47 protein-coding genes, 1 tRNA gene, 1 pseudogene and 1 riboswitch (1 of these 50 running past the window's edge) are annotated in these 57,671 nt (G+C 40.1%); of the genes and pseudogenes, 24 read left to right on the top strand and 25 right to left on the bottom strand.

The features are described 5' to 3' along the window. The 3 genes in view from ACTB0Y_RS07515 to ACTB0Y_RS07505 are tightly spaced (at most 9 nt apart) and all read right to left on the bottom strand, a layout consistent with a single transcriptional unit that may run on beyond the window. Positions 1 to 375 carry the 5' portion of a hypothetical protein gene (locus ACTB0Y_RS07515; protein WP_463206198.1) on the bottom strand. The gene continues 222 nt to the left of window position 1, outside the view, so 375 of the gene's 597 nt are visible here — the first part of the coding sequence; its start codon is at positions 373 to 375; its stop codon lies beyond the left edge, outside the window. A 9-nt stretch (positions 376 to 384) separates the two neighbouring features. Next, complete coding sequence (locus tag ACTB0Y_RS07510; protein ID WP_463206197.1) at positions 385 to 570, bottom strand: type II toxin-antitoxin system antitoxin; 186 nt, start codon at positions 568 to 570, stop codon at positions 385 to 387. A gap of 5 nt (positions 571 to 575) precedes the next feature. Further along, positions 576 to 1,430, bottom strand: coding sequence for an SPFH domain-containing protein (locus ACTB0Y_RS07505; protein WP_463206196.1), 855 nt, complete (start codon positions 1,428 to 1,430; stop codon positions 576 to 578). 176 nt (positions 1,431 to 1,606) lie between these two features. Here ACTB0Y_RS07505 and ACTB0Y_RS07500 point away from each other — a divergent pair, with 176 nt between their 5' ends. After that, positions 1,607 to 2,509 (top strand): aldo/keto reductase, encoded by a 903-nt coding sequence (locus tag ACTB0Y_RS07500; protein ID WP_463206195.1) that lies wholly within the window; start codon positions 1,607 to 1,609, stop codon positions 2,507 to 2,509. A gap of 1,488 nt (positions 2,510 to 3,997) precedes the next feature. Here the strand turns inward: ACTB0Y_RS07500 and metH are convergent. The 8 genes from metH to ACTB0Y_RS07460 form a co-directional block, all read right to left on the bottom strand. Further along, positions 3,998 to 7,660 carry a methionine synthase gene (metH, locus tag ACTB0Y_RS07495; RefSeq protein WP_463206194.1) on the bottom strand — a complete coding sequence of 1,221 codons (3,663 nt, stop codon included), beginning with the start codon at positions 7,658 to 7,660 and terminating at the stop codon, positions 3,998 to 4,000. A gap of 3 nt (positions 7,661 to 7,663) precedes the next feature. Further along, positions 7,664 to 8,938, bottom strand: a complete 1,275-nt coding sequence (locus ACTB0Y_RS07490; protein WP_463206193.1) for a homoserine dehydrogenase — start codon at positions 8,936 to 8,938, stop codon at positions 7,664 to 7,666. A 10-nt stretch (positions 8,939 to 8,948) separates the two neighbouring features. Beyond that, entirely contained in the window at positions 8,949 to 9,959 is a 1,011-nt protein-coding gene (locus ACTB0Y_RS07485; RefSeq protein WP_463206192.1) for a homoserine O-acetyltransferase family protein, read from the bottom strand. A gap of 20 nt (positions 9,960 to 9,979) precedes the next feature. Beyond that, positions 9,980 to 11,248: an O-acetylhomoserine aminocarboxypropyltransferase/cysteine synthase family protein gene (locus tag ACTB0Y_RS07480; protein WP_463206191.1), complete on the bottom strand. Its 1,269-nt coding sequence runs from the start codon at positions 11,246 to 11,248 to the stop codon at positions 9,980 to 9,982. Positions 11,249 to 11,458: 210 nt separating this feature from the next. Then, positions 11,459 to 12,622: an amino acid kinase family protein gene (locus tag ACTB0Y_RS07475; RefSeq protein ID WP_463206190.1), complete on the bottom strand. Its 1,164-nt coding sequence runs from the start codon at positions 12,620 to 12,622 to the stop codon at positions 11,459 to 11,461. A gap of 180 nt (positions 12,623 to 12,802) precedes the next feature. Continuing rightward, positions 12,803 to 12,898, bottom strand: a riboswitch (SAM riboswitch). A 124-nt stretch (positions 12,899 to 13,022) separates the two neighbouring features. Then, entirely contained in the window at positions 13,023 to 13,466 is a 444-nt protein-coding gene (locus ACTB0Y_RS07470) for a hypothetical protein (RefSeq protein ID WP_463206189.1), read from the bottom strand. Between the two features lie 53 nt (positions 13,467 to 13,519). Then, on the bottom strand, positions 13,520 to 14,410 hold the full coding sequence (locus tag ACTB0Y_RS07465) for a hypothetical protein (RefSeq protein WP_463206188.1): 891 nt from the start codon (positions 14,408 to 14,410) through the stop codon (positions 13,520 to 13,522). Between the two features lie 142 nt (positions 14,411 to 14,552). After that, complete coding sequence (locus ACTB0Y_RS07460) at positions 14,553 to 15,149, bottom strand: flavin reductase family protein (RefSeq protein ID WP_463206187.1); 597 nt, start codon at positions 15,147 to 15,149, stop codon at positions 14,553 to 14,555. A 149-nt stretch (positions 15,150 to 15,298) separates the two neighbouring features. On the opposite strand from ACTB0Y_RS07460, the gene ACTB0Y_RS07455 reads away from it, so the two are divergent. Continuing rightward, positions 15,299 to 16,672 (top strand): hypothetical protein, encoded by a 1,374-nt coding sequence (locus ACTB0Y_RS07455; protein WP_463206186.1) that lies wholly within the window; start codon positions 15,299 to 15,301, stop codon positions 16,670 to 16,672. Positions 16,673 to 16,750: 78 nt separating this feature from the next. Next, positions 16,751 to 18,841, top strand: a complete 2,091-nt coding sequence (locus ACTB0Y_RS07450; RefSeq protein WP_463206185.1) for an ATP-binding protein — start codon at positions 16,751 to 16,753, stop codon at positions 18,839 to 18,841. Between the two features lie 18 nt (positions 18,842 to 18,859). Here ACTB0Y_RS07450 and ACTB0Y_RS07445 read toward each other — a convergent pair whose 3' ends face one another. Next, positions 18,860 to 19,795: a DMT family transporter gene (locus tag ACTB0Y_RS07445; protein ID WP_463206184.1), complete on the bottom strand. Its 936-nt coding sequence runs from the start codon at positions 19,793 to 19,795 to the stop codon at positions 18,860 to 18,862. A gap of 49 nt (positions 19,796 to 19,844) precedes the next feature. Between ACTB0Y_RS07445 and priA the strand changes: the two genes are divergently transcribed. Next, entirely contained in the window at positions 19,845 to 22,286 is a 2,442-nt protein-coding gene (priA, locus tag ACTB0Y_RS07440; RefSeq protein ID WP_463206183.1) for a replication restart helicase PriA, read from the top strand. Here priA and ACTB0Y_RS07435 read toward each other — a convergent pair. The 3 genes from ACTB0Y_RS07435 to ACTB0Y_RS07425 form a co-directional block, all read right to left on the bottom strand. After that, a complete protein-coding gene (locus ACTB0Y_RS07435) occupies positions 22,283 to 25,411 on the bottom strand; it encodes a PAS domain-containing hybrid sensor histidine kinase/response regulator (RefSeq protein WP_463206182.1) in 3,129 nt (1,042 codons plus the stop codon). The genes priA and ACTB0Y_RS07435 overlap by 4 nt on opposite strands. Before the next feature lie 110 nt (positions 25,412 to 25,521). Next, positions 25,522 to 26,742, bottom strand: a complete 1,221-nt coding sequence (locus ACTB0Y_RS07430) for a 3-phosphoshikimate 1-carboxyvinyltransferase (RefSeq protein WP_463206181.1) — start codon at positions 26,740 to 26,742, stop codon at positions 25,522 to 25,524. After that, positions 26,730 to 27,776, bottom strand: coding sequence for a 3-dehydroquinate synthase (locus ACTB0Y_RS07425; protein ID WP_463206180.1), 1,047 nt, complete (start codon positions 27,774 to 27,776; stop codon positions 26,730 to 26,732). The genes ACTB0Y_RS07430 and ACTB0Y_RS07425 overlap by 13 nt, the downstream gene beginning before the upstream one ends. Before the next feature lie 13 nt (positions 27,777 to 27,789). Between ACTB0Y_RS07425 and ACTB0Y_RS07420 the strand changes: the two genes are divergently transcribed. From ACTB0Y_RS07420 to ACTB0Y_RS07335, 18 genes are all read left to right on the top strand, one after another. After that, positions 27,790 to 28,953 carry a proline dehydrogenase family protein gene (locus tag ACTB0Y_RS07420; RefSeq protein ID WP_463206179.1) on the top strand — a complete coding sequence of 388 codons (1,164 nt, stop codon included), beginning with the start codon at positions 27,790 to 27,792 and terminating at the stop codon, positions 28,951 to 28,953. Between the two features lies 1 nt (position 28,954). Next, positions 28,955 to 29,428 carry a hypothetical protein gene (locus ACTB0Y_RS07415; protein ID WP_463206178.1) on the top strand — a complete coding sequence of 158 codons (474 nt, stop codon included), beginning with the start codon at positions 28,955 to 28,957 and terminating at the stop codon, positions 29,426 to 29,428. A gap of 54 nt (positions 29,429 to 29,482) precedes the next feature. Then, a complete protein-coding gene (locus ACTB0Y_RS07410) occupies positions 29,483 to 30,079 on the top strand; it encodes a hypothetical protein (RefSeq protein WP_463206177.1) in 597 nt (198 codons plus the stop codon). A gap of 647 nt (positions 30,080 to 30,726) precedes the next feature. Further along, positions 30,727 to 32,847, top strand: coding sequence for a SurA N-terminal domain-containing protein (locus tag ACTB0Y_RS07405; protein ID WP_463206176.1), 2,121 nt, complete (start codon positions 30,727 to 30,729; stop codon positions 32,845 to 32,847). Positions 32,848 to 32,921: 74 nt separating this feature from the next. Beyond that, a complete protein-coding gene (gene dprA, locus ACTB0Y_RS07400; RefSeq protein WP_463206175.1) occupies positions 32,922 to 34,040 on the top strand; it encodes a DNA-processing protein DprA in 1,119 nt (372 codons plus the stop codon). A gap of 3 nt (positions 34,041 to 34,043) precedes the next feature. Next, positions 34,044 to 34,811 (top strand): TatD family hydrolase, encoded by a 768-nt coding sequence (locus ACTB0Y_RS07395; RefSeq protein ID WP_463206174.1) that lies wholly within the window; start codon positions 34,044 to 34,046, stop codon positions 34,809 to 34,811. After that, positions 34,808 to 35,857 (top strand): asparaginase, encoded by a 1,050-nt coding sequence (locus ACTB0Y_RS07390; RefSeq protein ID WP_463206173.1) that lies wholly within the window; start codon positions 34,808 to 34,810, stop codon positions 35,855 to 35,857. Before ACTB0Y_RS07395 ends, ACTB0Y_RS07390 begins: the two co-directional genes overlap by 4 nt. 50 nt (positions 35,858 to 35,907) lie before the next feature. Continuing rightward, positions 35,908 to 35,994: transfer RNA gene (locus ACTB0Y_RS07385), tRNA-Ser, on the top strand. A gap of 74 nt (positions 35,995 to 36,068) precedes the next feature. Next, positions 36,069 to 36,893: a MotA/TolQ/ExbB proton channel family protein gene (locus ACTB0Y_RS07380; protein ID WP_463206172.1), complete on the top strand. Its 825-nt coding sequence runs from the start codon at positions 36,069 to 36,071 to the stop codon at positions 36,891 to 36,893. Between the two features lie 14 nt (positions 36,894 to 36,907). Then, positions 36,908 to 37,402 (top strand): hypothetical protein, encoded by a 495-nt coding sequence (locus tag ACTB0Y_RS07375; RefSeq protein ID WP_463206171.1) that lies wholly within the window; start codon positions 36,908 to 36,910, stop codon positions 37,400 to 37,402. 47 nt (positions 37,403 to 37,449) lie between these two features. Further along, positions 37,450 to 38,100 carry an ExbD/TolR family protein gene (locus ACTB0Y_RS07370; RefSeq protein ID WP_463206170.1) on the top strand — a complete coding sequence of 217 codons (651 nt, stop codon included), beginning with the start codon at positions 37,450 to 37,452 and terminating at the stop codon, positions 38,098 to 38,100. A 2-nt stretch (positions 38,101 to 38,102) separates the two neighbouring features. After that, positions 38,103 to 38,576 (top strand): ExbD/TolR family protein, encoded by a 474-nt coding sequence (locus ACTB0Y_RS07365; RefSeq protein WP_463206169.1) that lies wholly within the window; start codon positions 38,103 to 38,105, stop codon positions 38,574 to 38,576. Between the two features lie 148 nt (positions 38,577 to 38,724). Next, entirely contained in the window at positions 38,725 to 39,552 is an 828-nt protein-coding gene (locus tag ACTB0Y_RS07360; RefSeq protein ID WP_463206168.1) for a universal stress protein, read from the top strand. A 91-nt stretch (positions 39,553 to 39,643) separates the two neighbouring features. After that, a complete protein-coding gene (locus ACTB0Y_RS07355) occupies positions 39,644 to 40,111 on the top strand; it encodes a hypothetical protein (RefSeq protein WP_463206167.1) in 468 nt (155 codons plus the stop codon). Positions 40,112 to 40,143: 32 nt separating this feature from the next. Beyond that, positions 40,144 to 40,983 carry a transketolase gene (locus ACTB0Y_RS07350; RefSeq protein WP_463206166.1) on the top strand — a complete coding sequence of 280 codons (840 nt, stop codon included), beginning with the start codon at positions 40,144 to 40,146 and terminating at the stop codon, positions 40,981 to 40,983. After that, positions 40,970 to 41,926, top strand: coding sequence for a transketolase family protein (locus ACTB0Y_RS07345; RefSeq protein WP_463206165.1), 957 nt, complete (start codon positions 40,970 to 40,972; stop codon positions 41,924 to 41,926). The genes ACTB0Y_RS07350 and ACTB0Y_RS07345 overlap by 14 nt, the downstream gene beginning before the upstream one ends. After that, positions 41,923 to 43,821: an amidophosphoribosyltransferase gene (locus ACTB0Y_RS07340; RefSeq protein ID WP_463206164.1), complete on the top strand. Its 1,899-nt coding sequence runs from the start codon at positions 41,923 to 41,925 to the stop codon at positions 43,819 to 43,821. The genes ACTB0Y_RS07345 and ACTB0Y_RS07340 overlap by 4 nt, the downstream gene beginning before the upstream one ends. A 99-nt stretch (positions 43,822 to 43,920) precedes the next feature. Next, complete coding sequence (locus ACTB0Y_RS07335) at positions 43,921 to 44,655, top strand: class I SAM-dependent methyltransferase (RefSeq protein ID WP_463206163.1); 735 nt, start codon at positions 43,921 to 43,923, stop codon at positions 44,653 to 44,655. Positions 44,656 to 44,765: 110 nt separating this feature from the next. On the opposite strand, the gene ACTB0Y_RS07330 is transcribed toward ACTB0Y_RS07335, so the two are convergent. Both ACTB0Y_RS07330 and ACTB0Y_RS07325 read right to left on the bottom strand, forming a co-directional pair. Beyond that, positions 44,766 to 45,518 (bottom strand): SDR family oxidoreductase, encoded by a 753-nt coding sequence (locus ACTB0Y_RS07330; protein ID WP_463206162.1) that lies wholly within the window; start codon positions 45,516 to 45,518, stop codon positions 44,766 to 44,768. A gap of 128 nt (positions 45,519 to 45,646) precedes the next feature. Next, positions 45,647 to 46,468, bottom strand: a complete 822-nt coding sequence (locus ACTB0Y_RS07325; protein ID WP_463206161.1) for an alpha/beta fold hydrolase — start codon at positions 46,466 to 46,468, stop codon at positions 45,647 to 45,649. Positions 46,469 to 47,134: 666 nt separating this feature from the next. Here ACTB0Y_RS07325 and ACTB0Y_RS07320 point away from each other — a divergent pair. Both ACTB0Y_RS07320 and ACTB0Y_RS07315 read left to right on the top strand, forming a co-directional pair. Further along, complete coding sequence (locus tag ACTB0Y_RS07320; RefSeq protein ID WP_463206160.1) at positions 47,135 to 48,895, top strand: TrkH family potassium uptake protein; 1,761 nt, start codon at positions 47,135 to 47,137, stop codon at positions 48,893 to 48,895. A gap of 9 nt (positions 48,896 to 48,904) precedes the next feature. Beyond that, on the top strand, positions 48,905 to 49,588 hold the full coding sequence (locus ACTB0Y_RS07315; RefSeq protein ID WP_463206159.1) for a potassium channel family protein: 684 nt from the start codon (positions 48,905 to 48,907) through the stop codon (positions 49,586 to 49,588). A gap of 111 nt (positions 49,589 to 49,699) precedes the next feature. Here the strand turns inward: ACTB0Y_RS07315 and ACTB0Y_RS07310 are convergent, their stop codons facing one another. The 8 genes and pseudogenes from ACTB0Y_RS07310 to ACTB0Y_RS07275 form a co-directional block, all read right to left on the bottom strand. Next, complete coding sequence (locus ACTB0Y_RS07310) at positions 49,700 to 50,149, bottom strand: GatB/YqeY domain-containing protein (protein ID WP_463206158.1); 450 nt, start codon at positions 50,147 to 50,149, stop codon at positions 49,700 to 49,702. A gap of 55 nt (positions 50,150 to 50,204) precedes the next feature. Beyond that, positions 50,205 to 51,617, bottom strand: coding sequence for a cell division protein FtsZ (gene ftsZ, locus ACTB0Y_RS07305; RefSeq protein ID WP_463206157.1), 1,413 nt, complete (start codon positions 51,615 to 51,617; stop codon positions 50,205 to 50,207). A 19-nt stretch (positions 51,618 to 51,636) separates the two neighbouring features. Beyond that, positions 51,637 to 52,977, bottom strand: coding sequence for a cell division protein FtsA (gene ftsA, locus ACTB0Y_RS07300; RefSeq protein WP_463206156.1), 1,341 nt, complete (start codon positions 52,975 to 52,977; stop codon positions 51,637 to 51,639). 6 nt (positions 52,978 to 52,983) lie between these two features. Further along, complete coding sequence (locus ACTB0Y_RS07295; protein WP_463206155.1) at positions 52,984 to 53,775, bottom strand: cell division protein FtsQ/DivIB; 792 nt, start codon at positions 53,773 to 53,775, stop codon at positions 52,984 to 52,986. Beyond that, positions 53,772 to 55,142 (bottom strand): UDP-N-acetylmuramate--L-alanine ligase, encoded by a 1,371-nt coding sequence (murC, locus tag ACTB0Y_RS07290; protein ID WP_463206154.1) that lies wholly within the window; start codon positions 55,140 to 55,142, stop codon positions 53,772 to 53,774. The genes ACTB0Y_RS07295 and murC overlap by 4 nt, the downstream gene beginning before the upstream one ends. Continuing rightward, the gene (gene murG, locus ACTB0Y_RS07285) at positions 55,139 to 56,245 is read right to left on the bottom strand and encodes an undecaprenyldiphospho-muramoylpentapeptide beta-N-acetylglucosaminyltransferase (RefSeq protein ID WP_463206153.1); all 1,107 of its coding nucleotides are present in this window, start codon (positions 56,243 to 56,245) and stop codon (positions 55,139 to 55,141) included. Before murG ends, murC begins: the two co-directional genes overlap by 4 nt. Continuing rightward, positions 56,232 to 57,440, bottom strand: a complete 1,209-nt coding sequence (locus ACTB0Y_RS07280; RefSeq protein ID WP_463206152.1) for an FtsW/RodA/SpoVE family cell cycle protein — start codon at positions 57,438 to 57,440, stop codon at positions 56,232 to 56,234. The genes murG and ACTB0Y_RS07280 overlap by 14 nt, the downstream gene beginning before the upstream one ends. Before the next feature lie 122 nt (positions 57,441 to 57,562). Further along, positions 57,563 to 57,671 (bottom strand): annotated as a pseudogene (locus ACTB0Y_RS07275) (IS1595 family transposase); the annotation flags it as partial.

Raw genomic sequence — 57,671 nt, 5'->3', positions numbered from 1 at the left:
TCTCTCTATTTGCTCTCCGTTGAGCACTAGTTTTTTGTCTAGTTTTCTGTTATTAAACTTCTCTGATTTGCGTAAGTTGGGAAACTTAAGTTTGTCAAATATTGTTTTTTTACGAATATGCACCAGCGCTTTTTGGGGAACATCTACAGGTATGAATACCCCGCTGTAAATAGCCCTAATTCCAAAATATTTGGGGTTGGAAAAGGCGGCGAAAAAGCGGTTTGAGCCGGGGTTGTCAGCAAACCAAATTATACGGGCATGCATGGTCTGTGTATGCATTGCAAAAACACTCTGGTCTTTTACGCTTGATTGCGCCTGGCGACCTGTTTTGTCAGCGAATTCTTGTAGTAATTCTATTGCTGTTTTTTCTGCCATTTTTATTGTTTAATCGTTTTCTTTCTCTGTATCTTCATTTTTTTGTCCCTTCTTCCATCGGCCCGATTCATTAAGCGCTTTGGTAATAAGCCATTCCAATTGGCCATTGGTGCTGCGGAATTCATCCGCAGCCCATTTTTCCAACGCTTTCATTTTTTCTTCTTCGAGACGAAGTACGAATTTCCTTTTGGCCATAAATTTTAGTGATTGAGTGTTCCGGCATTTACAATTGGTCTGGCTGCTTCATCGGAGCAAAGTACAACCATCAGGTTGCTAACCATTGCGGCTTTGCTTTCTTCATCGAGCGTAATTACATCTTTGCCTTCGAATTGTTTTAGGGCCATATCTACCATACCCACTGCGCCTTCTACGATTTTTTCACGGGCTGCAATGATTGCTGATGCCTGCTGACGACGGAGCATGGCGCTTGCAATTTCTTCGGCGTAAGCTATGTAGTTGATGCGCGCTTCAATAACATGTATGCCGGCCAGCTCCAGACGTTCTGCAATTTCTTTTTCAAGCTCATGGTTGATTTGTTCACCACCTGAACGCAGGGTTAAGTCGGCATCTTCATCTTCAAAATTGTCATACGGATAAGCACCGGCAATTTTACGTAGCGCAGCTTCGCTTTGAACAAGCACAAAGTGCTGGAAATCGTCAACCTGAAATGCTGCTCTGAATGTTTCATCGACTTTCCACACGAGCACAACGCCAATTTTTATCGGGTTCCCCACCTTATCGTTTACTTTAATGGGATCACTGTCGAAGTTTCGCGCACGCAGCGAAATTTTCTTTTTCACAAAGAACGGGTTCACCCAGAAAAAGCCATATTGCTTTATGGTTCCTTTGTAGGCGCCAAAAAGCACAAGTACAGATGATTCGTTGGGATTTACAATGACAAATCCGATGCTCAGAAATGCTGAAATTAATGTGATTGCAAGCAGCGGGACCATTTTTGCCAAAATAATGCCTACAATTGACCCAATGAAAAGTATCAATAGGATGGTTAGCATTGCAAATCCATTCATCCCTTTGTACGTTTTTTCCTGTTCCATAGCTATAATTTTAAAATGATTGTTAAATGATATCAAAATGATATCACAATAATACGATGAATTTTTAAACAAACCAATTTTTTTTCAAAAATCTCAAACCCAAACTTTTGAATTGACCGTTGTATATTTTATATAATGACTACCTTTACCTATCCTAAGACAATAATGGTATCTATATGGAAAAAATAGCGTTAGCGCCTCATTTTGAGGTGTCCAGAATAATACATGGCCAATGGCGATTGCTTGACTGGCAGCTTACAGATTCTGAATTGCTACGTTTCATAGAACAAGTTGTAGAACTGGGCATTACTACATTCGATCATGCCGATATTTATGGTGATTATGAGTGTGAACCCGCTTTTGGTAAAGCATTAAAGCAAAAGAGCGGCATCAGAGAGGATATACAGATTATTACAAAATGTGGTATTAAGTTAATTTCAGATAAATATCCGGAAAGGAAAGTTAAAACTTACGACTATTCCTACGAGCACATTGTTTCGTCTGTTGAAAATTCGTTAGTTAATTTACATACGGACTATATTGATCTATTGTTGTTGCACCGGCCATCGCCTTTGTTTGATCCTGATGAGGTGGCAAGAGCTTTTGGCGATTTAAAGCAAAGTGGAAAAGTGCGGTTTTTTGGTGTGTCAAATTTCAACCCACAGCAATATGAGGTGCTACAATCTTACCTGGACGATAAGCTGGTTACAAATCAGGTTGAGATATCGCCACTGAACCTTTCGGCTTTCGAAGATGGTAATATTGAAAGTTTCTTAAAGCGCAGGATTAACCCCATGGCCTGGTCGCCCCTGGCAGGAGGCAAGATTTTTAAGCCTGCGAATAATCGTGAGTTAGCGGTAAACCAAGCCATTTCAAATGTTGCAGAAGAAATGGGGTTACGGTCTGTTGACCAGGTTGTTTATAGTTGGCTTTTAAAACACCCGGCCGGCATTTTACCCGTGGTGGGAAGCGGTAAAATTGAACGGTTGCAAAAAGCAGCTCAGGCACTTAGTTTTATTATGACTGATGAGCAGTGGTACCGTATTTTTATTGCTGCGAAAGGGGATGAGTTGCCATAGGGTTGGAGTGCCCTGTTTTGTGCAATGGGGCACCAAATTTTGACATAACCCTACTTTTTTTGCTACAGGTCAATAAAGGCAAAACCGCGTGACGCCATAGCTTTAGCGTTTCACCTGCGGCAAGCCTTCGTCGACCGAAGGGTGGCTCAAAAACCCGCCGCTTAAAGAAAAGTGCTAAAAACCTGGTCTTTATATCTAAAGTTTACGAACTCACACCGATTTTTCAAAAAAATCGGTGCTCAAACAGCGCAAACTTTGACGCCATAATAACAAGGTTTTTTTAACGCATTTTTCTTCATGCGGCTAGCTGGCAAGCTTTTTACTGCTGATCAACGACAAGACCCAAGGCGGGTTGGCCAGACCAAATTACTCGTAAACTCGTGAGGGCTAAAGCCGTTGGCGGGCCAGCGCAGGGGTGAATGTTCTACTCGAATTAATCCATAATTATGATTTTCAATCATTTTATGGATTGTATGAGGGTAAATCCCGATATAGAAAATATTAGCAACTGCTGAAGACAGTTGCGCTATATTTTCATAATCGGGGTTCAATGGATATAAATGGTATAAAAGAGGTTTGCCCAGCTTTTATATGCCATTTAATTCATTGAACAGAGCGGGATGAACGGCGAAGCCCTCATGAGCCGATAGGCGAATAACCGTAATTTGGTCTTGATTTCCGCCAATTGTCGGACAGGTTTTGATCCTTTTCATCAAGGAAAAGGATATGAGAAATTATTCATCACGGATGCCCGGGTCTATGCAACATAGTTTAATTCTATTGAGCAAAATAGGACGGGACATCCAAAATATTAATTTAAAACCCACAATAGGCTGATAATCAGTGGTGCATTTTTAGGGCGTCGATGTGGTGCACAAAACAGGAATTAGAGATGAGCGATGAGCAATGGTACCGTATTTTTATTGCTGCGAAAGGGGATGAGTTGCCATAGAGTTGGAGTGCGCGAATCGAAATACTTTATGCTTATTTCATATGTTGATATTTAATTTTCAATGGTCATATGGAATCTCCTTTTCCCTAACAACAAGCCTTTTATTTTTATTCCTCCGAATAATCATGCTCGTGTGCTTCGGCATGCTCAGCAGAACTGTGTCAAAAGCTTTGTCATGGAGGTTTCATCTGTTTACAATTTTGATTTTAATGATCAGACCCGCCTGCCTTAGTAGTACGGCGGGCAGGTGGAGCTCGCCATGATGAATCATATTTACGTCATACATGGTTTTTACTTCCATTATAATCAATGTGCGTGCCTTGCTCCGCCGTCCGCGTTCGCTGAAGCTATAGCGGAAGCGAAAGCTACGCGAAGGCGCAGTGTGTCAAAAATTTTGTCTTGGCTCGGTTCATCTGTGTTGGTTTTCAGGTGATTTGCAGCAAAAATTTTCGGGTTTGTTATTAAAATGTTTTCTGCAGCAAAAAAACGGCAGCTATAGATTTCTATAGCCGCCGGGAAAATTAATTTATCAAAAATTATTCTTCACTATAATTTTGCTTCAGGTATTTTAATGTTTCAAAAGGCGTTTGTTTTTTCCGGTCGGCATAATCGTTTAATTGTGAATCGTTTATTTTTCCGATACGGAAGTATTTGGAATGTGGGTGTGCAAAGTAAAGTCCGCTTACTGAAGCAATGGGGTGCATAGCCATGTTCTCTGTTAGTTTGATACCGGTATTTTTTTCTGCATCGAGAAGTTCCCAGATTTTGCGTTTTTCGTCGTGGTCCGGGCAGGCCGGGTATCCGTATGCCGGTCTGATACCCTGGTATTTTTCCCGCAACATAGCATCTACAGTAAGGTCTTCCTCGGTAGCATATCCCCACATTTCTTTACGTACTACTTCATGCAGGTATTCGGCAAAAGCCTCTGCAAGCCGGTCGGCCAATATTTTGACCATAATTACATGGTAGTCGTCATTTTGTTTTCTAAAATGTTCTTCTACCTCTTCGAGTCCTAATCCTCCTGTTACAGCAAAGGCTCCTATGTAGTCTTTCATGTCTGAATCTGATGGTGCTATAAAATCGGCAAGGCAGAGGTTGGGGCCGTCTTTTCGTTCCTGGTTGCGCAACTGGTTAAGATACATTTTGATTTGGTTGCGTTGATCATTTTCATAAACGATGATGTCATCACCGTAGCGTGCAGCCGGAAAAATACCTGCTACGCCGCTGCACTTCAACCATTGATTGAGTTCAATTTCGCTGAGCATTTGTTCTGTATCATCAAGCAATTTGCGTGCTTCCGGGCCATTAACCGGATCGCCAAGAATTGCAGGGTAGCGACCTTTGAGGTCCCAGGCCCCGAAATAGAATGTCCAGTCGATGTAGGGTCTGATATCTTCTATTTTAACATCATCAAATACTTTTATGCCTGTTTGTTTGGGTTGGTATACGCTTTCGTCAGTAAAATCCAGCTGTATGGCATTGGTACGGGCATCTTTAATGTCCCTAAGTTCCACCTGATGTTTGTTTTCGTATTTGTTTCTGATTTTTTCATATTTTTCTTTTATCTCTTCAGCGTATTGTTCGCTGTTTTTACCCAGGATGTTTTTAACTACACCAACACTCCGGGAGGCGTCTTTTACATGTATTACAGTGTTTTTGTATGCTGGTGCAATTTTAACTGCGGTATGCAATTCTGATGTGGTAGCCCCACCAATAAGTAGGGGTAAAGTAAAGCCTGCCTCGTCCATTTTTTTGGCTACTTCAACCATTTCATCCAGAGAAGGTGTTATGAGGCCACTCAGGCCAATGGCGTCAACCTGATAATTGTGTGCTTCTTCGAGAATGGTTTCTGCAGGCACCATTACGCCAATATCAATGACATCATAACTGTTGCATTCAAGTACAACATCTACAATGTTTTTGCCTATATCATGCACATCGCCTTTTACGGTGGCCAGTAATAATCTACCTTTTTTGCGTGGCTCGGTACCTTCCGCTTCTTGTGATTTTACGGTGGGTTGGAGTATTTCAACGGCTTGTTTCATTACCCGGGCTGTTTTTACAACCTGTGGCAGAAACATTCGACCTTCACCGAAAAGGTCGCCAACCGTATTCATCCCATTCATGAGAGGACCTTCAATAATTTCAAGGGCTTTGTCGTATTTTTCAATTGCTTCTTCGAGGTCCTCTTCCAGGTAGTTTCTGATGCCTTTAAGTAAGGAGTATTCTAGTCTGTTTTCGAGGTTTTTCTCGCGCCAACTTTCTTTTTGTACTTCTGTTTCCTGTTTCTCTTTTACATTTTCTGCAAAAATCATTAAACGCTCAGTAGCATCGGCGCGTTTGTTCAGTACCAGGTCTTTGGTTAGTGCAAGTAAATCTGGTTCAATGTCATTGTATACCTGGAGTAGATTTGGGTTCACGATACCCATGGTGAGGCCGGCTTTAATGGCATGATAAAGAAAAACAGCGTGAATGGCTTCTCTCACAGTGTTATTGCCTCTGAAGCTGAATGATAGATTGCTTATTCCGCCGCTGATTTTGGCGTGGGGGAGGTTGTTAGTTATCCATTCACAGGTGCGAATGAAATCTACTGCATAGTTATTGTGTTCTTTTATGCCGGTTCCAATGGCCAATACATTGGGGTCGAAGATGATGTCTTCCGGAGGAAAATCGCTTTTTTTCGTTAATGCGTCGTAAGAACGTTGCGCTATTTCTTTTTTGCGTTCATAAACATCGGCCTGTCCGGTTTCATCAAAAAGCATAACTACTGCTGCAGCACCGGATTGCTTAATTATTTGTGCGCGCCTGATAAATTCTTCTTCCCCGTCTTTCAGGCTAATGGAATTTACAATAGATTTTCCCTGTACGCACTTTAATCCGGCTTCAATCACATTCCATCTAGAGGAGTCAATCATGATGGGCACTTTGGCAATGTCTGGTTCAGCTGCAATAAGGTTAAGGAATTTAACCATTGCCGCTTCGTCATCGAGCATGGCATCGTCCATGCATACATCAATAACCTGAGCTCCGCCATCGACCTGATTTCTGGCCACATCCAATGCTTCTTCGTACTTTTCTTCGCGTATAAGCCGTGCAAATTTTTTGGAACCGGCTACATTGGTGCGTTCTCCGATGTTTACAAAATTCAATTCAGGTGTAATTTCCAGCATTTCCAGTCCGCTGATTCTGGTAACCGGCTTGTATTTGGGAACTTTGCGCGGTTGGTATTTTTCTGCTACTTCAGCAATAGCTTTAACGTGGTCTGGTCTTGTGCCGCAGCAACCACCAATGATGTTTACCCAACCTTTTTTAAGGTAACCTTCGATGAGGTTGGCCATTTCCCGTGCGGATTGGTCGTATTCTCCCAGTTCGTTGGGTAGCCCGGCATTTGGGTGAGCGCTGGTATAAACCGATGCCATGTTCGACAGATCTTCGATGTAGGGTGTAAGCTGTTCGGCACCCATTGCACAGTTCAATCCAAATGAGAATATATTGCCATGCATCATAGAAGTGTAGAAGGCTTTCAGCGTTTGTCCGCTGAGTGTGCGACCGCTGGCATCTGTTATTGTTCCGCTGATCATTATGGGCACGTTGGTGCCTTTATCCTTGTTTACTTCTTCAATGGCGTATAGGGCGGCTTTTGCATTGAGTGTGTCAAAAATGGTTTCTATCAGTAAAACATCCACGCCCCCTTCAACAAGCGCTGTTGCTTGCTCTCTGTAAGCTTCGTAAAGGTCGTCGAAATGTACTTTGCGAAACCCCGGGTTGCTTACATCGGGCGATAATGAGGCTGTTTGGTTTGTTGGGCCTATTGAGCCGGCTACGTATCTTGGTCTGTCGGGCGTGCTGAGCTCATCGGCAGCTTCTCTGGCAAGTTTGGCTGCATTATAATTGATAAGGTGCACCATGCCTTCGAGTCCATAATCGGCTTGTGAGATGGCGTTGCCATTAAATGTGTTGGTTTCGATAATATCTGCACCGGCTTCGATGTACTTTTTATGTATTTCCAGGACTGCTTCAGGGTGGGAAATGTTGAGCAATTCATTATTGCCTTTATAATCTCCACCGCTCTCCGGTATTGATTCATGATGATAGTCTTCTTCCTGAAAGTTATATGCTTGCAGCATTGTTCCCATGGCGCCATCGAGCACCAGTATTCGTTTTTTAACTGCTTCGTAAATGTTGGGTTTGTTTTTCATAGATTATAGTATTAAATGCGCATTTACCGGGGCAAGTGATTGCCGGTAGTAGTTTTTATTCTGGTAATGGGTGAAAATACTTTCGTTGCTGATTCTGCGTAGTGCCATAAAAGAAACAAATTTACGTAAATTATCACTATTTATCAATAGATCAGCAAGCTTTACTGTACCCACGGTATAATGATATTGTGGTCCGATATGCTGTTCTTCAATGGTTTGTAAAGGTAATATGTCGATGGTTTCGGGTTTTTGGTATCGGAAATACATTTTTAACATTACATCTTCTGAAACTTCCGGCGGGTTTGGCAGATGCAGTTTTTTGTACTCGTACTTGTATTGGTGGCTCAATGCTGAAATGTCTGAGAGCACTGCAGAACCAGTAGGGTGTCCGCCAGCTCCTTTGCCAAACATTAATTGTTTATCATATGCTTCACCTTCAATGATTACACCATTGAACTCGTCATCTACATTGTAAAGATAGTTTTCTGGTTCCACAAATGCCGGCATCACAAACAGGGCGACTTTATTGCCGGGTACTTTGCATGCATGAGCAATGAGTTTGATTTTTAAGCCTTTTTCACGTGCAAAGCTTATATCGTTGCCAGAAATTCCGGAAATGCCTGTGTAGAATACATTCTCAGGTTTCACTATAGTGCCGAAACCGTGTAATGTGAGAATGATGAGTTTATACATGGCATCGTAGCCATCTACATCGAATGTGGGGTTGCTTTCTGCAAAACCGTTCTCTTGTGCCTCTGCCAGCGCATCTTCATAAGTTTTATGATGTGCGTACATTTGTGTAAGGATATAATTGGATGATCCATTCAGAATACCGGTAATGTTTTGGAGGAGATCGTTGTCGTAATACTCTTCCAGATTTCTTATTACCGGTATACTGCCACAGGCTGAAGCGTCGTAGAGTATGCTCTGGCCAGTGTCTTGCTGCATTCTTATGATCTCTTCCAGGTTTTCAGCAATCATTTTTTTATTACCGCTCACGACATTTTTTCCGTTATATAGGGCGGTTTTTACCAATTTTAGTGCCTCTTTATCGTCATCGATAAGTTCTACAACCGTATCTATTTCGTTTGAATTGATTATTTCGCTGGCATTAAACTTAAGGTTTTCGGGTACTATACTTCTTTGTTTATTCGGATTTTTAGCTACTACAGTATGTATGGCTGCTTTAGTCGAAGGAGATTTCTGTAGTACTTCGTAGAGTGACTGGCCTACTGTGCCAAATCCAATGATTCCTATTTTAAGTTGATTGTTGTTCATCATTAATGATTTAAAGGTTTAGATTGTTTTTAATTAATTGGGCTACTGTGCGACTTTCTGTCAGGAATGCATCGTGCCCGAAATCAGATTCTACTAAATGGTAGGTTGATTTTGGCAACATGTTCGCCAACCTATATTGTTCATCGGAAGGAAATAACTGATCGTGGGAAAATCCAATAATTAGGGTTGCGGTCTCTGTTTTCTCCAGTATCGCTTTTACATTACCGCGTTTTCTCGAAATATCATGGCTATTGAATAAGTCAATCATAAATTCATAAGTTTCGGAGGAGAAGCGTTTGACCAGTTTTTCACCCTGGTATTGCTGATATGTGGCAGCATAAAACTGACCATCTTCATTTTGTCCTTTTTGTGTACGGTTATAGGCTTCACCTGAGCGGTAGCTTAACATCGCAATTGCCCGCGCTGCTGCAAGTCCTGATGCTTTATCTTTCGTTTTCAGGGCCATGCGTTGCGTTTCATTAATGGCGATGTTCCAGGGGGAGGCATAATAGCTTGAGGCTACCAGCACCAGTTTAGTTATGGGGATTGTGTGTTCGATACCCCATTCCAGCGCCAGAAAGCCACCAATTGAAGGTCCTGCAAGGATTTCAATTTTGTTAAAACTGAGTTGTTTTGCCATCTGGTTATATATACAAGCAATATCACGAACGCTTAAATTCAGCTTTTCTTTATCAGACATATTTGCTCCTGCTTTTAATTCTTCGGGTGTTGAAGAACCATAGCAAGAGCCTGGGGTGTTCGGGCAAATGATAAAATATTTGTTGGTATCGAAGGTTTTTCCGGGTCCGATCAGTCCCGGCCACCATGCCTCAGCATTGCTGTCGGCAGTGAGGCCATGGCAAATCCAAATCACATTGTTTGCATTAGTGTTTAAAGCTCCCCAGGAGTGATAAAAAATTCGAATCGAGGGAATGATTTTGCCCTGTTCTGTCTCAAAATAGCGAACATTAAGTGATCCTGTGTTTCTTATAACTTCGTTTGTTTTGGTTTGTATTTCCATTTTATATTTTTGAGGTTTGATTAAACTTTATCAAGGGCCTGGCTGAAATCGTTTTTAATATCCTGAATGTGTTCTATGCCGAGTGAAACCCTTATTTGGCCCGGTCTTACGCCTGCCGTTACTTGTTGTTCCTGTGTTAATTGCTGATGTGTGGTAATGGCCGTCTGAATTACAAGTGTTCTGTTGTCTCCAACGTTGGCCATATGTCCTGCCAGTTGGAGATTATCTATTATAGCTGATGCAGCACGAATCCCACCTTTTACTGTGAAGTTGAGTACGCCGCCGTGGCCATTTGTCAGGTATTTTTGAGATTCCTTGTGCGAGGGATGATGTTCCAATCCAGGGTAGCAAACGTTGTTAACCTTGCTGTGGCTGGTCAAAAAGTGAGCTAATTCGAGTGCATTTTCTGATTGTTTCTGGGCTCTCAGAGATATTGTTTCCAGCCCTTGCAGTAACATAAAACTGTTAAACGGACTTTGTACCGGGCCCAAATCACGTAATAATTCTGCTCTGGCCCGGGCAATAAATGCCAACGCTCCAAAGTTTTGGCTGAAATTTAATCCATGGTAACCCGGGGATGGTTGGTTGAGTAACGGAAATCGTTCATTGGCCCAATCGAAATTACCACCATCTACAATGATGCCGCCCATGCTTGTGCCATGTCCACCAATCCACTTGGTGGCAGAGTGCAGTACGATATGAGCTCCGTGGTCAATGGGCCTGCAGAAATGACCCGCGGCTGCAAAAGTATTGTCTACTATTACAGGAATGCCATGTTTGTTTGCAACCTTAACAATGGACTTGAAGTCCGGAATTCTGAATGACGGGTTGCCAATGGTTTCAAGGTAGATTGCTTTTGTATGCTTATCAATGAGGGCATCAAATGCTTCAGCTTTCAGGTTTTTGGTAAAGCGCACATCGATACCGAAATTGCGAAATGTGACATTAAATTGATTGTGCGTTCCTCCATATAAAAATGGAGACGTGACAATATTATCTCCTTGTTTTGCTATGGTTGTAATGGCAATCAGCTGAGCTGCATGGCCTGATGCTACAGCAAGTGCGGCTGCGCCATTCTCCATATCGGCTATGCGTGATTCAAGCACGGTGTTTGTCGGATTTCCAAGCCGGCTGTAAATATTCCCACTTTCTTCCAGACTGAAAAGTCGCCTGGCATGTTCTGAATCGTTAAAGTAAAAAGCATTGGTTTGGTAAATTGGAGTAACTCTTGCGCCGGTAGTGTCATCTTTTTTAAATCCTGCGTGTATTTGTTTTGTCTGAAAATGCATAATTAATTTATTTTTTGGTTTGAATTATTTGAGTTTTGAACATAATTTCTCCATCCAGCTTCGCGGGTTTTTTCGCGCTATCTGTTACTATGGCTGGTTGGGGAGTGTGTTATTCGTTGCGTTTGATTGTGGCCACGGATTTTTAATTACGCATTATGCCGACCTCTCTGGCTCTGTTTGGTTGGTATATTTTAATCTTGGTTTCCATGTTTAAATAACTTTTTGTGTTAATTGATTAGCAGGAATATCCTCAATAGAGATGTAATATCCATCGTGAAAGAATTGAGTTGCTTCAACTTTTTGGGTCTCTGGCACGCTGAACGTTATATGGTGATCAGAGTAGTCCACTATTCGGGAAGCCGAATGCGTGTTTTTCCAGCGGCTAAATAATATAATGCTAGCGGGAATGTTTCTTGATAATATGGTGATGGTTGTCTGGGAGTTACCTGTATCGTGTTTTTTATTTGCGGTCGTAATAATTATGGGCCTTTCAGTGATTTTTTCTGATGCTTCAATGCTTGTTACCGGATTGTTTGTTGCATTTGGATTATAAAAGTATACAGCGATATCGGAACCTGCAATTTCTTGGGTAACCTTTGGATGAATAATAGCTGCTCCGGTTTGTTCCATTAAACAGAGTGCAATTAGGTTGAGCCTTTTTACAGGTTGAGTTTTTAATACAAACTTGGGATCGGCACTTCGTACTCCTTCTGTGTCTTTCCAGAAAACCAATTTTAGTACACTAAGCTTTGAGGCTAGAAATGCGGCGGTATAATCTGATCCCCCACGACCAGTCAGACATGTATTCCCTTCTTTTGAAATTCCATAGAACCCAGGTATAATGATAATTTTGTTGGCATTTATTCGGCGAATTAGTTTCTGTGTGTTTAATCCGATGAAATTGGCCGAAAATGGATGGCTTTCTGTTTTAAGCTCAAGAGCTTCGGGGCTTGTTAGTAAACTTTTAACCAAATTGCTTAGCGCACCAATAAGTATAATGGAAGATAATCGCTCTCCAAAACTTAAAATGTGTGCAAGTTTGTATGGGTCAGGGTTTGCTTGGTAAAAACTAATGTGTTTACTTATTTCAGCAAGCGCTTTATTAACCTTCTTGTATATTCTTGATTTTGCCTGATGGTCATTAATAAGACTTTTGGTCCATTCATAGTGAATTTGTTTTAGTTTCTTTAAAGATCTCTTTTCGAGATTATTATTGCGAGCTGCCTCATCAATAATATCTGTTACACCATAAATTGCCGACACGACAACCAGTTTCTTAGAGGCTGTGTTGATTAATGAAAGGAGTGTTTTGTGTGTTTCTTCTGGATCTTTGAGTACAGATCCACCTATTTTGTGTACTTCTGTATTTTGCATAGCATGAATGATTTGAATAATAAGTGATGCGTTTTAACCCTTTTAGGGTTTTAATAATCTGCTGGTATTAGCAGCTACGCATTCGCATGCAGTGCGAACATGAAGAACAAATTGTGAAAGCCTGAAATCTGAGTTTAGCCGGAATAGGGAGGTTCGAGGTACGTTTCATAATTAAAATTTTAGTTATAATTCCCTTTTGGGCAGGTTGTGGCACCTTGCTATTGCCGGTTGCCAGAGCATCTACGAGCCTGTTCTCTCCGCTCTTCTTTATAACTCAATCGATAATCGCTTAAACGATTAAATGACTGAAACTCTCTACAAAGAAATATCATTTATATTTATAAAGCAAAAAAAATGCTGTTCAAAAGTAGGAACAGCATTTTTTAAAAAAGTTAAGATTTTATTCGGTTTCTTTAAACCCAACCAGTATTGCTATGCACCCGTTTTTAAGTTTATCACTGGTGTTATCTGTTTCGGGGATTTCTATTTCAACAATTATTTGTTGGGTTGTATTTGATGTAAAGTCCCACAGTTCGGCCATATTATGTTTGTTATTATCAAAAAGGACTTTATCATTGGTGTCTTTCAGTTTGAAGCTTACATTTCCAAGTTGGTCTTCGGAACATACCAGAACGCGATATTCCTGGTCGGCGTAAAAAGTTAGCATAAGTTCGGCAATGTCTCCTTCGTTCAGTAGGGCACTGTTAACCTGTCCATTAAATATGTAAGGGTCGAGTTTCGGTACGCAAGATTTTTTTGTGTATTTACGACATTGTCCTTGAGCTTCACCAATCAGGCTGAGGGAAAGCAAGGCTGTAAGAATAATAATAATCGCGTTTTTCATTTTTACCGAATTTTTATACAATAATAGTATTTTCAAATATGAAGACCAAAAAATTATGGGTTTGTAATCTTATTTCTAAGTTCTGTAGTATAGCTTTGTATATTTTGGAGTGTTTCCTGATCCATTTCAACCCGGGTTTCTCCTTTTATGGTTGTTTTTCCGTTCTCTTTATCTGTTTCAACACCTGAGTTGCTGGTAATTATTGTAACATCCTCATAAAGTGTATGTAACTCTTCGAGATCTGCCAGTATTTTTGCTGACTTATGTTGTGCCCTAATGTGTGGTTTTATGAGTTTAATAAGGCTTTCGAGAGATAGTTTTTGTTCGGCCAAGCGTTGCAAAACTTTTTTATTGGGTTTTTCTTTGTCCAATGATTGGAATGCAAGGTAGTTGCCTTCTATCCAACCACCAGTAATTATCATGGCTGCAACAATACTGCGATTGTTTTCTTTCAGGTAAACATCCACATCACTGTATATTTCGGTTATGATGTGTAGCAGGCTATCACGGTTACCAATGTTTTTTTCTAATTTATCCAGAGCAAAGGTTTCTTTATCCTGAGGAATCTGGAGTGACTCTGTCAGTTCTCTGATTACAGCAAGGTAATTTATAGCCTCCTGTACCTGGTCGAAAATGCGGGCGTAACTTAAATCGGCTCCATAAACACCTAAGTTTAGTGCTTGTGTAGTCTGGTCTATGTAATATTGTTTGTTTTCTGCTGGATTTGTTAGTTCAGGATTGAATCTCATCCCTGCATCTCTTGTCATTTGTGCCATTTCCAGTGGCGAGGGTACGTTATAAAATATTTGTTCAACAAGTTTTTTATCCTGAGTTAGGTTACCAGCTTTCTCGGCATCTTTGGCATTTATGTTCTTTTCCGGGTTTGTATTACATGCTGATGCGAGGAGAATAATAATAATGGAGAAAAATATGATTTTTTGCACGGCTTAAATTTTTTGAAAAGATACAAACAATATATGTTACAACAAATATGCTTTACCCCTTTTTATTGAAAACGTTACGAAAATTTACGTTTTTTCCGGTTGTAAGGTTTTATAAATCCATTAAAATATTTGATTAATCGGGTTAATTTTTAGGTTTTCGATTTTTCTTTTTCCTTTTGCGTTTTTCAACGCTGAACCCAAATTTGCCCAGCTTCTTACCCAGTGTATAGTATTTTCCGTGGCTGTATGCTATCAGGTCGGCTTTATCTAATCTGAATGCATTGTTGGAATCGAAAAAATCTTTCGAAGCTTTTATGTTTACTACTTCGGCCAAAAACATGTCGTGTGAGCCTAAGGGGATAATTTGTTTTGTTTGGCATTCAATATTTAGGGGCGATTCCAGTATAACCGGTGAACCTACTTTTTCTGCCGGACCGGGTGTGAGGCTCATTTCCTTAAATTTGTCATAATCGCGGCCCGACCTTACTCCGCACCAATCTGTAGCACGAGCTAGTTTTTCAGTGGTAAGGTTGATGACAAAATCACCTGTTTTTTTGATTATTTCATATGAATGCCGTTCTTTTCTAACGGAGATATAGCACATCGGCGGTTTAGAGTTAACTGTGCCTGTCCATGCAATTGTAATTAGATTGTAATCTTTTTCTTCGTGACCACAACTTACAATAGTTGCTGGCAATGGATAAATTAAGGTGCCGGGTTTCCAATTTATTTTTTCCATCTTAAATTAATGTAATTGATAATTATTGGGATGTTAATTTATTACAAACATAATGAAGCTAAACCGATATCCCTTATTTTTAAATTATCTTTGAGTAAATTTATTCTTCAATTCATCATTATAACGAAGCAGATTTAAAATATACAATTATGAAAATTGTTCGAATACTCATTGTACTGATAGTGATAGTGGTTGTTGCAGTATCAGCATATTTCTATCTTGGAAGGGTTGAGCGTCCGCGGATGAAGTTGCGAACATACCTGGACGAAAATGCTGTTTTGTACCATCAATTTGACAATAAAACAGTAAAGCAAATTGCCCGCTGGAGTGGGCTGGGAGACGAAGCACAGCGGCAGGTGTTAACTCTTATCGCGGACTCTTCCCGGGTCGGGCATGTTGTCAGGTCCGGTAGCACGTTAGTTTCATGGCACCTAACCCGTCAAAATAATTTAGAGCCCTTATACTGGTTTTTTACAGATGATGATTATGTATTATCGGGCGACACTCTTTTTAATGGTAAATCTGTGGGTAATCTCACAGAAGTTAAAAGCGCTAATAAGTTTTTTATAGCAGAGGGACACCAGCTACTCCTGTTGGGTGCCGATGGTGAATTAATGGAACAGGCTGCTGCTTTTGAGTTATTTGCTGATTCTGCATTGATTAAATATCCACGGCATCAGTTTGAAGGTAATGTGAAAAAAGCAACGAAGTTTTTAAAACATGCCAGCACATTGTTTCAAAACATAGAATTTAATGCCGGGCATTTTCGTCTGACAATTCAACCAGTTAATAATGCAGTCTATTATAACTTATTGGTAGATAGCTTGCCAAATCTATGCGGTGAAATTAATAATGATGGGTTTAATAAGAAAGTGCCTGTTTCGGCTCAAAGTGCAATACAATATAAGTTCAGGGATGCTTCCTGTATTCGCGATAATCTTAATGAAAAACTCAGTCAGATATTGTGGGATGCTGAGGATCGGTATCAATTTAAATTTGGTAATCTGGTTGAGGCATGGGTTGAGGGCAGCGTTACCTGGATGCACTGCAACTTTATTGGCCTGAAAGAAGATATTGCTATGGTGAAATTACGCTACGATGCTGCACCTTTTGCTACAGGTAACCGTTTTTTTTCGGAATATGAAACCATTAAAATTCAAAATGGTAATAATGCAATGAACTACACTATAGCTCGTATGCTGCCCAATGAATTGTCTCAAATATTATTTTCCAATGCACAAACTTCTCAAAAGCTTTATGTGACTCAATTAAAGGATCATCTGTACTTCTCCCCTAGTAAAAAAGCGCTGCTTATGCTTCTGAATGAATTAGTCAATGGGCAGTATTTGCAGGGTTTTTCTAAACATCGAAATAATGTGGCAAGAATATTTGTTCGCTTTCCTGAAATAATGAACAGTAAACAGAAACAGACGCCTGAATATGGTTGGATTATAGAAGGCTATGGAGGATTAACAGGCAGTGGGCTTGTTCTACAGGGGAGTGTTTTTAGTACAAATAATTAGTAATTGTCAACAATATATGATAGCTTGTTATTAGCTTTTCGCAATTTATACTTTGTGTTGCAACTAAATTTTATGCTAATGCTTAGGACCTCGCTTGTTTTTACATTTTCCTTTGTAATACTTTTTACCTATAGTGTGGCGGGGTCTCCACACCTTGATTCTTTATCTGTCTACTATCATCAGGACGATTATAAAAATGCTTTACGGTTGTTAACTCAAACAGACACCACTGCTTTGTCTGACGAAGAATACGTGGACTACTGTATTATCGGTGCAGGGGTGTACCATTTTAAAGGTAATTATAATAAGGCACTTGAATTTTATGAGCGGGGAAAGAAGATTAGATGGCTTAACAAAAAAGAAGAAATAAAAATTCGCCTGGCCGGTTTTAAGACGTACATAGAAATTGCCGACCGTAAAAATGCTGAACCTCTTTTTTTGGAGCTTGAAAAGAAAATCAGCAAATACCCGGCAGATTCCTCTACAATTTTAAAATACCATTTATTAGCAGTAAATTATTTTGGTTTGATTGGAGAACGCGATGAGTCGATGCAACGGGCCATTAAAGCCCTTGAACTTATTGATGCTTCCGGAACCCTTGCTAATAAAGCTTCTGTTTATATCACTATTGGAGAGATAATGAGAACCAATAATAAATTAGATAAAGCCTTAAAATATTACGCAGAAGCTGAAAAAATTGCAAAACGGGAGAAGCTTTATAATGCATTAGGTAAAATATACAACAACCAATCTTTAGTTGCAAAAGATCAGGGTGATACGATTAAAAGCCTTGAAAAACTCGAGCATAGTGCAGGAATGTACCGAATTGGGAGGGGAGACGTGGCAGCAGCTCCGGCCTATTATAACCTGGGATTGCAATATATTGACATCGGGGAGTATGAGAAAGGGCTTAAGTACATCAGAAAAGTGCTCGATATGGGAATTTCGAATGGGTTTGATAAGGCAAAATATTTTGGTTTTTATGGTATGGGGCATTACTATGATAAACTCAGTATTTTTAAAGAAGCCGAGCATTATTATTTGAAAGCGCTCGAAATGGCCAAAACACATAATAATCCTCCCAATACAGGTAGGGTATATGAAGCACTGTATGCTTTGTATAAGAAAAATAATGTACCTGGTAAGGCTTTAAAGTATTATGAATTAAATGCAGAGATTGTAGATAGCCTTAAGTTAGTTGAAAATGAAACCGTAATTGAAAACCTTGAAGCTAAATACCAGTTAGCCCAAAAAGAAAAAGAGAACAAAGCTTTGAGGCTCAAGCAAACCCGGCAGCGGTTGTCTTTCTTTATTGGTGGTGGAGTTATCTTGATATTGGTTATTGTGCTCGTATTCTTATATGTGACTCTGCGTAATAAGCACAGGCAAAACAGGTTGTTGGCTCTGCAGAAAGAGCAAATAGACAACAAGAATAATCAGCTTAATGAGTTAAATGATGCCGTGCTGGAGCAGAAAAAACAACTGGAAGATCTCAATCATATAAAAGACACAATGTTTAGTATTATTGCACACGATCTTCGGAGTCCGCTAAGTTCAGTCTATATGCTAATGCGCATGGTAAATGAAGAAGGTTTGGATACCACGAGAGGCTTGGAGATGGCTAAAGAGTTGTCTCGGGAAGTTAATCAGTCACTGTTTTTGTTAAATAATTTAATGATATGGGCCAATATTAACATTAAAGAGGTTCAGCCATATTTCGAGTCATTTTCAATTGCCAGCGTTATTGATGAGGCAATAAGCTTTTTTAATAATGATATAGAATTTAAAAAACTCGATGTTCGATACGATATAGATCCGAAATTAAAGGTTTGGGCAGATTTAAATATGACACAATCGGTACTCCAAAATTTGTTGTCGAATGCCATAAAATTCAGTAATGAGGCTGGTAAAATTGATGTGAAGGTTGCACTGAAAGAAGAAAAAATGCTCATTACGGTAGAAGATTATGGCTCGGGCATAGTGCCTGAGAAGCTGAAAGAGATTTTCGACCCTGCTGTTAGGTTGCAGAAAGGGACTTTGGGCGAACGAGGTGTTGGGTTAGGCCTGAATATATCGAATATTTATGTGGCGGCAATGGAAGGTGAACTCAATATAATTCCCAAAGATAAGGGTACACGGGTAGAGTTATGGCTTTTGCCGGGTGAATAGTTTAAAAATAATTTAATTTTATATAGGTGGTTTGCTTACCTGTTGGTTAATCTTTTGTTTCTTAATCGATTGCCGTTGCCCGGCTAAGTTTACAAAATAAACACCAGCAAAAACCAGAGCTGTTGATATTACTTTAAGCCACGTGAGTTGGTCCTGCACCATAATAATGGCTACTATGCTGGCAATAACCGGCTGGGAGTATATGTAGGTGCTGGCAAGCGTGGGGCTTACCCATTTCATTGCAACGATATTAAGTAAATAGGCCAGGAATGTGGTGAAAATTACTACGTAGCCAATAGAAAGCCAGACTTCTGGTGTGAATGTGGAAAAATCTGTAAGAGTAAATTGATGAAATCCAACCGGAATGATAATAAACGATCCAAAAAGGAAAACCCATTTAATTACCGTGAGGGGGTGATATTTTTTCATTAAAGGTTTTACAAGTACCAGGTACATTGCGTAAGAGCTTGTGTTTCCAAGCATGAGCAAATTGCCGATAAAATGTTCAGAATCCAGCGATATTTTTCCGGCGGAGGTTATTAATAAAATGGCTCCCATTCCTCCCAAAATAATGCCAAGTGTTTTGCGCCAGGTGATGCGCTCACCAAGCAATACAAGGGCTGCAACTAATACCACAATCGGATTGGCTGTCATTATTATGCTGGCATCTATTGGTGTGGTGAAGTTTAATCCGGCAAGGAACATCATTTGGTTAAATGCAACCCCAAACATGCCGCACAGCGCTAATCGGTAAAGGTCTTTTCGTTTTACTTTTTCTTTTACACCCAAAGAAGCAAATGTCCAAAATAGTAATACGCCTCCAAAGGCCCGCATTACAACCAATGCAAAAGGGCTTACATAATCCGGCATAATCCATTTTGCTACTGAATAATTAACTCCGTAAATGAGGTTGGCTCCTAAAAGGGCGGCATGTGCCAATAGACGTTTGCTCATTTTTATAAATTCTGCGGTAAAAAAACATAAAACTATTAACTTGCGCTGCATGACAGACAAAAAATGTACAAAAAAGTTTGCCGAAATAATATTACCGCTTGCCGCCGCAGGTACATTTACATACCAAATTCCGGATGGTGTTGGTGCTGTTAGTGTTGGGAGTCGGGTGCTGGTAAATTTTGGCAAACAAAAAATGTATGCAGGTATTGTAAGGTCTGTGCACAACAATGCGCCTGATTACGAGACCAAGCCATTGTCAGATGTGCTGGAGGAAGAACCCATTGTGCCAGAAATTGCATTAAAATTCTGGGAATGGATGGCGGAATACTACATGTGCAACGTTGGTGAGGTGTGCGAAGCTGCGCTGCCTGCGATGTTCAAAATTCATAGTGAAACACGTATTTATGCTATAGAAAAAACGCTCCCCGAACTTTTGAAGCAGCATGATGCCCGAATTTTATTGCAACTTATTATAGCTCATGAAGAAATACGTATAAAAGAACTACAACAACACTTCTCGCCTCATAAATTAATGCGGCTTATCAAAGAACTTGCTGCAGAAAAATATATTGGAATTCGGGAAGCTGTAAGTGAACAATATAGACCTAAAATTAGACGAATATTACAATTAAATTACACACTGGCAGGTAAAAGTAATATTGATACAAAAGCGTTGAAGCGTTCTCCTGCAAGAAAAAGAGTACTGGATTTTTTTTGGGAGGTGCAAAGTGCCAGCAACCGGAAAGAGGTAAAAAAGCAAGCCAACGTCTCCGATGCAGTTATAAAGTCGCTGATTGATATAGGATGGCTAAAGGAGGAAGAACAAGTTGTTGACCGCATGGCAGAAAAAATTGCCGCACCCGAACCACTTCCACAATTATCTGCTAAGCAAGCCGAGGTGGTTGAGGAAATTTTGGCGGAATGGAACAAAAACAAACCAACATTATTATATGGAGTAACCTCAAGTGGTAAAACAGAGGTGTATTTTCATTTAATATCCCGATTAATACAGCAGGGCAAGCAAGCTTTGGTATTGCTGCCTGAGATTGCACTAACCGGACAGTTGGTGCATCGTTTCCGGAAAGTTTTTGGTGAGAAGGTTGCCGTATACCACTCACGGATACATGCTGCGCAGCGTGTGGAAATGTGGCACAATGTGCGCAAAGGAGAGGGTTTTCAGATAATTATCGGACCCAGGTCTGCCATATTTTTACCTTATAAAAATCTGGCTTGTATTATTGTTGATGAGGAGCACGACCGGTCTTATAAACAGCAAGACCCTGCTCCAAGGTATAATGCCCGTGATGCTGCAATTGTATTGTCGAACTTGTACAAAGCTAATGTGGTTATGGGTACAGCCACACCATCGCTCGAAAGTCTGGCGAACCATAAAGCAGGAAAATATTCGCTGGTTAAACTTGTTGAGCGGTTTGGTAATTTTACCCATCCTGATATTGTTGTGGTTGATTATGCCAAATGGTGGCGAAGGCACCAGGTTCGGGCGCATTTAACCCCGATATTGCTCAATGCCCTCACTGAAGAGCTGGAAGCGGGTAAGCAGGTTATTTTATTTCAAAATCGCCGGGGGTTTAGTCCTTATCTGCAGTGTTTCGATTGTGGACATATACCAATTTGTCCCCACTGCGATGTGCGTCTGACTTATCATAAAAGAGATAACCGGCTGGTATGCCATTATTGTGGTTATTCAGCTCGCAACTCGGGTAAGTGCGTGGAGTGTGGCAATGTAAACATGAAAACAATGGGTTTTGGTACTGAAAAAATCGAAGAAGAGTTACGTACCATATTACCAGAAGCTCGCATAGCAAGGTTCGATCAGGATGCTACCCGACGTAAAAACAGTCATGAGCGTATTATCGGACAATTCGACCAGGGCGAAATCGATATTCTTGTTGGCACACAAATGGTTACAAAAGGCCTCGACTTTAGAAATGTTAATTTAGTTGGGGTACTAAATGCCGATAATTTGTTTAGTTTTCCGGACTTCCGATCCTTTGAGCGAAGCATGCAACTTTTGATGCAGGTGTCTGGCCGGGCAGGACGCCACGCCGCTAATGGGAGGGTTATTATTCAAACATCACAGCCTGAACATGCAGTAATCAAGTATTTGCAAAAGGGTAATTACGGCTTTTTTGCAGAGCATGAATTACAACAGCGGCACCAGTTTGCCTATCCGCCTTTTACACGGATATTGGCCGTTACAATAAAACATAAAAAATATGATGTGTGTAACAGAGCAGCTGAATTACTGGCCTCAAAATGTAAAAAAATTAATGGATTGAAAGTTTTGGGCCCACAGGCGCCTGTTATTGGTCGTATTCAGACCTATTACATAATGGAGCTTACGCTAAAAATGGAGCGGTCGGCGCAAACCCTGGAAATTAAGTCGGGAGTTAATAAAGCCATTGCAGAAACCCGGCAGACAGAAGGCTTGAAGAGTGTGATTATAAATCCTGATATGGACCCTTATTAACGTTTTTTAATGTAGTCGCGTATCATTCTTTTGAGTTTGTTGCTATCTATTGGTTTGGTAATAAAATCAGTGCATCCGGCTTTTATGGCTCCTTGTCTTGAGCTACCTGAGGCATAGGCAGTTTGGGCTATTATGGGTATGTGCGGATCGCTTTCCCTGATGCGTTTTGTGGCATCAAGTCCGTTTAGCACAGGCATTTTAATGTCCATCAGAATCATGTCAAGTGCATCGTTGTTGAATCTTTCTATAGCTTCAGCTCCATTTTTTGCGTAGATAATATCTATGTTTTCGTTATTAAGTAACTCCTGCAAGTACAACCGGCTTGTGTTGTCGTCCTCAACTATTAATAATCTTAATTTTTGGTTTATATCAAGACTTTCTTCCGTTGTTGTGGGATGGGTTGGCTTTTGGGTTGGTTTATAGGGAAGCGTAAAGTAAAAGGTGGAGCCTTCTTCTACTACGGAATCTACCCATATTTTTCCTCCCATTGCTTCTATAAAGGCTTTTGATATGGCCAGGCCCAGGCCACTTCCTTCTTCTTCTCTGAAAGGTGTGTCTTCTACCTGCCTGAAGCGGTCAAATATTGCTTTTTGGTGTGCTGCCGGTATGCCTGGCCCTGTGTCTTTTATCCAAAATTTAAGTTGCTCATTGATGAGCTGATACCCAAAATCGATTTGTCCTTGTTTGGTGAACTTCAGTGCGTTTTTTAATAAATTTGTTATAATCTGCTCAAGTTTTTCTCCGTCTGTTTTTATCGTAGCTTCTGCTGTTTTCAAGCTGTTTTTGTGTTTAAAATGTAGTTTTTTGTATAAGGCCTCCGGTTTAAAAAAGTCATATATGTCATCCATTAATTCATTGAGGTTGGTGTTGCGCTCTTTTATTTCCATTTGCCCTGCTTCAATACGTGAAATATCAATAAGATCGTCTATGAGGGCAAGCATACGGCGGCCGCTTTTTTGAATAACATTGAGGTATTTTTTTTGCTTTGTGGCTGTCAGCTTTTCTGATTTGAGTAGGTTGGCAAAGCCCAAAATGCCATTCATCGGGGTTCGTATCTCGTGGCTGAGGTTGCCGAGGAACACGGTTTTAAGGCGGTCGCTTTGTTCGGCTTTTTCTTTGGCAATTTCAAGTTCGGCATTGATTTCCTGAATTTGATGCAATGTTTCTGACAGTTCTTTGTTTTTTTGTGCCAACTGGCTTTCTGCAAGTTTACGTTCCGTGATATCCCTGCCTGTGCCAACAATGGAAATTACATTGCCATTGTTGTCTTTTATGGCGGAGTCTTTCCATTCCAACCACCGCCATCCGTGCTTTGTCATTGCTCTTTGCTCAATTCTGCACTCGTATGGGGGCCTGTAAAGAGCCTTCATAGCTTCCATTGTCGATGCTTTATCGTCTTCATGTATGAGCGGCACAAAACTATGACCCAGTAGTTCTTCTCTGCTTTTATCAAATAGCTTACAGTAAGAATCACTTACAAATTCAAATAATCCTTCATTATTTACTTTAACCACCAGGTCGCGTTGGTTTTTTATAAGCAAATGATATTCTTTTTCGCGTTTATTAAGTGTCTCTTGTATTTTTTTTAGTTCGGTGATATCCTGAATGGTACCAATTACTACATTTTTTTCTTTGTTGTATTCAGCAATAGAGTAAATGTGTGCTATTTTGCCATCTGCAGGTCGTTTAACCTTGAACTCAACTTCGTAATGGCTTGTGCCGGCTATTAGGTCGCTTAAAGCTTTGTTTAGTTTGGGCCTGTACTCAGCCAGTGGTATTGTTTGTACGGTTTTTATGGTCATTTTCTTATCCGGGTTCAAACCGTAAATCTGATAAGCTTGTTCGGATGCATCAACTTCATTTGTATTCAGGTTAAATTCCCAGCTGCCTATTCTGCCAATTTTTTGGGCTGTTTTAAGTCGTTGGGTTTTTTCTTTGAGTTGCTGCTCAGCTTTCCAGCGGTCGGTAATGTCTTCTACCAGCCCCATACCTGCTACAACCTGATCTTGCTGGTTGGTAATTGCCTTGAATAGTATGCGTACAAATGTTGTTTTTTTGCCGGTCACAGATGTGTACCAATCTTCATATTTCGCTGAGCCTTTGTCTAATGAATGGTTTACAGCACTTACGAGTTTTTTGTTTGGGAGTTTATTCATATCGAGACCACAAAGCACTTCGTGTGATGAGCCTATGATATCTACAAAATTGTTGTTGCAGGCTGTAATTACTCCATTTGTGTTGTAGTGCAATATTCCAATTGGAGCGGCTTCAAATATGGTGCGGAATTTTATTTCGTTTTCCCGAAGGGTTTCTTCCATCTCTTGTTTTTTGGTAATATCCTGTACCGTTCCGCGTATTTTTATCAGGTTGCCGTTTTTATCTTTCACCGGTGTTGCCACCGATTGTACATAGATTCTTTCATTGTCAATTTCCCGAAACATTTCATATTCTATTGCTTCCTGCTCAAAGTTTTCGTCATGGCTTTTCTCAATTAATTGCATTAAAGCTGCATTTACTTTATCGCGTTCCGGAATATTTTGCTGTACTCTTTCAATTGGGAATTTTAGCCCTTCTTTAGCACTTTTTGCGGATTTAATTCCATATATTTTTACGGCTTGCTCACTACCCCAAAAATCCATTGTAACCGGATCGAGCTCCCATATTCCAATTTTGGCCAACTTTTGTAATTGCTCCCATTGTTCAAGTTTCTTTCGCTGTGTGGTGTCTGCATCCGAATTAGCATAATCGATAATTAAGGCAACAACTTCTGGATCGTGGTGCTCTTTTGCTGGTATCGGTATTGCCTGAAGGCTAATGGTAGTGGCTTTATTGTTTTGTTGGTCTCGTAATATTAAAGTATTTGTGCTTGTTGCCTTTTCGCTGTTTAAAGCCGTTGTGTAAGGCAATTCGGCATCATTGATTTCTTTTCCGTTTGTATCTGTTAAGATATACCTTTTCTTATCAGGAAATACAATTGGTAATTCTTTCTTTTGTACACCTAATATTTCTTCAGCTTTAGCATTGAGCTCTGTAATTTGTTTGCTGCTATTTTGGATTACAATGCCCTTGTCGAGTTGGTTGAATAAGGTTTTGTAAATATAGTCAGTTGGTTTATGTTCCCCCATAGGTCAGGCATTGTATTTTTAAAAATATTAATATAATCAATAACTGTTTGTGAAACAAATTAATTTGATTGATCTAAACGCTTATGAAGTGCTTTTGGCTTCAATGGTGTCTATTCGAGTAATATGCCTGCTTTTTCCATTTCGGCCCAAAATTCCGGATAAGATTTTGATACCACCGTTGGGTCATCAATTGCTATTTGCTCAATTATAGTACTCAGTGGAGCCGCAGCCATGGCTATGCGATGATCTCCTTCTGATTTAACCTTAATCTTGTCCGGGAAAGCCTGGGGGTATTCTGTCACGGTAACGTCGTCTTCTCCTATGCGTATTTTAATTCCCAAAGCATTGATTATTTGTTCCACGGCTTTTATACGATGACTCTCTTTAATGGCGAGGTTGGCTGTACCTGTTATTTTGAAAGGCCGTTTTTGTGCCGTAGCGGCCAGGGCCACAGCAGGAAAAAGATCCGGTGTTTGACGTATGTCGATCTCGAGGGGTGTGCTGCTTTTGTAGCCTTTTTGTTCCAGGGTGATGTGGTTTGCTCCAAAAGAAGTATCAACGCCCAACTTTTGAAATATTTGTATTACGGCCTTGTCGCCCTGATGCGATTCTTTATTTAAGCCAAATAGTTTTATCGATATATCAGGGTTTAAGGCGGCAAGTTCATACCAAAATGCAGCACCACTCCAGTCGGCTTCTACGGAATAATTGGCCGGTTGATAGCTTTGATTTGGCATAACAGCTATTTCCTCTTCGTGCTGAATAGCCTGTACCCCAAACTGACTCATGAGCTCTAATGTGAGATTGATATATGGCATGGAGCGTTTTTCACCTTTTAACCTTAGTTTTAATCCACTTTCGAACATGGGAGCAATCAGCAATAGAGCAGAGGCGTATTGGCTGCTTTTGGATATATCAAGCTCAACCTCGCCGCCTTTCATCTTAGTGCCTGTTAATGTAAGCGGAGCGTATCCTTCTTTGTTGTCGTATGTTATTTCGGCCCCCATTTGAAGTAAAACATCTACCAGGTCCTTCACCGGCCGCTGCTTTATCCGGTCAGATCCGGTAATTTGCCATTTCCCTACAATTCCGGCAAAAAATGCAGTCAAAAAGCGCAGGGCAGAGCCGCTGTCATGCACATCGAAGCGGTTGGTATTGGAGTGCAAAATTTCATACATGACTTTTACATCATCGCAGCGGGAAAGGTTTTTAAAGTCAGGAAGAAAATTACCAACAGCTGCTATTATTAAAAGTCGGTTACTTACACTTTTTGAGCCGGGTAGTATAGTTTTAATTTTGGTTTGTTTAGGTTCGAATTTTATGATTGGCATAATGATTTTAGGTGTTTAAATGATTCATGAATAAGTTTTTCCGATACAATCTGATCAATTACATATTTCCCGGGGGCCCGAAGCAATGTGAACCGGATCTTTTTACCAAAGTTTTTTTTGTCTTGTTGCATAATTGCCATAAGGTCGTTTACATCTTCACTGGTAAATACAGGCTCGGGAAAATATTTTGTGACCAATTCTGTTGTCTGATTCAGGTATGTTATATCCAGCGAATGCTGTTTGTGCGAAATAAATAATTCAGCAATGGTTCCCCAGGCAACAGCGTTACCGTGAAGCATAGGTTTTCCCGTTTTATGCGATATGGCTTCAAGGGCATGACCAATTGTGTGTCCAAAGTTCAGTGCTTTGCGGTCTGCCTTTTCATAGGGATCAATGGAAACTATTTCTTCTTTTATGGCCATGTTTTCTCTTAAAAAGCCGAGGAATTGTTCACTCTCCAAATCAGGATTGGCAAAATTTAGCGTTTTTTGAAATGCATCTTTGCTTTTAATTAAACCATGTTTTAAGGCCTCTGCATATCCTGACAAATAATTGGTGCGATCAAGCGTTTTTAAAAATCCGGGAAATACGATAAGCTCATCAGGTTGATTGACCACACCGACCTGATTTTTCATATGACCCAGGTTGATGCCGTTTTTTCCACCTATCGCTGCATCAATCATGGCGAGCATGGTTGTAGGGAGGTTCAAAAAATGAATGCCTCTTTTATAGGTAGATGCAACAAATCCCCCAAGGTCAGTTATCATGCCGCCACCCAGGTTTATCAGTAATGAATGCCTGTCTGCACCGCGTTTGTTGAGCTCATTCCATAAATATATGCACGTATCTATATTTTTTGTAATTTCGCCAGCATTAACTGTTAAAGTGCCCGATATTTTTTGAAGAACAGCTTCATTCAGTAGCGGAAGACAGTGCTTTTTGGTGTTATCATCTGCTAAAACAAAGACGGAGCTGTAGCTGTTCGAATTTAAAATATCATTAAGCTCGTTATTCGGATCTTGGGTAAATATCATTAAACTAAATATTATGGATTTTAATAATACAAAGATAGCGTTTCAGGACAAAAACAATACTGATTTAAATCGAGCTACATTATTATTTCGCACAATGGAAAAACCTTGGATGGTTAAAACCGGTAAAATTATGCTGCAGGTTGCGCTAAAAACAAGGTTTCCAATCGGCTGGGCAATGAAGCCAACCATTTATCGGCATTTTGTTGGTGGAGAAACACTAGAAAAATGCCAACCCGTGGTGGATAGACTGGCAAAATCTAATGTAAAATCGATATTGGACTATTCAGTCGAGGGGACCAGTACCGAACAAGGTATTGAAAATGCATTACAGGAAACCTTGAATTCTATAGAAAATGCAGGAAAAAATGAAAATATTCCTTTTGCAGTATTTAAACCAACAGCCATGATTGATACGGCTGTACTCAAGAAAATTTCTTTTAACCAAAAAACAACGGATGATGAAAAGCTTCAATACAAAGCTTTTGCCGATCGCATTGACCGCCTTTCAGCTGCTGCCGCTAAAAATAAAGTAAGGTTATTAATCGATGCCGAAGATTATTGGTTTCAGGATGCCATTGATCACGTGGTGCATGAAATGATGGAAAAATATAATAAAAATGAGGTTGTGGTTTTTAATACGCTACAGATGTATCGAACAGACCGGCTTGATTATCTTAAAGGGTTAATTGCAAGGGGTAGAGAGAAGCATTTTTATGCAGGTGTGAAATTTGTACGTGGAGCCTATATGGAAAAAGAGCGAGCACGGGCAAAAGAAGAGGGTTACCCTTCTCCGATAAACCCAGACAAAGCTACTACAGACAAAATGTATGACGATGCACTGCGGGTGTCTATGGAAAATATTGATGTTTTGCATCTTTTTAATGGAACCCATAACGAAGATAGCAGTATTCTTCTCACAGAACTTATGGCAGAACTGGGTATTGCAAAAAACGATAAACGTGTTTATTTCTCACAACTTTATGGTATGAGCGATCATATTAGTTACAATCTGGCTGAAGCTGGTTATAATGTTGCAAAATATATACCCTATGGGCCTGTCAGACATGTTGCACCGTACCTTATTCGAAGAGCAGAAGAAAATACTTCTGTTGCCGGGCAAACCGGAAGAGAACTTTCATTAATTTTGAAAGAAAAACAACGTAGAAAAGAATTATAAAATGGAAATTGAAAATAGGAAGAATGCCCGGCGCATAAAACTCGTGTTTTTTGCTATTCCTTTCCTCTTTGTGCTTATAGCCGCCCCGGTGCTGATGTTTGATGTAGATGCCGGATTCGAAATTATTGTCGGGCTTGCCGTGTTTATTGCACTTCTGTACCTTGGTTTAAATATGTTCGGATACAATTATCTGAAAATAAAAGTTGATAAAAAATCGCTTGTAATAAAATATTTTGGTTTGGCCCCGATAAATAAAGAGTATAAAGCATTCAAGGTCAAAGCAAACGAAGTGCATGATTTTAAAATAAAACCCCAATTGGCCGGCCTGAAGAAAATGTTAATCGTTTATCGAAAGGACCACGGAGAAATGTATAAGTATCCTGCTGTAAACGTTAATGCGCTCAATAAAAAAGATTTAAATGAATTGGTGAAGGCCCTTACTGTGCTGGTGAAAATTAACCGTGGGTTAACATAAATAGTCGTGTGTCTCCTTATTTTTGCCCTAATACTTACATCTAAATAATTAGTTATGAGAAAAACACTATTATTATCTACAGCCCTTTTGATTCTGTCATTTATCAGCTATGGACAGGTCTTTAATACTGGTCAAACCCTTAAACCAAAAAAATTTAGTCTCGGTATTGAGCCATCAGTCCTTATTAATGGCAGCTCAGAATTTATGGTTTTCCTTCACGGAGGTTATGGCCTCAAAAAGGGAATAGATTTTAGCTTAAAAGCCGGGTTTTTAAGTGCTTATGATGAGTATATTGGCGGTGATGTGGAGTTTGCTATTGGTCGGTATTTTTCTGTAATGGGCGGTGCGCACCATTTTGGGAACTTTGGCCTGGATGGTGCTATTTTGGGAACTTATCCCATCAGAAGCGATGTGCACATCTCTTCAGGGTTCGATATGGATATTAATTTTGTAGATGCAATTGATAATAATGATACCCCAAACGATACATCTGACGATAAGGAAACAACAGAAGCTCAATTTATTGGATGGATACCCATTTCTCTTGAAATTGAATTAAAGAAAAATATGTCATTTATTTTTGAAGTAGAGATTAACATTACCGATGATGGTTACCATTTTATTGGTGGCGGGTTGAATTTCTACATATAAAGAAGATATTTCACGGAGAGCATACTAAAAGTAGATTGCCTTTGACATTTCAAGTTGTCGGCTTCCAGGCGATTTTTCAGGCATAATCCTTTGCTCCGCTGTCCGCGTTCGCTGAAGCTATAGCGTTTCACCTGCGGCAAGCCTATGGCGACCGAAGGGAAGCGAAAGCGAAGCCGATATAGAAAGTGTTAGCAATTGCGGGAGCAATTGGTTTACATTTACATAATCGATTCAGTAATTTTGAATGCTGAATTTGGATTGAACGAATTCTCGATAGCGAAGCGGACCTCGATAAATAAAATGCAATTGTATCGTTGAGAAATAAATTTTTTCCTATTCTCGTTTGCTTGCAGTGAGGCAGCTCGTTTCATGCAAAGGTTTTTTTAAGTAATGTTTTGAGCTTATTTTATAGCAACTCAAAATAATACAAAAGAGATTATTAAACATCAGGGTGTCATCCGTTTATATTTTTGATTTTATTTATCGGATGGAACCTCCTTTTGACTTACACACAGAGCTGTAACTGTGTTCTTCCAAATAATCATGGTCGTGTGTGTTAAAAGTCTTGTCATGGAGGTTTCATTTTATCATTTTTTATTATCTTCGTGCCCTGAATAAAATTTTGCTAAACACGTAATATTAAGAATATGGCAACACTGGAGAAAATTCGGAACCGCATGGGACTGTTAGTATCGGTTGTAATAGGTATGGCCCTTTTGGCTTTTATCCTGGGCGACCTTTTTAGAGGCGGTACAAATTTAACATCAGATCAATTTGAATTAGCTGAAATAAATGGTTCCTCGGTTGATTATAGGAACTATCAGCAACGCCTTGAGGATGCACTCGAAAATGCAAAAAGAAATAGCGGTGAAAATACCCTTGATGACCAAACAAGATATCAGGTGCGCGATCAGGTATGGGAACAATTACTACAGGAGCGCATTATGGGTGAAGAGTTTGAAGAAGCCGGTGTAAATGTGAGCACAGAGGAGCTTAAAGACATGGTTGTTGGAAATAATATTCATCCTCAGATTCGACAGGCACAAGCTTTTCAAAATCCACAAACCGGACAATTTGACCCGGAGCGTGTGAGAATGTATATCTCTCAGCTTCAAAACGATCCTGAAGCGCGTCAACGGTGGATGGCATTTGAGCAAAGTCTTAAGCAGCAACGACTCAATAATAAGTATTATGCAGCGATACAGAAAGGCATGTATGTTACCGATAGTTATGCCAAACAAGCAGCTGTTGACCAACAAAAGAAAGTGGATTTTAAATATGTATCAATCCCTTATACAGATTTAAAAGACGAAGAAGTTACTATTAGTGATAGCGAGTTGGAAGCCTATTATGAGTCACACAAAAAAATGTTTAAGCAGGAGCAATCTTTGGATATGGAATATATATCATTCGCCATTGATCCTTCGCAGGCAGATATCGCAGCTATTAAATCAGAAGTTCAATCGCTTATACCTGAGCTTAAAGCTTCAGAAGTAGAAGCCCAGTTTGTGGCAGCTACATCCGATCAGCCTTTTAACGGTAAATATTACAAAAAAGGAGCCTACGAAAATGCTACCCTCGATTCAATTATGTTTACCGAGGAAGAAGGATATATCTATGGTCCATATCGTGAAAATGGCTATTTTAAGGTAGCAAAACTAACTCATGTGGATGAGCGTCCTGATACCATAAAAGTACGTCACATTGTTTTAATGCCCACCGAACAAAGAAGTGCTCAGCAAACGCAAAGCCTGGCTGATAGTTTAACTAAGGAACTGGAAGAAGGTGCGGATTTTGCCACTTTGGCACAGGAATATTCTGCTGACCAGGAAACAGCAAAAAAAGGCGGAGAGCTGGGTTGGAGCAAAGTAGAAGAAATCATATATTCAGAAGCATTACTCGATGCTGGTGTAGGCGAAATAATTCAGTTTCCTACCAATCAGTATGTATTTATTGCCCGTATGGATGAGGTAGGCAAAGAGGTTAAACAAGCACAACTTGCAGTTATCTCCCGTGAGATTGCACCTAGTGAAGATACCCGCGACAGTGTTTATCAGAAAGCCAGTAAGTTTGCTTCAAACCACAATTCTTTTAAAGAGTTTAACAGTGGTATAGAGAAACAGGGTCTTGTGAAGAAACAGGCCAATAACCTTACCCCAACAACCCGGCAGATTGCAGGGCTTGAGAATGCCAGAAATATCATTCGGGAAGCATTTTTTACCGAGGAAAATAAAATAATTGTAGACCGCAGCAGCCAGAGTCCAATTTTTGAACTTGGTGATAAATATGTAATTGGCACAGTAACCGGGAAGTATGAAGAAGGTTATGCCCCACTTGAAGAGGTAAGAGCCACTGTTGAGCGCGCAGTGAGAAAAGAAAAGAAAGCTCAAATGCTTGCAGATAAAATGCAGAAAGCTTTAAAACAAAGCAGCAACATTGAGGAGCTTGCTTCTGCACTTTCGACTGATGTAAAAATGAGCGAAGGTGTTTCTTTTGGTGCATTTAGTGTTCCGGGATTAGGCATGGAGCCTAAGGTGCAGGGTGTAGCTCAAGCACTGAACCAGGATGAGATTTCAGCTTCCATTGAAGGTAATAATGGGGTTTATGTAATCCAGGTTACCAATATTCAGGAACCAGGAGAAAACATTAATATTGCAATGCAAAAAAGATCTATTCAGCGAAATTACCTTACCAGGGTGCAAAGAGAAGTATTTGAGGTGTTGAAAGAAAATGCTGAAATTGATGACAAACGAATTAATTTTTATTAAAATATTTAGTTAACTAATTTAGAGGTTGATGTGAATGCTCTGCAATCACTCAACCTCTTTTTTATATCAGAAAAATGCCAATAAGTAATTCTGAGCAAAAATATTTACTCGCCCTGCAAATGATAGAAGGTGTTGGACCGGCTACCTTGCGACGGTTGGTCGATTTTGCCGGTTCTGCCTACGATGCATTTTTTTTGAATCAAAAACAATTAAAAGGTATTCCCCGGTTACACCCTAAACTTTCCAATGCCCTTGGCAATAAAAAAGTATTGGATGATGCAGAGACCGAACTGGAGTTTTGTAAAAAACACAGAATTAAAGTCCTTTCGTACCTTGATTCGGAATATCCCCAAAGATTGAAGCATTGTAAAGATGCTCCGGTAGTGCTTTTTTTTCAAGGCAATGTGGATTTAAATTACCGGAAAATTATTGGAATCGTTGGTACACGCAAAGCCACAGTTTACGGATCAAGTCTGGTCGAACGGTTAATCGAAGATTTGGCCGCACATCAGCATCAGGTGTTAGTGGTAAGTGGTCTGGCATACGGAATTGATATAGCCGCCCACAAAGCAGCTTTGGAAAATGGAATACCTACCATTGGCGTTATGGGAAGCGGTTCTGATGTGATATATCCTTCATCGCATCGAAATATTGTGAAAAAAATGTTGAATCATGGTGGTATAATCACAGAATTTCCAAAGGGAACAAAACCAGACCGTGGGAATTTTGTTACCCGCAACCGCGTGATAGCCGGCATGGTTGATGCCGTAATTGTTGCAGAATCCGGGGAAAAGGGTGGCGCTCTGATTACTGCAGATATGGCTTTTTCTTATAATCGCGATGTTTTTGCTTTCCCCGGAAAAGTTGGCGATACCTATTCCGCAGGATGTAATAAACTCATTAAAACTCAAAAAGCCGCCCTGCTCGAATCCGTTTCCGATTTGGAGTATTTCATGAACTGGTCTCCGGAGACCGCAGTTACCGAACCGGTACAAACTTCACTCTTCGAAGGGCTAACACCGGAAGAGCGAACTATAATGGAACTTATTGTTCAGGATGGCATGGTTGCTGTTGATTATTTATCCGCAAAACTGGCTTTACCCGTCAGTCATGTTTCTGGTGTGTTGTTAGGTCTGGAATTGAAAAATATGGTAAAGTCTTTGCCGGGTAATCAATATACAAAATCTGTTTAAAATATGCCACTCATAGATACGCATGCACATCTTTATCTTCCAGAGTTCATTGAAGATATTGATGAAGTGATGAACCGGGCCAGACAAAGTGGAATTGAGCACATATTACTCCCAAACATTGATTCTGAATCTATACAACCATTATTGAATCTTGTTGAACAATATCCACAGGAGTTATTGCCCATGATGGGCTTACACCCAACTTCTGTCAATGCCGATTATGAGTCAGCGTTGGAAATTATAAAGGATACATTGCAGCAATCAAAATTTTATGCCATCGGCGAAATAGGTATTGACTTGTATTGGGATAAAACATTTTTCCAGGAGCAGGTGAAAGCCTTTAAAGCGCAGATAGAAATAGCTTTAGCGTTCGATTTGCCTATTGTAGTGCATGCCCGCGATTCTTTCGATGAAATTTTACAGGTTCTTGAAGAATACAAAAACACAAAACTCAGGGGCGTTTTACATAGTTTTACAGGTACATTGAAACAAGCTTTGCAAGCTATAAATCTAGGATTCTACTTAGGCGTTGGCGGAATATCAACATTTAAAAATTCCGGCGTTGGCGAAGTAATTGCGCAACAACCATTGGACAAACTTATACTTGAAACCGATAGTCCCTATTTAGCCCCAACACCCAAACGTGGTAAACGCAATGAAAGCTCGTTTGTGAAATTTGTGGCAGAAAAACTGGCGCTGAATAAACATATGCAGGTTTCTGATATAGAAAGTATAACCACCGCCAATGCGAAAAAATTATTTAGGTTATGAGTAATCAACCCCGAATACTATTACTTTATACCGGTGGTACCATAGGAATGGTAAATAACCCGGCCACAGGGGCTTTGATGCCCTTTAACTTTGAACATATGGCCAGCCAGGTGCCGGAGCTACAAAAACTGGGCGTTGATTTGCATGCCATAACTTTTGATCCAATTATCGACAGTTCCGATATGCGACCCGACTATTGGATAGAAATGGCACAAATAATTTATGACAATTATGAGAATTATGACGGCTTTGTAGTTTTGCAGGGTACAGATACCATGGCCTACAGTGCCTCTGCAATGAGTTTCATCCTGCAGGACCTGTCCAAACCAATAATCTTTACAGGTTCCCAGTTGCCCATTGGAACAATTAGAACCGATGGTAAAGAAAATTTAATTACATCCATTGAAATAGCAGCCGACCACAAAGATGGCAAAGCCATTGTTCCGGAAGTGTGCGTGTATTTTGAGAATCAGCTTTTCAGGGGTAATCGCACCACAAAACATAATGCTGAGTATTTTTATGCATTCCGTTCCGATAATTATCCGGCATTGGCAGAAGCCGGAATAGATATTCACTATAACCACAACGCTATTTTGCCCATAAGTTCAAATAAAAAACCCGCATTTCATAAAACATTCGATCAATCGATTGCCATGCTGCGCTTGTTTCCGGGCATTACAAAACAGGTTGTGGAGCAAATTTGCAACATGGATGGACTCCGGGGTTTGGTAATACAGTCGTATGGTGCAGGCAATGTAATGACCGATGAGTGGTTTACGGAGGTTATGAAATATACTGTAAACCAAGGTGTATACGTTATCAATGTAACTCAGTGCCGTGCCGGCGGTGTGAAAATGGGAAAATATGAGAGTAGTAAGGGTTTGATAGATGCCGGTGTATGGAGCGGATACGATATGAGTCTTGAAGCAGCTTTAACAAAACTGATGTACGTGTTGGGCGAAAAAATGAACAGGGAAGAAGCCTCAGCATGTTTTAAAAAATCTTTGAGCGGGGAAATAAATACAAATTTAATCATGGAGGAATGATAATTTTTTGTAATTTGCCGCTTGTTTTTAGCGTGTATATTGCGTGAAACGGAGGGGTGGCCGAGTGGCTTAAGGCGCACGCCTGGAAAGCGTGTTTACCCGAGAGGGTAGCGTGGGTTCGAATCCCACTCCCTCCGCCTTTGATATTCCATAAAAACTAATTAATTTTGACAACGGATTGAACATTTAAACTAAATCTAAATTTTAAACCATGAGAAAGTTACTTGCATTAATCGCTGTTTTTGGGATGCTTACTTTTGGTGCATCCAGCATGGTCCTTGCACAGGATGAAACCGAAGCAGATACAACTAAAACAGAACAAGTGAGCGACACTGCTGCAACGGAGGACGTTGCAGGTATGACTGCGGCTGCAGACGAAGCCACTGAAGAAGAAACCAAAGATGAAAACATCCACCAGATATTGAAACAAAAATTCATTGAAGGTGGTGCCGGTTTTATGGGTGTTGTTTTACTTGCTTTGATTTTTGGTCTTGCCCTGGCAATTGAAAGGATCATTTATCTTAACCTCGCTTCAACAAACACTGAAAAACTGTTAGAAGATGTTGAACAAGCACTTGAAAACGAAGGTGTGGAAGCTGCAAAAGAAGTTTGCCGCAACACCCGTGGACCTGTTGCTTCAATTTTCTATCAGGGTCTGAGTCGAATCGACGAAGGAATGGAAGTTGTTGAAAAGTCTGTTATTTCATACGGAAGTGTTCAGATGGGACTTCTTGAGAAAGGCCTTACCTGGATCTCACTTTTCATCTCGCTTGCCCCTATGCTTGGTTTTATGGGTACGGTAATTGGTATGATCGGCGCATTTGACTCTATCGAAGCTGCTGGTGATATCTCTCCATCACTCGTTGCCGGAGGTATTAAGGTGGCTCTTATTACTACAGTATCTGGTCTTATTGTAGCCATGATCCTTCAGGTATTCTACAACTACATCGTTTCTAAAATCGATGCTATTGTGAACAATATGGAAGATGCTTCCATTACTCTTGTAGATATTATTACCAAGTATGTGAATAAATAATAATCTGATTGACTATGTCTGATCGTATTTCAAAAATAACCAGTATATTATCGTATATCTTGTTTGCGATTTCGATAGTTTTTGGTGCGCTGTACTACTATACAGTTGTCACAATGGAAGCTGTTCCTGAATCTATTCAGATTCCATTGGAGAAAACCAAATTTACTATGGAGCAAATGGGATCATCACTGGATAATTTTGTGCTGGTAGTTTACCTTTTAATAGGTCTTGCTGCCCTTTCTACAATATTATTCAGTATTGTCAACATATTCAAAAGTGCAAAAACAGCCAAGCGTAGCTTAATTTCATTGTTAGTTTTGGCTGCTGTTATCTTTGTGGCTTTCTTGTTGTCCTCAAACGAAATTCCTCAGTTCTTTGGGGCTGAGAAATTCGATATTACACCATTTATGTCACAAAGTGTGGGTACCGGACTTATTTCAATGTACCTGTTTTTTGCTCTTGCTGTACTCGGTATTTTATATACTGAGGTTCGAGGCGCTTTTAAATAATGAATTGAATTCGCCATGATTAATGGTGGGTTTAAAAAAAGAAGTTTATGGCTCGTCAAAATAAACAAGAAATCAATGCAGGATCAATGGCCGACATTGCGTTTTTGCTCTTGATTTTCTTCCTTGTGACTACCACCATGGATACCGACTCAGGTTTGGCAAGGCAGTTGCCCCCAATGCCTGATGAGGAACAGCCACAGGATGAAAATAAAATTAAAGAGCGGAACCTTTTAATCGTCTTGATCAATAAGCAGGACAGATTGCTCGTAAACGGTGAACAAATGTTGGTTAATAACCTCAGAGAAAAAACCCATGAGTTTATTACCAATCCCGGAAATGCAGAGAATTTGCCTGAGAAAAAATATGAGGTCGTGAAAGTTAAGAATCCGGATTATTATCCCGGTAGCGACTTGCCTAAAAAAGTGCCGCATAAGCTTTTTGAGCAGCGCTATCCGGATGGATACCCTATTTCTAAAGGGGTTGTCTCGTTGCAGAATGACCGCGGAACCTCATACAAACGCTATATCGAAGTACAAAATGAGTTGGTAGCCGCCTATAACAAGGCTCGTAACGAACTGTCTATGCGTATGTTTCAGAAACCATACGACGAACTGAGTAATGAGGCAGATGTGGAAGCTATTCGTGAGGCTATCCCTCAACGTATTTCAGAGGCTGAACCTAAAAACATAGGAGAATAATTATGGCTTCAAAATTTGAAAGAAAAGGTAAATCGGGCGGTACACCCGGAATCAATACAGCTTCATTGCCTGATATTGTGTTTATGCTGCTTTTCTTTTTCATGGTAAGTACCACTATGCGTGAAACAGAGCTTAAAGTACAGGTGTCTGTACCAGAGGCTACTGAACTTACCAAGTTGAAGAAAAAATCACTCGTAAGTTATATTTATGTAGGAGAGCCCAAACGCAACTATCAGAAGTTTTTTGGTTCTGAACCTCGTATTCAGCTCAATGATGCCTTTAAGCAAGTAAAAGATATTCCTGATTATATTGCTGCCGAGCGCGAAGCTCGCGACGAAAATGAACGTCCATTTATGACTACTTCATTAAAAATTGATGAACAGGTTAGAATGGGAATTGTTACAGATATTAAACAGGAACTGCGTAAAGCCAATGCACTGAAAATTAACTATTCTACGAAAAAGAAAATCCAATAATACGGATATAGATTACTTAAAAAGGGAGGCCATGGCTTCCCTTTTTTTGTTTGGTGAAATTGACGCTTTTCATTATATTTATAGGCAGAACACTGCAAAGCGAAATCTAAAATTTGCATTTTAGTATAGTCAAGTAAACTTGTATGACATGAAGCACGTCTTAGTACCGGTCGATTTTAGTGAGGATTCTGTGAACGCCCTGGAAATGGCAATTGCCTTTGCCAACGAGATGAACCACGATGTTCGAATGATTCACGTCATTAAAGATGCCGTTTTTTATCAACGTAACTTTTCACTGACCAATTTGGTAAATGTGAAAAACGAAACAGTCATTGATAATCTGAAAAAACTTGTTGAGCAGTATAAACCCAAAACCAAACACAATATCGATTTCCGTATCAGAAGTGGTAAAATTTATAATGAAATAGCCAATCAGGCAAAATATGGCGAAGCTGAATTGATTGTTATTGGGTCGCATGGTACCAGTGGGTTTGAAGAATTGTGGCTTGGCAGCAACGCTTATAAGGTTGTCAATAATTCCCCCTGCCCTGTACTTAGTTTACGTAATTCTTATAAAAGACACCAAATTAACAGAATTGTATTACCTATAGACGATACGCCGGAGACCCGTCAAAAAGTTCCCTATGCAGCGCGAATCGCTAAGGAATTTAACGCCGAGATACACCTGCTACAGGTTTCTGAAACCAATAAAGAAAGTGTAATGGTTCGTATTACCGACTATGCCAATCAGGTTGCAAATTTTTTTGACAATAACGATATCGATTATGTGCAGGAGCTGATTGTTGGGAGCAACCTGACAGATATTACCATAGATTATGCCATGCGAAAAGATGCTGACCTTATCTCAATAATGACAGAACAATCTGAAAGCACTAAAAATATATGGTTAGGACCTTATGCCCAACAAATGGTCAATCACTCACCTATACCGATACTCAGTATTCAACCTTATTGATTTATTTTGTGAATACATACAATTGAATAATTTTGTACGTTTGTAGTGCTTAAAACCAATTACTAATTTGGGGCTTATTTATATGAATGTAATGAAAATAAAAGTTTTCATACTGCTCTGGTTGTTGCCTTTCGCTGCTATAGCGCAAAGTGATACAGCTTCCATTTTTAAAATATTTAGAGATACAACCGGGGGCAGAAAGGCTGTTAATGTTCATCAGGACCCACTCATCCGTTTAATGGTGGATCGCGATATTACAATTAATCAACGACATCGGGGCATAGCCGATGGTTACCGGATACAAATATTCAGTAGTTTTGGAAATGACTCCCGCGAGCGTTCAAAAGACATACGAATTAATTTTTTAACTGAGTTTTCAAATTTTGACCCTGTACGTGTTTATTCTTCTTATGAACCACCTTTTATTAAGGTTAGAGTTGGCGACTACCGTAACCGGCATGAAGCCCTCGAAGATTATCGTGAAATTGTGGAAAAATATCCGGATAGTTATATTGTAAAAACCAGGATCAATTATCCTGAATTAAAGGCAGAAGAATAATTGTCAATCAATAGCTTAAGAATGCATCGGAAATGAATCTATCGGAAAGGCAGCTCAGGCAAAAAGCCATGGATATACGCATCAGCGTTATAGAATCGCTGGCTGCTGCAGGCTCCGGTCATCTTGGTGGCAGCTTAGGTTTGGCCGATATTTTCACTACGCTATACTTTAACGAGCTTAACCATGAGTCACAAAACCCAAAGTGGGCAAACAGAGACAGGCTCGTGCTTTCTATCGGACATGTTGCCCCTGTTTTTTATGCTTCACTTGCCCATGCAGGTTATTTTTCAACCGCCGAACTAAAGACTTTAAGAAAGTTAGGTTCCAGACTGCAGGGACATCCTGCAACAGATCATCAAACACCGGGCCTCGAGACTTCTGCAGGATCTCTGGGGCAAGGCCTCAGTATTGCTTTAGGTATGGCATTGGCAGCAAAACATGATCATGCCAAACATCGGGTTTTTTCTATTCACGGCGATGGCGAGTTACAAGAGGGTTCGATTTGGGAGGCTGCCATGGCAGCAGGTTACTATAAACTTGATAATATGGTGGCCATTGTCGACCGAAACCGATTACAGATTGATGGCCCTACAGAGAAAGTAATGAAAATAGAACCTTTGGCAGAGAAATTGGAAGCTTTTAATTGGCAAGTGCATGAATGTAATGGAAATAGTATACATGAAATTTTGAGTTGTTTTACTAAAGTTAGAGCAACGACCGGTAAACCCCAGGTCATTATAGCTAATACCCGAATGGGTGCTGGTGTGGCTGAGGTTGAAAATGATTATACCTGGCATGGAAAACCTCCTGGCCAGCAAGATGTGGATAATTTTATAGCACAGGTAAAGCAGAGTTATCATGAAAATTCGTGATTATATTCCAACCCGGGTGGGTTTTGGGAAAGGTTTGAAAGAAGCAGCAGACCATGAACCGCGAATTATTGGACTGGGCGCAGATATTACAGGGTCGGTCAATATGAATTATTTTAAAGAGGCCCATCCAGAGCGTTTTTATTCTCTCGGCATTGCTGAACAAAATATTACCGGCGTGGCAGCCGGCCTGGCCCTCGAAGGGAAAATACCGGTTATGGCCACCTATGGCGTTTTTTCTGCCATGCGCAACACGGATCAGGTCCGTATTTCTGTTTGCTTCAATAATTTACACGTTATAATTGGTGGAGCCCATGCCGGGGTTTCTGTCGGCCCCGATGGCGCTACGCATCAGGCACTCGAAGATATTGCTGTAATGCGTTCGTTGCCTAATATGACAGTTTTATCACCATGCGATGCAACACAAACCAATCAGGCAATAAAGGCGGCCATAAATAACCAGACCGGGCCGGTTTATCTACGTTTCGGACGCGAAGCTGTACCCGATTTTATGCCAGAAGATATCCCGTTTGAAATAGGTAAAGGGCAGCTCTTGAAAACAGGCGAAGATGTTACAATAGTTGCCACAGGCCACCTTGTTTGGGAAGCATTAATGGCCGCAGCAGAATTAGAAAAAGCCGGCGTATCGGTCAGGGTGATTAATCTTCACACTATTAAACCAATCGACCGTAAAATATTAATTGAAGCGTCGGTGGAAACCGGTGCCATAGTATCTGCAGAAGAACATCAAATAATGGGTGGAATGGGGAGTGCTGTTGCCGAGGTGCTGGTTGAGCATGCACCATGCCCGATGAAATTTATTGGTGTTCAGAATACTTTTGGAGAATCGGGGCAACCCGGAGAGTTGATGGAAAAATATAAATTAAAGTCAAAACATATTGTCAAAGCAGCCCATGAGGTGCTGATAAATAAAGCAAAACAATGAGTGAGTTAATTAAACATGAGTGTGGATTTGCCTTTATAAGGCTCCTGAAACCATTGGAATATTTCCAATCGAAATACGGTAACTGGATGTATGGGATTAATCGTATGTATCTGATGATGGAGAAACAGCGAAACCGGGGACAGGATGGGGCAGGTTTGGTTTCGGTGAAACTCGATACATTACCGGGAACCCGCTATATTAACCGTACACGCTCAAATTCTTCACAACCTATTGTTGATGTTTTTAACGAGGTTCGTAAGCCCGTTGAAGCTATAGAACAAGAAAACCCCGAATTACTTAAGGATGCTCAATGGGCCAAAAGCAATATGTCTTTTGCCGGTGAGATTTACCTTGGACATTTGCGGTACGGGACATTTGGGAAAAACGATATTGACAATGTACACCCGGTAATTCGCGAGAACAACTGGAAAAGTAAGAATCTTGCGGTAGCTGGTAATTTTAATCTGACCAACGTGGAAGAGATGTTTCAGTCATTGGTAGACCTGGGGCAGCACCCCAAAGGTTACAGCGACACAGTTACCATTCTGGAGCAGATAGGACATCAATTAGATGAAGAAAACCAGGCATTGTTTGACAGGCTCAAGAAACATGGCTTAACACATAAAGAAATAAGTGCAGCTATTGCACGCGACCTCGATTTAAAAAAGATATTATCAAATGCCAGCGAGGGCTGGGATGGTGGTTACATTATTGCCGGTATCATTGGCCATGGCGATGCTTTTATGATGCGTGATATTAATGGAATTCGCCCTGCCTGGTATTATGCCGATGATGAAATCGTGGTGGGAGCATCGGAACGGGCTGTTATACAAACAGTCATGAAACTTCCGGAAGAAAAAATTAGGCCTGTTAAACCCGGGCATGCTGTTATTGTGAAGAAAAACGGTACCTGGAGCGAGGAAAAGATCAAAGAACCCGGCGAGCAGTTGTCGTGTTCTTTTGAGCGTATTTATTTTTCGCGCGGTAGTGACCGCGAAATATACAATGAACGCAAAAAGCTTGGAGAACTAATTGTACCACAACTCATTGAGGCTGTGGATGGAGAGTTGGACCAGTCGGTATTCTCATTTATTCCCAATACTTCCGAAACCGCGTTTTATGGCATGATGAAAGGGATTGAAACCCATATGCTGCAGCAAAAAATGGAAGATATAACCAGTATTGATGCCGATCATACAAAAGAGGAGTTGCAAAAGATTATCAATACCCGCCCGCGGGTCGAGAAAATTACCATTAAAGATGTAAAACTTCGCACTTTTATTACTGGTGATGAGTCGCGCGATGATTTGGTGGAGCATGTTTACGATATCACCTATGGGACAGTTAAAGCACATCAGGATAATCTTGTGGTTATTGATGATTCCATTGTACGGGGTACAACCCTGCGCCGCAGTATTTTGCGCATCCTGGACAGGTTAAATCCTAAACGGATAGTCGTGGTGTCTTCTTCGCCACAAATCAGATACCCCGATTGCTATGGTATTGATATGGCTAAGCTATCAGATTTTATTGCCTTCAATGCTGCAATTGAGTTATTGAAAGACCGTGGACAATACTTCATTATTAATGAAGTGTATAAGAAATGTAAGGAGCAGGAGCATTTGCCTAAAGAACAGGTGAAAAATCACGTAAAGGAGATTTATGCACCATTTAAAGCTGAGGAGATATCAGATAAAATTGCCGAATTGATGCATGGCGGAATCAATGCAGAGGTTAAAGTTGTTTATCAGTCAATAGAAAATTTGCATGAAGCAATTCCAAACGATAAAGGCGACTGGTATTTTACAGGAAATTATCCGACAGCCGGTGGTAATAAAGTGGTGAACCAGTCATTTATCAACTATATTGAGGGTAAAAACGAAAGGGCATATTAACGTTTGTGTTTTTTAGAGAGCAAAGGCAACGGAAATTATAAAAAGGTTGTTTTTTCAACAAAACCACCCGTCAATACCTTAGTTTGGTAAACAATAGATATGTCTAATCAGGAATTTTATCAATCCATAGCGCCTTATTACGATCATATTTTTCCCATTAAGCAACCTGCTGTGGAATTTACCCGGCAGTTTTTACCTGTTGATGCTATGGTACTTGATGCCGGCTGTGCGACCGGTAATATGGCTGCAGCCCTGGCTCCTCATTGCAAATATGTGGATGCATTCGATCTTGACCCGGATATGATTAATATTGCAAAGGAGAAGACCACCTCTATAAAAAATCTGTCATTTTTTGTGGGTGACATGCTGAAGATGGAACCTCAGTTTGGGTCGAATCAGTATGATTTGATTCTTTGCTATGGTAATACCCTTGTGCATTTGCTTTCTGAAGGGAAAGTATTGCATTTTCTAACTCAGGCATACCGGCTGCTACATAGCAAAGCTTATTTGCTAATTCAGATATTGAACTACAACTATATTCTTAATGAAAAGGTCGAAGAGCTTCCTTTGATTGATAATGATTTTGTGCATTTCAGACGTAGTTATGAATTTGAGGAGGGTAGTAAGGTTATGAATTTCCAAACAGCATTGACCATTAAAGGCACCGCACAGCAAATTGAAAATATTGCGCCATTGTATGCGCTTCGACCTCCGGATTTGTATAAACTGCTCCAAGAAGCCGGTTTCAAGCATATAGAAATGTATAGTTCTTACAAGAAAGATGCTTTATCTGATGAAAAATTACCACTGGTGGTAAAGGCTGTTAAAGTTTAATGTGGAATAAGCATATGTTCTTACTGCGCATGCACTTTTCTTGTTGTTTCTTACTTGATTGTTAATCAGTATTTAATGATTTTTCTCTCATAGGTTTATAAACAAATGGTTTAAAAACCATAAATTGAAAAACCACCATCTACAGCGATGGTCTGTCCTGTGATGTATCCGGCTCCGGGTGAACACAGAAATTCTACTACAGAAGCTACTTCTTCGGGTTTGCCTACGCGATTCATCGGTGTGCGACTGAGTACTTCATTTTTGTATTGTTCTTCTTTCAGTACCTGTTTGGCCAATGGCGTGGCTATGTACCAGGGCGCGATGGCATTCACTCGTATGCCATCTTCGGCCCATTCTGCAGCCAGGTTTTTAGTCAATTGGTTCATCGCTGCTTTGCTCATGGCATAGAGGGCTCCTGTCCGTAAATGGGTGAGTCCGGCTACTGAACTCATGAAAACTACATTGCCCTGAACAGATTTTTTCAGCAAAGGGTATAGCATTCGGGTCAGTTCATAAGCTGATCGCAGGTTGGTATTGATAATTTGTTCAAATTCACCTTCTTCTACCTCTTTTACAGGTTTACGAATATTGGTGCCGGCATTGTTGACGAGTATATCCAGTTTCCCGAACTTGTTTTCAACGAAGCTTGTGAGTTCTTTTATACTTTCTATTTGTGCCATATCAGCTGCAAAAGGAATTGTTTCTCCTTCTATTTGGTTGGCTGCAACTTGCAGGTTTTCCTGGTTTCGGGCCACCATGATTACCTGGGCACCATTGTTGGCCAAAAGTGTGGCTGTAGCCAGTCCGATGCCACGGCTGGCACCTGTAATAAGTATAGTTTTATTGTTGAAGTGGGGTGTCATAAGTGCTTTTTAAGTTGAAGATAATAAAAAATATTGCTCAATACATCCAATAAGTTAGTATGTGGTTTTGATGGGGAGTTTTGTAAATATTCAAAATGGTTATAAAATTTCATAGTGTCTACAGCTTTTTAAATAAGCTGATCAATAAGGAACTGTTGTAAGAGTTGGTTGAACTGTGCCGGGTTTTCGAGTTGCGGGCAGTGTCCTGCATTGTCTATGAGTTGAACTTTGCCGCGCCAAAGTGTTGGAATTTCCAGTCTGTCGAAGTATGTGCGTTTAAGCGTCTGGTCGTATCTTCCCTGTAGAATGGCTATCGGTTTTTTCATTTGGCGGATGTTTTCTGCTTCATCGCTCAGGTTGGCTGAATCTGATGAAGATGCACCGAGAATGGGGCGCATAGCCGAGTCTGCTTTTTTTATGCTATCTGTGATAACTTTGGGGGTTCCCGTATTTTTTTTAATTAGCGTGTTAGCCAATTCTATGATTTCCTCAGCGTTAAGTTTTGCCTGGAAGGTGAGCGAATAAGATGGGTGGTCGTAATGAATATGCTCCATTTGTAGAGGCTTGGTAAGCGGTGGGGTGCCAAAAATAACCAATGCCTTTGCTCTTTGACTAATTTGAGGCCATGCACCCATGAGCATGTGTCCACCCATGGAGTGTCCTACCATTACAGCGTTAGTTATGTTAAGGGCGTCTAACCAACTGACCATAATTTGTGTAAACCCGTCTAAGGTATAGAATATCTCGGGTTCTTTTGCGGGCTTGCTTTCACCATGCCCGGGCATGTCGGGGGCGAGCAGCCTGTGTTTTTTAAATTCCTGTGATGTAAATTGTTGCTTAAATGTTGCTGCTGATAGCGAGTTCCCATGTAAGAACACAATTGGGTCCCCTTTGGCCTCATTATCCTGATATGCAATGGGTAGGTTATGGAGTTGAATAAATTTTTTCATATGCTGTTTATTTGCAGGTTGGTACCAGATTTATTTTTTACATAACAGTCGGGTTTTAGTTTTTTCATCAAATAAATTCCAGTCTAAATTAATCAAAATAACATTGTGCGGCAAATTTAATTACTTGTCGTTTAGTGAACTGTAATGTAATGTTAAATTTTTGGGAGTAATCGACAGTGATATGGAACTGTCAATAATATTGAAATAAGTTGCTTGTTGTTGATTTCTGCTCGCAGTGAATTGGTTGGTTATTTTCATACTTTGCTTCGATTGTAGTTATGCAGGTAATTGATTAAATCTGTTGATGGAAAAAGAAATTACCTTACCTTTACTTATATTTACCAAATCTCGCGTTATGAAATGGTTTAGTGGGCAATTGATAATATGATTGTTTATGTCTTATGTAACGACTTGATTATTTTCTGATTCATTATTATCTGTTTAGCTTTATGCTTAATAAGATGTAAAAAACGAAGCGTATCGGTTTTACTTAGCGTTAATGTTTTTAGATGGCAGCAAAGGTCCATAAGTGACAAAGTAAATATCTGAAGGTGTTAAAAAGTTTCGGTCAAACGATTAAAATCCTGATTAAGCATTATTTGGTTGTTGTAATCGGCTTAAATGGAAAAGCTTGAGTAAGTAAAGTGTTATAAATTTTATTGAACATTGAGATATACAGACCTTGATAAAATCGAAAGAACTGAACTAATAAGGCATATTGTTAGTCGTATACCTTTTGTAATCAGCTTGTTAGCTTTGCTTGTTTTAGTTGTTGATATTGGGTTCTCACCCTCAGAGAATTACAGGTTAACACTTAATTATATATATGTTGCAGCCATAATAGTAGCATCATTTTCAATAGTTCTAAGATATGTGTTTCGTAAAAAACAATTACGCCGAAAGGTTGTAATTATTGACCTCGTATTGTTTTTAGGCTTTGGTATTGTTGTGGTCCACGTGTTTCAAATATTGACTTTTGATTTTGTAAATACTGCTGCATGGATTAAAATTGCGATGATGTTGGCATTTTTAAGGGAGTTTTCTGCATTACATATCAAAGTAAACCAAGAACTGACTCCAGCCCGTTTGTTTGTTTACAGTTTTATAACCATTATTATTATAGGTACCATACTTCTAATGCTACCAAAAGCTACTCATAATGAAATTTCGTTCATTGATGCCTTGTTCACTTCAACAAGTGCGGTGTGTGTTACAGGGCTTATAGTTGTAGATACCGGTACGTTTTTCACCCCAACCGGACAAATTATTATTATGATGCTCATACAAGCAGGTGGCTTGGGTATTATGACATTCACCAGTTATTTCAGTTATTTTTTTAAAGGAGGGGCATCGTTTTACAGCCAACTTGCACTAAAAGAAATGACTAACACTGAAAAAGTAGCTGATGTGTTCAAGACACTGAAAAAAATTCTTTTAATTACGTTCATTATTGAGGGAATTGGATTTGCATTAATCTATTTTAATGGACAAAGTGAAGGAGGTGCAGATGCTTTCTTTGCTGTGTTTCATGCCATATCAGCATTTTGTAATGCTGGTTTTTCTACCCTTTCCAATAGTCTGTTTGAAACTGGATTTCAGTTTAATTATGCTTTACATATGATCATTGCCTTTTTGTTTATTCTCGGCGGTATCGGGTTTCCAATATTATTTAATATCTATGCCTATTTCAAATATTTGTTTGTACGCAGGTTACTTGCATATACGAAAAGCAAACCCTATCGATATAAACCCGGTGTAATTAGTATTAATACAAGGCTTGTTTTTTTAACCACACTATTATTAATTGTTTTAGGAACGGTACTCTTTTATATCTTTGAGTTTAACAACACACTTGCCGATCACGAGGGTTTCGGAAAGATAGTTACAGCTTTTTTTGGAGCTGTTACACCCCGCACAGCAGGTTTTAATACAGTAAATACAGGTGCGCTAACTGGTTCCACGCTGTTACTGGTCATTGGTTTGATGTGGATAGGTGCTTCACCCGGTTCAACAGGTGGTGGAATAAAAACCAGCACTTTTGCAATTAGCTTGCTCAACATTCTGAGCATAGCTAGAGGTAAGAAAAGACTCGAAGTTTATAGAAGAGAAGTCTCACCTGATTCAGTAAACCGGGCATCTGCTATTGTAATGCTTTCATTGGTAGTAATTGGTATTTCCATTTTTTTTCTTACTTATATTGAAGAAGATAAGGCATTGCTATCATTGATTTTTGAAGCAGTAAGCGCATTTAGTACAGTTGGTTTGAGTATGGGCGTAACCGGTGAATTACAAAATGCCAGTAAAATTGTATTGGTTTTAACTATGTTTGTTGGCCGCATCAGTATGCTGACCATTTTAATTGCTTTTTTAAAAAATGTTAATTTTGTAAAATATCGGTATCCTACTGAAGATATATTAATTAATTAAATACGAGCTATGAAATTTATCATTATAGGGTTGGGTGTATTCGGGACCTCACTGGCAGAAAAGTTAACATCAACAGGCCATGAAGTAATTGGGGTGGATAAAGATATGAACAAGGTAGAAATGTTAAAAGAAAATATAACGCACACTATTTGTCTCGACAGCCAGGACCCACTTGCGACTAAGTCCTTACCCCTAAGGGATACCGATATTGTTATAGTATGTATTGGTGAAGATGAAGGTGCCAATATTATGGCTACGGCGCTCATGAAAAAAATGCATGTAAAAAGATTGGTCAGCAGGGCAATTACCCCCCTCCATCAAACAGTCCTGGAGGCTATGGGTGTGGAAGAAATTATTCAACCAGAAGCAGAAACAGCGGAAAGGTGGACAAAAAAGCTCACTATGAAAGGTATTGTAGATTCTTTTGTTTTATCATCTGAGTATGGAATTATTGAAGCCGAAGTACCTGAGGAATTCCATAATAGGCCCCTTTTAGAAATAGATTTAACAAAAAAATACGGTATTTTGGTTTTGACCATCATTAAAAAAACAGATAAGAAGAATTTTCTTGGCAAAGATATTTCCCAAATGATGATACAAGGACTTGCTACCCCGGAGACAATTATTAAAGATGGCGATATTGTGGTTATGTTTGGTAAAATGCACAACATCAAGAAACTTATAGGTCAATAAAGATGCGGGATTTCTGGGCACTACCAAAATTTCAGCTACTCTTATTTCAAGCTCATTCATAAAAAATGCCGGGGTGTTTCTACCCCGGCATTTTTTTGAGATTGAAGAAAGTTATTGCAATTTCGCTTTAACTATTTCAGAGATAAGTTTGCCGTCGGCCCGGCCGGCCATGTGTTTGTTGGCCATGCCCATTACTTTACCCATGTCTTTCATAGATGAAGCGCCGGTTTCAGAGATTATTTTGTCAATTTCGGCTTTTATTTCATCTTCTGATAACGGTTCTGGCAAAAATTCTTTGATGATGTTTGCTTCAAAAATTTCTTTTTCGGCCAGTTCTTCCCGGCCTTCTTTTTTGTATATCTCAGCTGAATCTTCACGCTGCTTGACAAGTTTCTGCAGCATTTTCATTTCAGTGGCTTCGTCGATTTCATCCCCTCCGCCTGCTTTTGTTTTTTCTTGCAATATTGCATTCTTGATTGCCCGTATGGCTTCAAGTTTCGGTTTGTCTTTGGCCTTCATGGCCTCTTTCATTTTTTGGGTTATATCTTTTTCGAGACTCATTGTTTTGGTTTTTTATGATTAGAAAATAATGGTCGAATTTAAAGGTCGGTTATCACTAATCTACATTATTGTTTAAATATGAATTATCCGGGTTAATTTCCGGTCCATCCTCATCGTCGCTCAGTGTGTAACGAGAAATTTCTTCACTATCGTCTGTGGACTTGTTGCCTGACAGCTTGGTTTTGCGCCTGACATAAGCGGGTACAGCTTCCAGTTCTTCGAGTTTTTTGCTGTCCCAAAGTGTTTCTGATGTTTTTCTTTCTCCGCCGTCTGAATCCTGCTTTTTTTCATGTTCTCCGGTTGCGGGAACGAATGCAATTTCGTCGTCGTCTCTTGGCGCAACATCGTCCATTTCCAGCACATGTTCTTCTTTCTGTTCCGAATCGGTTATTTGCTCATCTTGTTCTTCTTCGTATGTTTCATCTTCAGGGTCAGCTTTTAAAGTTACCTTTTCGATTCTGTCGGCTCTTTTCGCATATATTTCAGGTATAACATCAGTGTCGAAGCCAGTTGCTATAACCGTTACGGCAACTTTGTCACCCAATTGGGCATCGGCACTTAGTCCCCATATAACATCTGCATTCTGGCCGGCTTCATCCTGGGCATAATCTGTAATTTGACCAATTTCGTCCATGGTAACTTCTTCTGCCCCTGAGGTGATGTGTAATAACATGTTTTTGGAGCCGTGAATATCATTATTGTTGAGCAGGGGAGAAGTAAGTGCTTTTTGTATTGCTTTTACTGCACGGTCTTCGCCTTCGGCCGTAGCTCTTCCCATAAGTGCTACTCCACTTTTATGCATCACAGTAAACACATCTTCGAAATCTACATTGACGACTCCTTCAACGGTGATAATTTCTGCAATACCTTTTGCCGCCGTGGCCAGTATATCGTCTGCATGGCTAAAGGCTTTTAGGGCCGATGAGTCACCATAAATTTCCCTTAATTTTTCATTATTGATAACCAGCAATGAATCCACATGTTCTTTCATGCGCTCAATACCCTCGATGGCCTGGTTAATGCGTCGTTTACCTTCAAAAAGAAATGGGATGGTTACAATACCGATGGTGAGAATGCCTTTTTTTTGTGCTTCTTCTGCTATTACAGGAGCTGCACCTGTTCCTGTTCCACCACCCATTCCGGCTGTAATAAATACCATTTTGGTGTTAGACGCCAATATTTCGCTCAAATGTTCAAGGCTCTCAATGGCTGCCTGGCGCCCTTTATCTGGTTTGCTTCCTGCTCCGCGACCTCCGGTAAGAGATTCTCCTAATTGTACCTTTACAGGCACCGGGCTTTTGGCTAAATCCTGAGCGTCGGTATTACAGACCACAAAATCTACTTCGTTAATGCCTTGTTCATACATGTAGTTTACGGCATTGCCACCACCTCCTCCAACACCAATAACCTTAATTATGGATGATCGGTTTTGTGGTAAATCAAACTGCATCAAATTATCATCGTTCATAAACCGGTTGTTTCAGGTTCTACATTTGTGTGTCGTCCAAATCAAATAAGTCGCCAAAAAGTGTTTTGACTTTATTTTTTATGTTTTTTCCGTTTTTTTGTTGCGGATTGTCTTGTTTGCTTGCTGTCTTTTCTGTCTTTTCTTCATTGACCTGTGGCTCAAACTCAAACAGGTTATTGGCTTCTTTTTTGGGGGTTTTGCCATTCATGTCATCATGACCTTCCATAATAAGTCCAATGGCAGTTGCCAGAGAAGGGTCATGTACAATTTCGCTGGATTCACCCGTGGCTGCCACCCGTGGCTTGCCTATTCTGGCCATTTGCCCTGTTTTATAAGACATCAATTGTGGTAAGGTCTTTAACATGGCCCCGCCGCCAGTTACAACAATTCCTGCTCCAAGATTACCTCCCAGGTTGTTAGAATCAAGGTGGTAGATTACCTGTTCAATGATTTCTTCCATTCTGGCCTGAATGATGCCGGCAAGGTGTACAAAAGAAATTTCTTTATTTGGCATACCATTGATTCCGGGGATTTTAACTACTTTGCTCTTGTCGCTACTATTGACAAGTGCTCTGCCAAATTCCTTTTTTAACTTTTCAGCATAGCGCCATACAATTTTACACCCTTCTTTAATATCGCTGGTAACGGAAAAACCACCCAGGGGAATTACGGCAGTATGCACAATGCGTTTGTCCCGATAAACTGCCAAATCAGTTGTGCCACCTCCTATGTCTATCATAGCCACACCGGCTTCAAGTTCATCTTCACTCAAAACTGCCCTTGAAGAGGCCAATGGCTCCATGATGAGTTTTTTTACTTTCAGACCAACGCGGGTAACACATTTCTTTATATTATTCGCAGCACTTATTTTTCCAATTACTACATGGAAATTGCCTTCCAAACGTTTTCCCGCAACCCCTATGGGGTTTTCGACACCCACGGCATCATCTACAGTGTAGCCCTGTGGAAGCACATGTATGATTTCTTCCCCCATGTTTACCGCAGTATTATACATTTGGTCCAGAAGTTCTTTTGTATGGGTTTCTGTGATTTCTTCTTCGTCAGAGGCCAATTGAATATAGCCGCTCGTGCGTTGCGAACGTATATGAGCTCCTGCTATTCCTACATATACTTCTTGTATTTTAAGTCCAGCTTTTGTTTCTGCTTCTTCAACTGCCGCCTGAATGCTGCGCACGGTTTCTTCTATGTTCAATACTTCGCCTCTGCGTACGCCTTTAGAGTCATGACGACCTACTCCGAGAATTTCAAATTTTCCACTGTCGGTCTTTCTGCCAATAATTGCTACAATTTTGGTAGTGCCGATGTCAATTGCCGATATGATGCTGTTCTTTTGTGCCATTAATACCTATCTTTTTGTACAAACAACCTGATTTTTATACTTGAGATTTATACGGCTGTATTTATTCCAGCCTAAATTACTAAAACCTTTATAATATATTACTTTGAGTTTGAAAAATTTATTCAACAAATCATCAACAGTTCCAAATTCTATAGTATGCGTGCCTACTTTTGGAATTAGTTCAAATTCATCTTGCTTTACAAATATTTGTTCTATCTGTCTCTTTAACAGGCTATCCTGATTAATGTAAGATGCCATCTTATAAATTTCATCAAGCATAATATTTTCTGCTCCTTTGATGTGAACCAGTGAGTCAATTGTAATGTTTCCGTTTCCGGGGAGTTTTTGGTAAATATCGCCTGAAGCCACAAGCACCCTGTCAGTGTAATTTGGAGATAAAGGTAGCAGAGACCCGTTTTTGCCGATATAATAACTTTGTCCGCCCTGGGTTACTATGCGTGCAATTGGCTCTTTTTGAGTGAGGTCGATGTGGAAGTTTCCGTAAATATCTGCCCATGCACATACATTGGCTGCCAATGGCATGTTTGTTTTTACAACGCGTTCCACTTCATCAGCGGGTATGTTATATACCGGATAACCCCAAATTTTAAGTTCCATTGTTTTTAAAAGGCTAACGACTTCCTGAGGTTCTATGAAACCCAGTTTTGCGCTGTCTTTAATATTGATATTTACATTTTCACACAGCACACCATTCATTTTGCCGGAGACCAGGCTCAATGTCACTATTATGTACAACACAATTCCTACAAGACTAATATGTTTGCGAATCCAATTCACGTTAAATGTTTATTTAAAGTTTTTTTTATATCATCTACCATAAAGCCAATATCGCCGGCACCCATGCTAATGAAAATCTCAGGCGCGTTTTCTTCGAGGGCTTCAATGAGTTCTGCTTTTGAGACTAATTGATGCTTGCTTTTTGACAGGTGGTTGCTGATTATTTTGCTGCTTACACCGTCAATGGGTTTTTCTCTGGCCGGATATATGGGTAGCAAATAAATGTAATTTGCCAGGCTTAGTGCTTTTGTAAATTCTGTGTGAAAATCTTTAGTACGGCTGTATAAATGTGGTTGAAATGCTACCGTAACTTTTTTGCCGGGAAAAGCATGCCTTGCAGAGTCAATGCAGGCCTCAATTTCTGCAGGGTGATGTGCATAGTCATCAATATAAATAATTTCTTTATTGGTGTGTATCTGAAAACGGCGCTCTACGCCTTTTAATGTAGCCAGTCCATTACGGAGCTCTTGTTCTTCTATGCCAGCCTCTATTGCCAGGGCTGCTGCTGCCACCGCGTTTTCGAAGTTGTATGAACCGGGTAGCTTGATTTTTAAATTCTGGAAAACACCTTTTGGGGTAGCAAGGTCAAAGTTATATGCGCCATCGCTATAGTTGGTATTTATGGCCTGGTAGTCAGCTTTTTCTGTTGTGCTGTAGCTGATGGCCTGATGTGGCCAGTCAATTTTTTGCAGAATCTTTTTTTGTACTATGAGTACACCTGTATTGTTTATGGTTTTTTGTGCGAATTCTTTAAACGCATTTTCAATCTGCATAAATGAACCATAAATATCGAGGTGGTCGGCATCTACGCTGGTAATTAAAGCAATTTTGGGATTAAGATGTAAAAAAGAACGGTCATATTCATCTGCTTCTATTACTGTGTATGCAGCTTTTTTGTCAAAAAGCAGGTTGCTTTGATAATTGGCGGATATTCCTCCGAGAAAAGCATTGCATTTTAATTTGCTTTGATAGAGGAGGTGGGCGGTAAATGTAGATATGCTTGTTTTTCCGTGTGTGCCGGCTATGGCAATACTTTGGTATTGCTGTGTAATTTTTCCAAGTAAGGCAGCCCGCTTTACCACTTCAAATGAGTGTGACCTAAAATAGGTGAGTATTTTATTTTCTTCGGGAATGGCAGGTGTGTAGACTACTAATACGTTTTCTTTTTTGAGCATGTTTTTGGGTATGCGCTCAATGTTGTCATCGTAAGTGATTGTAATACCTTCGTTTTCCAAATTGTGAGTCAATGTAGTGGATGTAAGGTCGTAGCCGGCAACCGTATGCTGCTGAAGCTTGAAATACCGTGCCAGGGCGCTCATGCCAATACCGCCTATTCCAACAAAAAATATTTGTTTTTTATGCATCATTCTACACCTGCTAATTTTAGTATTTCTTTTGCAATTTTTTCATCTGCGTCGGTTCGTGCAAAGGTTTTTAATTGTGTTTGCATGAGTTCAGCAACCTTCTGGTCTTCTATTATTGGTTTAAGTTTTTCGGGTAGTTTTTGAGCAGCTTCATTATCGGGCAATAAAACTGCTGCACCTTTATCTGCCAATGCTTTTGCATTGTGCGTCTGGTGGTCTTCAGCCACGTTCGGGCTTGGAATTAATATGGACGGCAGGCCTACTACGCATAATTCAGATATGGTTCCTGCACCTGCCCGCGCAATAACCACATTGGCGCAACCATATGCAAAATTCATGTTTTCGATGAACTTTGTCAGATGTATGTGGTCGGAAACCTGGTACCCTAATCGGCTTGTGAATTCTTTAAAATAAAGGCTTCCGCATTGCCACAGGAGCTGAATCCCGTTTTCTTCGAAAAATGAGAGGTTTTTATACACGGCTTCGTTTAAGGAGCGTGCACCCTGGCTGCCACCTGTGACCAATACGGTGGGCTTGTCCGGATTGAATCCGAAGTTATGACAGGCCTCTTTTTTTGATTCTGAGATGTTGAGGAGTGCTGAGCGGATAGGATTTCCTGTAAAAACAATCTTTTCGGCAGGGAAATATTTATCCATGTTGTCGTATGCTACACAAATTTTGCTTGCTTTTTTTGCCAGCATTCTGTTTGTTATACCTGCATAACTGTTTTGTTCCTGTAGGACATAGGGTATGTTTTTTTTGCCGGCTACGCGTAAAACAGGCCCACTTGCATAGCCACCAAACCCGGCTGCCACATCAGGTTCAAAGTCTTTTACAATTCGCCTGGCACGTCGCATTGCTTTTATAAGCATTTTAAAGAAAGTAATGATTTTCAAGGATGGTTTGCGTGGAAATCCCATGACCGGCAGTCCTGTGATAGGATAACCGGCAGCAGGAACTTTTTGCATTTCCATTTTACCTTCGGCTCCCACAAACTGAATCTCAGATTCGGGATGCAATTCCTTAATTTTGCTGGCTGTGGCCAACGCCGGGAATATATGTCCGCCGGTTCCTCCGGCACTTATCATTACTTTAATCTTCGTCATAACCTGTTTCGTTTTGGTTAATATCTCTGAGCTCTTCTTCCTCAGGCTCTGGTGGGGGTGCTTGCTTTTTCTCTTTTTGCAGGCTCCGGCTTACACTGAGTATTATGCCCATTTGTATACTTGATATAAGCATTGAAGTACCTCCCATGCTGACAAAAGGTAACGTTTGCCCGGTAACAGGTAATATGCCAACACTTACGGCCATATGTACGAAGGCTTGTATAACCATAAGTATCATCATGCCTGCCACAAGGAGGGCCGGGCCAACCCTGTTGGAGCGTTTTACAATAGCAGCTGTGCGGTAAAAAAGTATCAGGTAAAGGAAAATAATTATGATGGCACCTGCCAAACCGGTTTCTTCTACAATGATTGCAAAAATGAAATCTGAAAACGGATTTGGTAAAATGTTTCTCTGAACGCTATGTCCCAATCCCTTCCCAACAAATCCTCCGCTGGCAATTGCAATTTTGGCCTGGTTTGATTGAAAATTGCCTCCTTCGTCTTTGTCGATAAAATTTTCGATTCTGCTTTTCCATGTGCCTACCCGGCTTTCGGTGTCCGAAACCATTACAATGAGTACAAAGAAACTCATGGCAACTACCCCTATTCCAATTAACCCGAAAATATATTTGAGTTTTACTCTGCCAATATACATGAGTACAATTGCGCTCAAAAACAATAGTGCTGCCGAAGAGAAGTCGGCAGGTAATATGAGGGCGCAAATAATAAGGACGGGTATTACGAGTCGTTGAAAACCTTTTTTGTAGTCGTCGATAACTTGCTGGCGCGATGCAATAAGTGTTGCGAGGTACATCATAAGTGCCAGCTTTGCAAAATCAGATGTCTGGAATGACAAGTTGAGAAGGGGTACAGTTATCCATCTGCTGGCCTGATTCAGATTGATTCCACCTACCATTGTGTAAAGCAGTAGTGGCACTGCCAGATAGAAAAAGAGTTTGGATAGTCTTAGGATTGTGGTATATCGAATTAGATGGACAAAATACATTACACCGAGGCTTAATAGCATAAACACAAAATGGCGTAACAGGAAATGTTGCGTATTGCCCTCGAACTGCTTATATGCCAGTGTTCCTGTTGAACTATAAACAGCTAATAGGGAGAAAATACCCAGAATGAATACAATAATCCAGATACCCCGGTCGCCTTGTAATATGTCAAATAGTCCACGTTTCATCCGTTTATTTTTAATTTTCAATGGTCGGAACCTGTCCCGATGACCAATCGGGAAGAAGCTCGACATGTAAAAGTAAATATTGGTCCGTCACCATTTTTTATTTCTTTATATGGGGTATCCGATCAACACCCGTGATTTTCGTTAATAATTTTATCATATGTTAAAGGCTCTGCAATAACAGCCTGTTCAAGTAACCGCATAAACAATAAACCTCTACTATTTGATGTTCTC

The organism is Salinivirga sp., assembly GCF_055145285.1.
This window is presented reverse-complemented; position numbering and strand designations above follow the sequence as displayed.

What these genes read in the sequence shown, in the direction of transcription:
- ACTB0Y_RS07490 (WP_463206193.1), bottom strand. Translation starts at nt 8,938, where the DNA reads ATGAACAACAATCAACTTAAAATAGGAATCATTGGATTTGGCACAGTA.
- ftsZ (WP_463206157.1), bottom strand. Translation starts at nt 51,617, where the DNA reads ATGAACGATGATAATTTGATGCAGTTTGATTTACCACAAAACCGATCA.
- ACTB0Y_RS07365 (WP_463206169.1), top strand. Translation starts at nt 38,103, where the DNA reads ATGGCTTCAAAATTTGAAAGAAAAGGTAAATCGGGCGGTACACCCGGA.
- ACTB0Y_RS07420 (WP_463206179.1), top strand. Translation starts at nt 27,790, where the DNA reads ATGGATTTTAATAATACAAAGATAGCGTTTCAGGACAAAAACAATACT.
- ACTB0Y_RS07340 (WP_463206164.1), top strand. Translation starts at nt 41,923, where the DNA reads ATGAGTGAGTTAATTAAACATGAGTGTGGATTTGCCTTTATAAGGCTC.
- ACTB0Y_RS07455 (WP_463206186.1), top strand. Translation starts at nt 15,299, where the DNA reads ATGAAAATTGTTCGAATACTCATTGTACTGATAGTGATAGTGGTTGTT.
- ACTB0Y_RS07375 (WP_463206171.1), top strand. Translation starts at nt 36,908, where the DNA reads ATGTCTGATCGTATTTCAAAAATAACCAGTATATTATCGTATATCTTG.
- ACTB0Y_RS07330 (WP_463206162.1), bottom strand. Translation starts at nt 45,518, where the DNA reads ATGACACCCCACTTCAACAATAAAACTATACTTATTACAGGTGCCAGC.
- ACTB0Y_RS07475 (WP_463206190.1), bottom strand. Translation starts at nt 12,622, where the DNA reads ATGCAAAATACAGAAGTACACAAAATAGGTGGATCTGTACTCAAAGAT.
- ACTB0Y_RS07390 (WP_463206173.1), top strand. Translation starts at nt 34,808, where the DNA reads ATGAGTAATCAACCCCGAATACTATTACTTTATACCGGTGGTACCATA.
- ACTB0Y_RS07470 (WP_463206189.1), bottom strand. Translation starts at nt 13,466, where the DNA reads ATGAAAAACGCGATTATTATTATTCTTACAGCCTTGCTTTCCCTCAGC.
- dprA (WP_463206175.1), top strand. Translation starts at nt 32,922, where the DNA reads ATGCCAATAAGTAATTCTGAGCAAAAATATTTACTCGCCCTGCAAATG.
- ACTB0Y_RS07445 (WP_463206184.1), bottom strand. Translation starts at nt 19,795, where the DNA reads ATGAGCAAACGTCTATTGGCACATGCCGCCCTTTTAGGAGCCAACCTC.
- ftsA (WP_463206156.1), bottom strand. Translation starts at nt 52,977, where the DNA reads ATGGCACAAAAGAACAGCATCATATCGGCAATTGACATCGGCACTACC.
- ACTB0Y_RS07350 (WP_463206166.1), top strand. Translation starts at nt 40,144, where the DNA reads ATGAATCTATCGGAAAGGCAGCTCAGGCAAAAAGCCATGGATATACGC.
- ACTB0Y_RS07500 (WP_463206195.1), top strand. Translation starts at nt 1,607, where the DNA reads ATGGAAAAAATAGCGTTAGCGCCTCATTTTGAGGTGTCCAGAATAATA.
- ACTB0Y_RS07460 (WP_463206187.1), bottom strand. Translation starts at nt 15,149, where the DNA reads ATGGAAAAAATAAATTGGAAACCCGGCACCTTAATTTATCCATTGCCA.
- ACTB0Y_RS07310 (WP_463206158.1), bottom strand. Translation starts at nt 50,149, where the DNA reads ATGAGTCTCGAAAAAGATATAACCCAAAAAATGAAAGAGGCCATGAAG.
- priA (WP_463206183.1), top strand. Translation starts at nt 19,845, where the DNA reads ATGACAGACAAAAAATGTACAAAAAAGTTTGCCGAAATAATATTACCG.
- ACTB0Y_RS07355 (WP_463206167.1), top strand. Translation starts at nt 39,644, where the DNA reads ATGAAAATAAAAGTTTTCATACTGCTCTGGTTGTTGCCTTTCGCTGCT.
- ACTB0Y_RS07370 (WP_463206170.1), top strand. Translation starts at nt 37,450, where the DNA reads ATGGCTCGTCAAAATAAACAAGAAATCAATGCAGGATCAATGGCCGAC.
- ACTB0Y_RS07315 (WP_463206159.1), top strand. Translation starts at nt 48,905, where the DNA reads ATGAAATTTATCATTATAGGGTTGGGTGTATTCGGGACCTCACTGGCA.
- murG (WP_463206153.1), bottom strand. Translation starts at nt 56,245, where the DNA reads ATGACGAAGATTAAAGTAATGATAAGTGCCGGAGGAACCGGCGGACAT.
- ACTB0Y_RS07345 (WP_463206165.1), top strand. Translation starts at nt 40,970, where the DNA reads ATGAAAATTCGTGATTATATTCCAACCCGGGTGGGTTTTGGGAAAGGT.
- metH (WP_463206194.1), bottom strand. Translation starts at nt 7,660, where the DNA reads ATGAAAAACAAACCCAACATTTACGAAGCAGTTAAAAAACGAATACTG.
- ACTB0Y_RS07380 (WP_463206172.1), top strand. Translation starts at nt 36,069, where the DNA reads ATGAGAAAGTTACTTGCATTAATCGCTGTTTTTGGGATGCTTACTTTT.
- ACTB0Y_RS07410 (WP_463206177.1), top strand. Translation starts at nt 29,483, where the DNA reads ATGAGAAAAACACTATTATTATCTACAGCCCTTTTGATTCTGTCATTT.
- ACTB0Y_RS07505 (WP_463206196.1), bottom strand. Translation starts at nt 1,430, where the DNA reads ATGGAACAGGAAAAAACGTACAAAGGGATGAATGGATTTGCAATGCTA.
- ACTB0Y_RS07395 (WP_463206174.1), top strand. Translation starts at nt 34,044, where the DNA reads ATGCCACTCATAGATACGCATGCACATCTTTATCTTCCAGAGTTCATT.
- ACTB0Y_RS07325 (WP_463206161.1), bottom strand. Translation starts at nt 46,468, where the DNA reads ATGAAAAAATTTATTCAACTCCATAACCTACCCATTGCATATCAGGAT.
- ACTB0Y_RS07480 (WP_463206191.1), bottom strand. Translation starts at nt 11,248, where the DNA reads ATGCATTTTCAGACAAAACAAATACACGCAGGATTTAAAAAAGATGAC.
- ACTB0Y_RS07430 (WP_463206181.1), bottom strand. Translation starts at nt 26,742, where the DNA reads ATGCCAATCATAAAATTCGAACCTAAACAAACCAAAATTAAAACTATA.
- ACTB0Y_RS07485 (WP_463206192.1), bottom strand. Translation starts at nt 9,959, where the DNA reads ATGGAAATACAAACCAAAACAAACGAAGTTATAAGAAACACAGGATCA.
- murC (WP_463206154.1), bottom strand. Translation starts at nt 55,142, where the DNA reads ATGATGCATAAAAAACAAATATTTTTTGTTGGAATAGGCGGTATTGGC.
- ACTB0Y_RS07450 (WP_463206185.1), top strand. Translation starts at nt 16,751, where the DNA reads ATGCTTAGGACCTCGCTTGTTTTTACATTTTCCTTTGTAATACTTTTT.
- ACTB0Y_RS07425 (WP_463206180.1), bottom strand. Translation starts at nt 27,776, where the DNA reads ATGATATTTACCCAAGATCCGAATAACGAGCTTAATGATATTTTAAAT.
- ACTB0Y_RS07360 (WP_463206168.1), top strand. Translation starts at nt 38,725, where the DNA reads ATGAAGCACGTCTTAGTACCGGTCGATTTTAGTGAGGATTCTGTGAAC.
- ACTB0Y_RS07415 (WP_463206178.1), top strand. Translation starts at nt 28,955, where the DNA reads ATGGAAATTGAAAATAGGAAGAATGCCCGGCGCATAAAACTCGTGTTT.
- ACTB0Y_RS07280 (WP_463206152.1), bottom strand. Translation starts at nt 57,440, where the DNA reads ATGAAACGTGGACTATTTGACATATTACAAGGCGACCGGGGTATCTGG.
- ACTB0Y_RS07405 (WP_463206176.1), top strand. Translation starts at nt 30,727, where the DNA reads ATGGCAACACTGGAGAAAATTCGGAACCGCATGGGACTGTTAGTATCG.
- ACTB0Y_RS07335 (WP_463206163.1), top strand. Translation starts at nt 43,921, where the DNA reads ATGTCTAATCAGGAATTTTATCAATCCATAGCGCCTTATTACGATCAT.
- ACTB0Y_RS07435 (WP_463206182.1), bottom strand. Translation starts at nt 25,411, where the DNA reads ATGGGGGAACATAAACCAACTGACTATATTTACAAAACCTTATTCAAC.
- ACTB0Y_RS07510 (WP_463206197.1), bottom strand. Translation starts at nt 570, where the DNA reads ATGGCCAAAAGGAAATTCGTACTTCGTCTCGAAGAAGAAAAAATGAAA.